46 protein-coding genes and 1 pseudogene (1 of these 47 only partly in view) are annotated in these 57,503 nt (G+C 72.6%); 30 read left to right on the forward strand and 17 right to left on the reverse strand.

All coding sequences use genetic code 11. The features are described from left to right. Positions 1–827: pseudogene (locus BSZ37_RS19525) on the forward strand (hypothetical protein); the annotation flags it as partial. Between the two features lie 41 nt (positions 828–868). On the opposite strand, the gene bshB1 reads toward BSZ37_RS19525, so the two are convergent. The 8 genes from bshB1 to BSZ37_RS19565 form a co-directional block, all read right to left on the reverse strand. Continuing rightward, positions 869–1,648 (reverse strand): bacillithiol biosynthesis deacetylase BshB1, encoded by a 780-nt coding sequence (gene bshB1, locus BSZ37_RS19530; RefSeq protein ID WP_095512152.1) that lies wholly within the window; start codon positions 1,646–1,648, stop codon positions 869–871. A 58-nt stretch (positions 1,649–1,706) separates the two neighbouring features. After that, complete coding sequence (locus tag BSZ37_RS19535) at positions 1,707–2,387, reverse strand: spondin domain-containing protein (RefSeq protein ID WP_095512153.1); 681 nt, start codon at positions 2,385–2,387, stop codon at positions 1,707–1,709. A 109-nt stretch (positions 2,388–2,496) separates the two neighbouring features. Continuing rightward, positions 2,497–4,083 carry a glutamine-hydrolyzing GMP synthase gene (guaA, locus tag BSZ37_RS19540; protein ID WP_095512154.1) on the reverse strand — a complete coding sequence of 529 codons (1,587 nt, stop codon included), beginning with the start codon at positions 4,081–4,083 and terminating at the stop codon, positions 2,497–2,499. A 74-nt stretch (positions 4,084–4,157) separates the two neighbouring features. After that, entirely contained in the window at positions 4,158–4,541 is a 384-nt protein-coding gene (gene gcvH, locus BSZ37_RS19545) for a glycine cleavage system protein GcvH (protein ID WP_095512155.1), read from the reverse strand. A gap of 20 nt (positions 4,542–4,561) precedes the next feature. Continuing rightward, positions 4,562–5,905, reverse strand: a complete 1,344-nt coding sequence (gene accC / locus BSZ37_RS19550; protein WP_095512156.1) for an acetyl-CoA carboxylase biotin carboxylase subunit — start codon at positions 5,903–5,905, stop codon at positions 4,562–4,564. A gap of 58 nt (positions 5,906–5,963) precedes the next feature. Next, positions 5,964–6,452 carry an acetyl-CoA carboxylase biotin carboxyl carrier protein gene (gene accB / locus BSZ37_RS19555; protein WP_095512469.1) on the reverse strand — a complete coding sequence of 163 codons (489 nt, stop codon included), beginning with the start codon at positions 6,450–6,452 and terminating at the stop codon, positions 5,964–5,966. A 116-nt stretch (positions 6,453–6,568) separates the two neighbouring features. After that, positions 6,569–7,138, reverse strand: coding sequence for an elongation factor P (efp, locus tag BSZ37_RS19560; RefSeq protein WP_095512157.1), 570 nt, complete (start codon positions 7,136–7,138; stop codon positions 6,569–6,571). Between the two features lie 73 nt (positions 7,139–7,211). Then, positions 7,212–7,571, reverse strand: coding sequence for a hypothetical protein (locus BSZ37_RS19565; protein WP_143537753.1), 360 nt, complete (start codon positions 7,569–7,571; stop codon positions 7,212–7,214). Positions 7,572–7,865: 294 nt separating this feature from the next. Between BSZ37_RS19565 and rpiB the strand changes: the two genes are divergently transcribed. From rpiB to BSZ37_RS19590, 5 genes are all read left to right on the forward strand, one after another. After that, positions 7,866–8,531 (forward strand): ribose 5-phosphate isomerase B, encoded by a 666-nt coding sequence (gene rpiB, locus BSZ37_RS19570; protein WP_095512159.1) that lies wholly within the window; start codon positions 7,866–7,868, stop codon positions 8,529–8,531. Beyond that, positions 8,531–9,166, forward strand: a complete 636-nt coding sequence (locus BSZ37_RS19575; RefSeq protein WP_095512160.1) for a hypothetical protein — start codon at positions 8,531–8,533, stop codon at positions 9,164–9,166. The genes rpiB and BSZ37_RS19575 overlap by 1 nt, the downstream gene beginning before the upstream one ends. A gap of 358 nt (positions 9,167–9,524) precedes the next feature. Then, a complete protein-coding gene (locus tag BSZ37_RS19580; protein WP_143537754.1) occupies positions 9,525–11,246 on the forward strand; it encodes an amidohydrolase family protein in 1,722 nt (573 codons plus the stop codon). A 2-nt stretch (positions 11,247–11,248) separates the two neighbouring features. Continuing rightward, positions 11,249–12,637: an amidohydrolase gene (locus tag BSZ37_RS19585; protein ID WP_095512162.1), complete on the forward strand. Its 1,389-nt coding sequence runs from the start codon at positions 11,249–11,251 to the stop codon at positions 12,635–12,637. A 62-nt stretch (positions 12,638–12,699) separates the two neighbouring features. After that, a complete protein-coding gene (locus BSZ37_RS19590; protein ID WP_095512163.1) occupies positions 12,700–14,028 on the forward strand; it encodes an amidohydrolase family protein in 1,329 nt (442 codons plus the stop codon). Between the two features lie 7 nt (positions 14,029–14,035). Here the strand turns inward: BSZ37_RS19590 and BSZ37_RS19595 are convergent, their stop codons facing one another. After that, the gene (locus tag BSZ37_RS19595) at positions 14,036–15,739 is read right to left on the reverse strand and encodes a potassium channel family protein (protein ID WP_095512164.1); all 1,704 of its coding nucleotides are present in this window, start codon (positions 15,737–15,739) and stop codon (positions 14,036–14,038) included. Positions 15,740–15,926: 187 nt separating this feature from the next. On the opposite strand from BSZ37_RS19595, the gene BSZ37_RS19600 reads away from it, so the two are divergent. The 8 genes from BSZ37_RS19600 (at position 15,927) to BSZ37_RS19635 (ending at position 23,257) form a co-directional block, all read left to right on the forward strand. Next, a complete protein-coding gene (locus tag BSZ37_RS19600; protein WP_095512165.1) occupies positions 15,927–16,601 on the forward strand; it encodes an esterase/lipase family protein in 675 nt (224 codons plus the stop codon). Between the two features lie 54 nt (positions 16,602–16,655). Continuing rightward, positions 16,656–17,762: a beta-ketoacyl-ACP synthase III gene (locus BSZ37_RS19605; RefSeq protein ID WP_095512166.1), complete on the forward strand. Its 1,107-nt coding sequence runs from the start codon at positions 16,656–16,658 to the stop codon at positions 17,760–17,762. Between the two features lie 136 nt (positions 17,763–17,898). Beyond that, a complete protein-coding gene (locus tag BSZ37_RS19610) occupies positions 17,899–18,276 on the forward strand; it encodes a hypothetical protein (RefSeq protein WP_095512167.1) in 378 nt (125 codons plus the stop codon). A 95-nt stretch (positions 18,277–18,371) separates the two neighbouring features. Continuing rightward, entirely contained in the window at positions 18,372–19,493 is a 1,122-nt protein-coding gene (locus BSZ37_RS19615; RefSeq protein ID WP_095512168.1) for an LVIVD repeat-containing protein, read from the forward strand. A gap of 151 nt (positions 19,494–19,644) precedes the next feature. Then, a complete protein-coding gene (locus BSZ37_RS19620) occupies positions 19,645–20,298 on the forward strand; it encodes a transposase (protein WP_095512169.1) in 654 nt (217 codons plus the stop codon). Positions 20,299–20,466: 168 nt separating this feature from the next. Next, a complete protein-coding gene (locus BSZ37_RS19625) occupies positions 20,467–20,967 on the forward strand; it encodes a hypothetical protein (RefSeq protein ID WP_095512170.1) in 501 nt (166 codons plus the stop codon). Further along, complete coding sequence (locus tag BSZ37_RS19630) at positions 20,968–22,011, forward strand: potassium channel family protein (RefSeq protein WP_095512171.1); 1,044 nt, start codon at positions 20,968–20,970, stop codon at positions 22,009–22,011. A gap of 232 nt (positions 22,012–22,243) precedes the next feature. Then, positions 22,244–23,257 carry a L,D-transpeptidase gene (locus tag BSZ37_RS19635; RefSeq protein WP_095512172.1) on the forward strand — a complete coding sequence of 338 codons (1,014 nt, stop codon included), beginning with the start codon at positions 22,244–22,246 and terminating at the stop codon, positions 23,255–23,257. A 95-nt stretch (positions 23,258–23,352) separates the two neighbouring features. Here the strand turns inward: BSZ37_RS19635 and BSZ37_RS19640 are convergent, their stop codons facing one another. The 4 genes from BSZ37_RS19640 to BSZ37_RS19655 all read right to left on the reverse strand — a co-directional run bounded on the left by BSZ37_RS19640 (position 23,353) and on the right by BSZ37_RS19655 (position 28,976). Continuing rightward, complete coding sequence (locus tag BSZ37_RS19640) at positions 23,353–24,756, reverse strand: DUF3108 domain-containing protein (RefSeq protein ID WP_095512173.1); 1,404 nt, start codon at positions 24,754–24,756, stop codon at positions 23,353–23,355. Positions 24,757–24,881: 125 nt separating this feature from the next. Then, the gene (locus BSZ37_RS19645; RefSeq protein ID WP_095512174.1) at positions 24,882–25,601 is read right to left on the reverse strand and encodes a DUF3108 domain-containing protein; all 720 of its coding nucleotides are present in this window, start codon (positions 25,599–25,601) and stop codon (positions 24,882–24,884) included. Positions 25,602–25,627: 26 nt separating this feature from the next. Further along, a complete protein-coding gene (locus BSZ37_RS19650) occupies positions 25,628–26,365 on the reverse strand; it encodes a DUF3108 domain-containing protein (protein WP_143537755.1) in 738 nt (245 codons plus the stop codon). Positions 26,366–26,459: 94 nt separating this feature from the next. After that, on the reverse strand, positions 26,460–28,976 hold the full coding sequence (locus BSZ37_RS19655; RefSeq protein ID WP_095512470.1) for a heme lyase CcmF/NrfE family subunit: 2,517 nt from the start codon (positions 28,974–28,976) through the stop codon (positions 26,460–26,462). Between the two features lie 366 nt (positions 28,977–29,342). Between BSZ37_RS19655 and BSZ37_RS19660 the strand changes: the two genes are divergently transcribed. Both BSZ37_RS19660 and BSZ37_RS19665 read left to right on the forward strand, forming a co-directional pair. After that, complete coding sequence (locus tag BSZ37_RS19660) at positions 29,343–29,765, forward strand: hypothetical protein (protein WP_095512176.1); 423 nt, start codon at positions 29,343–29,345, stop codon at positions 29,763–29,765. A gap of 72 nt (positions 29,766–29,837) precedes the next feature. After that, positions 29,838–32,669 carry a TonB-dependent receptor gene (locus tag BSZ37_RS19665; RefSeq protein ID WP_095512177.1) on the forward strand — a complete coding sequence of 944 codons (2,832 nt, stop codon included), beginning with the start codon at positions 29,838–29,840 and terminating at the stop codon, positions 32,667–32,669. 40 nt (positions 32,670–32,709) lie between these two features. Here BSZ37_RS19665 and proC read toward each other — a convergent pair whose 3' ends face one another. Continuing rightward, complete coding sequence (gene proC / locus BSZ37_RS19670) at positions 32,710–33,531, reverse strand: pyrroline-5-carboxylate reductase (protein WP_095512178.1); 822 nt, start codon at positions 33,529–33,531, stop codon at positions 32,710–32,712. A 171-nt stretch (positions 33,532–33,702) separates the two neighbouring features. On the opposite strand from proC, the gene BSZ37_RS19675 reads away from it, so the two are divergent. From BSZ37_RS19675 to BSZ37_RS19720, 10 genes are all read left to right on the forward strand, one after another. Then, on the forward strand, positions 33,703–34,134 hold the full coding sequence (locus BSZ37_RS19675) for a hypothetical protein (RefSeq protein ID WP_095512179.1): 432 nt from the start codon (positions 33,703–33,705) through the stop codon (positions 34,132–34,134). Between the two features lie 69 nt (positions 34,135–34,203). Next, positions 34,204–35,322: a mannose-1-phosphate guanylyltransferase gene (locus BSZ37_RS19680; RefSeq protein ID WP_095512180.1), complete on the forward strand. Its 1,119-nt coding sequence runs from the start codon at positions 34,204–34,206 to the stop codon at positions 35,320–35,322. 382 nt (positions 35,323–35,704) lie between these two features. Next, complete coding sequence (locus tag BSZ37_RS19685) at positions 35,705–36,421, forward strand: TetR/AcrR family transcriptional regulator (protein WP_218830581.1); 717 nt, start codon at positions 35,705–35,707, stop codon at positions 36,419–36,421. Further along, a complete protein-coding gene (locus tag BSZ37_RS19690) occupies positions 36,418–38,166 on the forward strand; it encodes a TolC family protein (RefSeq protein WP_095512181.1) in 1,749 nt (582 codons plus the stop codon). Before BSZ37_RS19685 ends, BSZ37_RS19690 begins: the two co-directional genes overlap by 4 nt. Positions 38,167–38,240: 74 nt before the next feature. Continuing rightward, positions 38,241–39,587: an efflux RND transporter periplasmic adaptor subunit gene (locus BSZ37_RS19695; protein WP_179299772.1), complete on the forward strand. Its 1,347-nt coding sequence runs from the start codon at positions 38,241–38,243 to the stop codon at positions 39,585–39,587. 60 nt (positions 39,588–39,647) lie between these two features. Next, on the forward strand, positions 39,648–43,592 hold the full coding sequence (locus BSZ37_RS19700; RefSeq protein ID WP_095512183.1) for an efflux RND transporter permease subunit: 3,945 nt from the start codon (positions 39,648–39,650) through the stop codon (positions 43,590–43,592). A gap of 150 nt (positions 43,593–43,742) precedes the next feature. Continuing rightward, on the forward strand, positions 43,743–43,994 hold the full coding sequence (locus tag BSZ37_RS19705) for a biotin/lipoyl-containing protein (protein WP_095512184.1): 252 nt from the start codon (positions 43,743–43,745) through the stop codon (positions 43,992–43,994). 2 nt (positions 43,995–43,996) lie between these two features. After that, on the forward strand, positions 43,997–44,662 hold the full coding sequence (locus tag BSZ37_RS19710) for a 2-oxo acid dehydrogenase subunit E2 (RefSeq protein ID WP_095512185.1): 666 nt from the start codon (positions 43,997–43,999) through the stop codon (positions 44,660–44,662). 101 nt (positions 44,663–44,763) lie between these two features. Next, positions 44,764–45,159, forward strand: coding sequence for a SpoIIAA family protein (locus BSZ37_RS19715; RefSeq protein ID WP_095512186.1), 396 nt, complete (start codon positions 44,764–44,766; stop codon positions 45,157–45,159). A gap of 3 nt (positions 45,160–45,162) precedes the next feature. Next, complete coding sequence (locus tag BSZ37_RS19720; RefSeq protein ID WP_095512187.1) at positions 45,163–46,278, forward strand: adenylate/guanylate cyclase domain-containing protein; 1,116 nt, start codon at positions 45,163–45,165, stop codon at positions 46,276–46,278. Between the two features lie 15 nt (positions 46,279–46,293). Here BSZ37_RS19720 and BSZ37_RS19725 read toward each other — a convergent pair whose 3' ends face one another. From BSZ37_RS19725 to BSZ37_RS19735, 3 genes are read right to left on the reverse strand one after another with little or no spacing between them, the layout of a single operon-like run. Further along, the gene (locus BSZ37_RS19725) at positions 46,294–47,016 is read right to left on the reverse strand and encodes an ATP-binding cassette domain-containing protein (RefSeq protein WP_095512188.1); all 723 of its coding nucleotides are present in this window, start codon (positions 47,014–47,016) and stop codon (positions 46,294–46,296) included. A gap of 2 nt (positions 47,017–47,018) precedes the next feature. Continuing rightward, a complete protein-coding gene (locus tag BSZ37_RS19730) occupies positions 47,019–48,461 on the reverse strand; it encodes a DUF5687 family protein (protein WP_095512189.1) in 1,443 nt (480 codons plus the stop codon). A gap of 56 nt (positions 48,462–48,517) precedes the next feature. Then, entirely contained in the window at positions 48,518–50,485 is a 1,968-nt protein-coding gene (locus tag BSZ37_RS19735; RefSeq protein ID WP_095512190.1) for an SMP-30/gluconolactonase/LRE family protein, read from the reverse strand. Between the two features lie 312 nt (positions 50,486–50,797). Between BSZ37_RS19735 and BSZ37_RS19740 the strand changes: the two genes are divergently transcribed. The 4 genes from BSZ37_RS19740 to BSZ37_RS19755 form a co-directional block, all read left to right on the forward strand. Then, positions 50,798–51,385: a sigma-70 family RNA polymerase sigma factor gene (locus BSZ37_RS19740; RefSeq protein WP_095512191.1), complete on the forward strand. Its 588-nt coding sequence runs from the start codon at positions 50,798–50,800 to the stop codon at positions 51,383–51,385. Positions 51,386–51,462: 77 nt separating this feature from the next. Then, positions 51,463–54,171 carry a serine/threonine-protein kinase gene (locus BSZ37_RS19745; RefSeq protein ID WP_143537756.1) on the forward strand — a complete coding sequence of 903 codons (2,709 nt, stop codon included), beginning with the start codon at positions 51,463–51,465 and terminating at the stop codon, positions 54,169–54,171. 12 nt (positions 54,172–54,183) lie between these two features. Next, entirely contained in the window at positions 54,184–56,514 is a 2,331-nt protein-coding gene (locus BSZ37_RS19750; RefSeq protein WP_095512193.1) for a serine/threonine-protein kinase, read from the forward strand. A 60-nt stretch (positions 56,515–56,574) separates the two neighbouring features. Further along, on the forward strand, positions 56,575–57,503 hold the 5' portion of the coding sequence (locus tag BSZ37_RS19755; RefSeq protein WP_218830582.1) for a CNNM domain-containing protein. The gene runs 346 nt beyond the window's last position; the window shows 929 of its 1,275 coding nt (coding positions 1–929); its start codon is at positions 56,575–56,577; the stop codon falls past the right edge of the window.

Consider the following 57,503-nt stretch of genomic DNA (forward strand, 5'->3'; position numbering starts at 1 on the left):
CGCCCGAACCGGCCCCAGAGCCGATCGCGCCGGAGCCTCCACCGGCCGAGGGGTTCACGACCACGTTCTCGACCGGCGCCGTCACCCCTGAGCCCATCGCCGCCCCGCTGGCCGAGGCGCCGACGCCTGCCGCCTCAGTGGCCAGCGCGCCCGTCCGCCCACTGGCACCGGAGCCGCCCGGCGCGAGCGGCCCCGGCGGCCCGCCCCTGACGGAGGTCGTCGCGCCGCCCGCGCCCGACCCGTCGCTGCTCGCCCCGCCGGAGGACCCCTTCGGCGGCAAGGACCCCGCCGACGGCCTCTTCGCCCAGGGCTACCTCGCCGACTCGAAGGGCGGCGAGGTGGTCGGCACGATCCCCTCCGTTCCACCGATGCCGGCTGGCGCGGCTCCGAGCGCCCCCGCGCTCCCGGCCTTCGCCCCGCTCGGCGGCGGCCTCGCGCCCGACCCCGGCGTCGCGTTCCGCTCGGCACTCGACGCGGCGTTCGCCAGCCGCGCCTCGGGCATCCCGTTCGTCGTCGTCGCCCTCCGGATGGACCCGGCCGCGCCCGGCGCGGCCCACTTCGGCGCCATCGAGTCCGGCGTCCGCGCCTCGCTCCGCCCGTCCGACAAGATCCTCGTCGACGCGCCGCGCAAGCGGGCCGCCGTCGTGATGCCGTCGTCCGGCCCCGAGGCCGCCCAGGCCCTCTTCGGCGGGCTCCAGGAGCACCTCCGCTCGGCCCTCGGCCCCGACGCCGACCGCGTCCTCCAGTCCGTCGCCGCGGTGACCGTCCCGGACGGCCAGCCGTTTCAGACGTCGGCTGAGCTCCTGGCCTACGCCTTCGAGGGGTAGGCCCACCTCGACGGGCTCGTCCCCGAGGCGGGCCGAGTCAGTCACCGGAACGGCCGCTCGCGGCTCAGGATCGCCACGAGGTCGGAGACGCCGACCGGGCCGTGGCGGTAGAGGAACGGCTCGCCGTAGTCGGCGCCGATACGGTAGCCGTAGACGCGCGCGCGCGCCTCGACCCAGGCCAGGAAACCGGGGTTCGAGATGTACGTCTGCGGCCCGTCGTCGTCCGCCTCGGCGCCGGGCTGGTAGAACTGGCTGCCGTAGGCGAGGAGCGCCTCCATCCGCCGCTCCCACACGCTCGATACGTCGACCACAAACGTCGGCTCGAAGTCGAGGGCCTGCATGTAGTGGAGGACGTGGTGCGGACGCCACGGCTCCTGCGGCGTCCCGTCCTCCTCGACCGTCTCGACCTTGGCCAGCCCCGAGTAGAAGAGAGCGTCGATGCTGAGGCGCGTGGCGTCGCCGTGGTCGGGGTGACGGACTTTTTCCGCTGTCGTCAGCACGATGGGCGGGCGATGGCGGCGGACGGCCCGGATCAGCTTGAGCTGGTTCTCCTTCGTGTTCTGGATGTCGCCGTCGGGGATGCCGAGGTTCTCACGGGCCGAGAGCCCCATGATCTTCGACGCGGCGGCGGCCTCCTCGGCCCGGCTCTCCGGCGTCCCGCGCGTGCCCAGTTCGCCGCGCGTAAAGTCGACGACGCCGGTCCGGTAGCCCTGGTCGGCCAGGAGACACATCGTCCCCCCGGCACAGAGTTCGACGTCGTCGGGGTGGGCGGCGAGGGCGAGAACGTCCAGCGGAGGTCGCGTAGCAACGTCGGGGGGCATCGGGAGATGGGAAACGTGTGGGAGGCCGGCTCCCTACCCGTTCCCCTTTCCCCGCTCCCTAGTTCCCAGCCGAGCCGTCCTCCTCGATGCGCTCGACGATGAACGTGCCGACGGTCGTGCCGGTCAGCGGGGCGTAGGCGACCTCGGCGATGGGCGCGCGGACGGCACGGGCGGCGTTCTCGGCCGTGTACGTCACCCCGTCGTCGGTGCCGGCGTCGTAGACCACGAGGTCGACCGTCGTGCGGTCGATCCACCCGTCGTTCGTGCGGAGGTCGAGGCCGTTCACGCCGACGAACCAGTCCGGGCTGGGCGCGAGCATCGAGACGACGGAGAGGTGCGGGCGGTCGTCGGAGACCGTCACCTCGACCGTCGCGGCGCCGGGCGAGACGCCGACGTAGCCGCCCTCGACGTAGGCCGCGTCGGTGCCGAGGCCGGCGACCTCGCCTCGGAGGAGGTCCGTCGCCCCGGTCTCCGCCATCGACCGGATCCCGTCCGTCGCGGTCCCCCCGACCTCCCACAACGAGAGCCCCCCGACGTGGGCCGCGCCGGTCAGCGTCGAGAAGTGGGCCGACGCCGGAAACATGTCGGGGTGCGACTCGGCGCTCCACGTCGCGTCGAACGTGACGAGGTAGCGGGCCTCCCCGCGCTCGACCTCCCCCAGCTCGTCGTCGTTCTCGGAGAACAGGCCGTCGCAGCCGACGAGGGAGACGAACAGGAGAAGGAGGGCGATGGGCCGCATGGCGCAGGAGGAGGGCTCGGCGACAAGACGTGCCGGCCCGGCGATCTCGTACCTCGTCCTCTGACTCGCTCCGCCTCGGCGCCGAGGCGAGCACACCACCGGCGCGCCCCTACTCCCACTCGATGGTCGCCGGCGGCTTGCTGCTCACGTCGTACGCCACCCGGTTGATGCCGCGGACCTCGTTGATGATCCGGTTCGACGCGCGCCCGAGCACCTCGTACGGCAGCTTCGCCCAGTCCGCCGTCATGCCGTCGGTGGAGGTCACGGCACGGAGGCAGACGGCCTGCTCGTAGGTCCGGTAATCGCCCATCACGCCGACCGACTGGACCGGGAGGAGCACGGCGAAGGCCTGCCACACGTCGTCGTAGGTCCCCGAGGTCTCGAGCTCGTCGAGCCAGATCGTGTCGGCCTGGCGCAGCAGGTCGGCCTTCTCGCGGTCGACGGGGCCGAGGATCCGGACGGCGAGGCCGGGGCCGGGGAACGGGTGCCGGCGGATGATGGCGTCCGGCACGCCGAGCTGGCGGCCGACCTCGCGGACTTCGTCCTTGAACAGCTCCCGGAACGGCTCGACGAGCTCGAAGCCCAGCTTTTCGGGCAGCCCGCCGACGTTGTGGTGCGTCTTGATGGTCGCGCTCGGCCCCTTGAACGAGACCGACTCGATCACGTCCGGGTAGAGCGTGCCCTGCGCGAGGAACCGCGGCTTGTGGCCGAGCTCGGCCGTGACCGCCTCGGTCTCCTGCTCGAACACCTCGATAAAGGTCCGCCCGATGATCCTCCGCTTCTCCTCCGGGTCCGCGACGCCCGCGAGGCGGCCGAGGAAGAGGTCGCTGGCGTCGACGGCGCGGAGGTCGATGTCGAACCCGTCGCGGAACGTCGTCTGGACCTGCTCGAACTCGCCGGCCCGGAGCAGCCCGTTGTCGACGAACACGCACGTGAGCTGGTCGCCGATGGCCTTGTGCAGCAGCGCCGCCGCCACCGACGAGTCGACGCCGCCGCTCAGCCCGAGGATCACGTGGTCGTCGCCGACCTGGGCCCGGATCTCCTCGGCCTTCTCGTCGATGAACGAGCCCGTCGTCCAGTCGCCGCGGAGGCCGCAGACCTCGCGGACGAAGTTGCGCAGGATCGTCGCCCCGTGCTCGGTGTGGACCACCTCGGGGTGGAACTGGACGCCGTAGACCTTCCCGTGCTCGCTGTCCGGCTCGGCGGCGACGGCCGCGATCGGCGCGTTGTCGGTGGCGGCGACGGCGCGGAAGCCGTCGGGGAGGCGCGTGAGGTGGTCGCCGTGGCTCATCCACACGACCGAGCCCTCGGGGACGCCACGGAACAGGTCGTTCTCCTCGTGGCTCACGATCGGCGAGCGACCGAACTCGCGCCGCGCGCTCGGCTCGACGCCGCCGCCGAGGGCGTGCGCGAGGGCCTGCAGCCCGTAGCAGATGCCGAGGACCGGCACCTTCTCCCCCGTCCCCGGCTGGCGGAGATCGAGCAGCGACGGGTCGAGTTGGGGCGAGTCCTCGTCGTAGACCGACATCGGGCCGCCCGACAGGATCAGCCCGCTCGGCTCCATCGCCGCCACCTCCTCGGCCGGCAGCGTGCACGGGTGGATCTCGCAGTAGACGCCGGCCTCGCGGACGCGACGGGCGATGAGCTGCGTCGTCTGGCTGCCGAAGTCGAGGATGACGACCGTTTCGTGGGTCATGGCGGGCGGGGGGAAAAGGCCGGGGGTGCCGACGACTGCCGCCGGCACCCCCTGGAATCTCGCTGCGATCGGGCCTAGGCGCCGATCATCTCTTTGTACTCGGCGGCCGAGAGGAGGGCGTCGACGTCCGACGCATCGGCCGGGCGGATCTTGACCATCCAGCCCTCGCCGTACGGGTCGGCGTTGACCGTCTCGGGCGCGCCGTCGAGCGCGTCGTTGAGCGCCTCGACCGTCCCCGAGATCGGCGCGAACAGCTCGCTCACGGTCTTGACCGCCTCGACGGTCCCGAGCGCGCCCTCGGCCTCCACCTCGGACCCTTCGGCCTCGAGCTCGACGAACACGATGTCGCCGAGCTCGCTCTGAGCGTAGTCCGTGATGCCGACGACCGCGAGGCCGTCGTCGTCGAGGCGGACCCACTCGTGGTCCTTCGTGTAGCGGAGGTCTGGGGGGAAGTCCATAGAGGTCGAAGGGGCAGGGGCTACTCCGGAGGCGTGAGCTCGAACCGCTCGAGGAACTTCGTGTCGAAGTCGCCGGCGACGAAGCGGGGGTCCTGGAGGAGCTGCTGATGGAATGGGACGGTCGTCTTGAGGCCCTCGATGATGAACTCATCGAGGGCCCGGAGCATCTTCGTGATCGCCCGGTCGCGCGTCGTCTCGCGGACGATGAGCTTGGCGATCATCGAGTCGTACGTCGGCGGGACGGTGTAGCCGGCGTAGACGTGCGTGTCGCAGCGGACCCCGCGGCCCTTGGGGCTGTGGAACGCCGTGATCTTCCCCGGCGACGGCGAGAAGTTGCGGAACGGGTCCTCGGCGTTGATCCGGCACTCGATGGAGTGCCCGACCGGCACGTGGTTGCCCGACGTGATCTTTTCGCCCTCGGCCACGCGGAGCTGCCACTCGATGAGGTCCGTGTCCGTGACCTCCTCCGTCACCGGGTGCTCCACCTGGATCCGGGTGTTCATCTCCATGAAGTAGAAGTCCCGGTTCTTGTCGACCAGGAACTCGACCGTGCCCGCGCCGCGGTAGTCGACGGCGAGCGCGCCGGCGATGGCGGCGTCGCCCATCCGCTGGCGGAGGTCGGGGTCGAGGATCGGGCTCGGCGCCTCTTCGAGGAGCTTCTGGTGGCGGCGCTGGATCGAGCACTCGCGCTCGCCGAAGTGGACGACCGTCCCCTGCCCGTCGCCGACGAGCTGGATCTCGATGTGGCGCGGCTCCTCGACGAACTTCTCGATGTAGAGCCGGCCGTCGCCGAACGCGTTCTGGGCCTCGGTGCCGGCCGCGACGAACAGCTTCTCGAACTCGGCCTCGTCGCGGGCCATCCGCATGCCCTTGCCGCCGCCGCCCGCCGACGCCTTGATCATGACCGGGAAGCCGGCCTCCCGGGCCGCCGCCAGGCCCTCCGTGACGTCCTCCACGGCGCCGTCGGAGCCGGGCACGACGGGGACGCCCGCGGCCTGCATGGTCTCCTTGGCGACCGACTTGTCGCCCATCTTCGAGATCGTCTCGGCCTTCGGGCCGATGAACGTCAAGTCGTGGTCGTCGCAGATCCGGGCGAACTCGGCGTTCTCGGAGAGGAACCCGTAGCCGGGGTGGATCGCGTCGGCGCCGGTGACCTCGGCCGCCGCGATGATGGCCGGGATCTTGAGGTAGCTCTGGGCGCTCGGCGCGGGCCCGATGCAGACGGCCTCGTCGGCGAACCGAACGGCGAGCGTGTCGCGGTCGACGGTCGAGTAGACGGCGACCGTCTGGAGCCCCATCTCCCGGCAGGTCCGGATGATGCGGAGCGCGATCTCGCCGCGGTTGGCGATGAGGACCTTCTTCATTTATGAGTTCCGATTGGTGATCTTCGATTGCGAGACTCAATCATTCAATCATCAACCGTCACTTTTCGATCACAAACAGCGGCTGGTCGTACTCGACAGGCTCGGCGTTCTGCACGAGGACCTGCTTGACGGTCCCGGCCTCCTCGGCCTGGATCTCGTTCATCAGCTTCATCGCCTCGATGATGCAGAGCGTCTGTCCGACCTCGACGCGGTCGCCGACCGACACGAACGCGTCGGCGTCGGGCGAGGGCGCCGAGTAGAACGTCCCGACGATGGGCGCGAGCACGAGCGACTCGTTGTCGCCGGAGCCGGGCTCGGCCTTCTCGAGAGCCGGGGCCGAGGCGGGCGCGGCCGCCGGAGCTGGAGCGGCGGGGGCCGCCGCGGGCGCCGCCGACGGCGGCGGGGCCATCATCATGGGGCCGCTGCTCGCCTCGACCTTCGGGGTCGAGCGAACGGTCAGCTTGAAGTCTCCTTCCTCCACCTTGACCTCGGCCATGCCGCTGTCGGCGACGATCTCGAGGAGGCGTTGGATCTTATCGAGGTCCATGTCCATGGGACGGGCGGGGCTCAGAGGGGGCCCCAAGCTACGGCGACGCCCTGGCCGGCGGTCCCGGCCGGGGCATTTCGGGGGGCGACGGCGCAGCGGCGGGCGCCGCCAGCGGCTCAAGCCGCGCTCACGCGGGTCTGGTAGCTCGCCGTCTCGGTGTCGACGCGGATCACGTCGCCCTCGTTGATGAAGAGGGGGACGTAGACGGTCGCGCCGGACTCGAGCGTGGCCGGCTTCGTGGCGCCGGTGGCCGTGTCGCCCTTGAGGCCGGGGTCGGTCTGCGTGACCTTCAGCTCGACCTGTCGCGGGAGCTCGACGGAGAGCGCCTCGTCGGTCGCGGCGTCGACGAGCACGTCGATCATGCCGCCCTCCTTGATGAGGTCCTTGCCCTCGACGAGGTCCGACCGGAGCGCGCGCTGCTCGTAGGTCTCCGTGTTCATGAAGTGGAGCCCGAGGTCGTCCTCGTAGAGGTACTGCATCTGGCGGCGCTCGACGCGGGCCGTCTCGACCTTCTCGCCGGCCCGGAACGTCGTGTCGACGATCTTCCCGTTGCGGACGTTCTTGAGCTTGCCGCGGACGAACGCGCCGCCCTTGCCGGGCTTGACGTGCTGGAACTCGACGATCTGCCAGAGGTCGTCCTTCCAGTTGAGGACGAGGCCGTTACGGAAATCCTGGGTGGAGGGCATGCGGGGGGCGGTCTGGGGATCGGGCAAGCTATCGCCAGCGCCCCAGGCGACGGGCGAAGCCGCCGTGGAACCGTCAGAACCGGACGCCGACCGAGAGGGGGACGTGGACCGTCGGGAAATTGAACGCTCCGGCCCCGTAGTCCGTCACCATGGCAACAGCGCTCACCTCGGCCGAGACGGCGGCGCCCCCTATGGGCACCTCGATCCCGACCCCGGCGTGGTTGCCCCAGAACACGTCGCCGTATGGGTTCTGGTCACGCTCGATCGAGACGGTGTACAGCCCGGTGCCAAGCAGACCGTAGGCCGCGACGCCTCTTCCCCGACTCCGGTAGAGAGCCGACACGCGGACGCCGGCCGACGAGTAGTCGCCCCGGCCACTGTTGGTGCCCACGCCGACGGGCCCGTCATCGTCGTACAGTCGAGTCCACGTCACGCCGAGGTGGGGCGAAAAGCCAGGCGCCCGCCGACTGGCGGAGAGCGTCGCCGCCACGCCCGCTGATCGGTGAGTGCCGAGAGCCCCGGTTGGCATAGCCACCCCGACGTCGACTCCAATCCGGGGTTGTGCGTCGGTCGCGACGGCCCCAAGTAGTACGAGGGCGACAATGGCTGATCGGGCGTGCATGGGCTTCATCGGAACGCGTCCCCATGCTATCCGACCCGAGGCGGGACGGCCTGATACGATCCGACTAGCCCGCAGCCGGACGCAAAGGTCACGTAGCTTCCGGCCATGCCGCGCCTCGTCTCCGAACGCACCGTCCTCGACGCCCTCGCCGCCGGCCAGTCGACGCTGGCCGTGCCCGAGGGCGCGCTCGTGACGGCCCTCGCCCGCGACACGGCCCGCGACCGGGGGCTCCACCTCGTCACCGAGGCGGGCGGACCCGCGGCGACGCCCACCGAACCGACCGCCCTCCCGTCGGCTCCCGTGAAGACGCTCGCGATCGGCTGCGACCACGCCGGGTTCGACATCAAAGAGGCCCTCGCCGAACACGCGAAGAGCCTCGGGTGGACGATCACGGACGTCGGCACAACCTCGACGGACAGCGTCGACTACCCGGACTTCGCGTACGCCGTGGCCCGGCTGGTCCACCTCGGGCGCGTCGCGGCCGGGCTGATGATCGACGGCGTGGGCGTGGGCTCGGCGATGGTGTGCAACAAGGTGCCGGGCGTCCGCGCGGCGCTGTGCCCCAACACGTTCGCGGCCTTCAACGCCCGCGCCCACAACGACGCCAACGTGATTACGCTCGGGAGCCGGACGATGGGCGTCGAGGTCTGCAAGCGCGTCCTCGCCGAGTTCCTCGCGACCGACTTCGAGGGCGGCCGCCACGCCCGGCGCGTCGACAAGATCAAGGACGTCGAGGCGCGTTTCCTGCCGGGCGCCGGAGGAGTGGCCTAGTGCGCGCCGACGCCCTCCCGGTGCGACCGCTCGGGTCGCTCGCCACGCTCCCACCCGACTCGCTGGCGGAGTTGTTCGGCGCCGGCGCGAGGCTCCGGCCGTCCGCGACCGTCGAGGTCGTCCGCCTCGGCGAGGTCGTGGGCCGCGTGCCGGTCGCGGCCGGCGACGCGCTCCGCCTCCGGGTCGACGCGGCGACCGAGGTGAGCGGACCGGTCCACCTGCGCGGCCCGGCGGGCGCCCTAGCTGTCGACGCCGAGGCCGTCCGCTCGAGGCTCGTGCTGCCCGACGGGCTCCGACGGGCGTGGGGCGTCGGCGAGACGGCCGTGCTCGGACTCGGACCGGTCGCGCTGGCCGTGCCGGTCGCGAGTGGGCCGGACGCCGTCGTCGAGATCGAGCGCACGCTGTGGCTCGGCGCCGGGCGCCCCGAGACGGCGCGCTGGCTCTCAGGGGTCGACCTCGCCCCGCCCGCTCCGGAGCCCGCCGATGGGCCCCTCGTCATCGAGCGCCGCGTGGTCACCGAGACCGACGTGCGGCAGGCCCGCCTCAAGCACCGCCGGATCCGGCTGACGCCGGGCCAGATCGTTACGCCCGCGGCGCAGACGCTCGCCCGCGAGGCCGGCGTGTTCGTGGACTGAGGGCGTCGACCCCGGTCGCCCCTCTCTACTGGCCCACTCGCCCCGGCTCTGCCCGCCTCGGCGCCGGGCGGACCGACTCCACCGATTCAGTCGTCCTGAGCAGAGCGGAGGGCGAAGCCCGGGGTGAGGCCGGAGCATCTCCGGCGCGCGCCTCGTAGGGCCGCCCTCCCATGGGTTACAGAGAGCCTTCTCTCCACGGCTTCGCGGCTCCGCTCAGGATGACATGGGGCGGGGTGCCCTACTCACGGGTGGAGCCCCCGCCCCCCCGTAACGCAGCCCCGATCACCGGCGGGGACGAACGAGAGCCCCGACACCAGCGTGGAGGCCGGGTATCTTTATGCGGCCTCCCCCCTCGCCCATGACGCTTCGCGCCTGTCTCGCCGCCTGCGCGGCCTTGCTCCTCGTCGTCCCCGCCCGCGCCCAGGGCATCGGCGCCGAGACGCCGCTCCGTCCGGTCACGACCGCGGCCGCCATTACGAACGCCCGCGTCGTCGTCGCGCCCGGGCGCGTGCTCGACCGCGCGACCGTCGTCGTCCGCGACGGGCGGATCGTCGCCGTCGGCGAGAACGTCGACGTCCCGTTCGACGCCGACGTCGTCGAGGGCGACTCGCTGACCGTCTACGCCGGCTTCGTCGACGCCTTCGGCATCGAGGGCGTGCCGGAGCCCGAGGACCCCGACGACTACACGGGCGACCGCGGCGACCCGCCGCGCGAACGCGCCGGCATCACCCCCGAGCGCGACGTCCGCGACCTGTTCGATCCGGGCGACGCCCGGATCAAGCAGCTCCGCGAGGCCGGCTTCACCGTCGCCCACGTGGCCCCCCGCGAGGGCCTCTTCGCCGGCCAGGGCGCCGTGATCCTCCTCCGGGAGCCGATGCGGCGGGAGTACCCCGAGGCCCTCGTCCTGACCGAGCCGATCAGCTTCGTCGCCGCGATGGACCCCGCCTCGGGCGTCTACCCGGCCACGCCGATGGGCGTCCTCGCCGTGATGCGCGAGACGGTCGAGAACGCGCGCCGCCGCCGCGCCGGCCGGACGGCCTACGACCGCGAGGCCGAGGGCGCCGCGCGGCCCCGCTTCGACCCCGTCCTCGACGCCGTCGGCACGGTCCTCGACGGCGACCGCCAGTTCGTCTTCCTTGTCGAGGACTGGCTCAACGCGTTCCGCGCGCTCCGGGCGTCAGAGGAGATGGGCCTCACGCCCGTGATCGCCGGCCTCCCCGACGCCGCGCCGCTCCTCGACCGGCTCCGCGAATCCGAGACCCCGGTCTTCACCCCCCTCGCCCTCCCCGACTCCGTCGAGGCCGACAGCGCCGCGCTCGCCGTGCCGCTCCCCTCGACCACGCCCGGCGAGGTCTCGTTCGTCTCGAACCGGCGGATCCTCTCGTACCGCGACCTCGGCGACGACCAGGCGGCGCTCACGGGCCAGAAGCGCGCGGCGGTCCGGAGCGCCGAGCGGAGCCCCGCCGCGCTCGACTCGGCCGGCGTCGCGTTCGCGTTCGGCACGTTCGAGGTCAAGCCCGCCGACGTCCACACGAATCTCCGGCGGATGGTGAACGCCGGCCTCTCGCCCGAGGCTGCGCTCGCGGCGCTCACCACGACGCCCGCCGAGCTGCTCGGCCTCGGGCGCGAGGTGGGCACGGTCGAGCGCGGGAAGCTGGCCAACCTCGTCGTCACGACCGGGCCGCTCTTCACCGACTCGACCGAGGTCCGCTACGTGTTCGTCGAGGGCGTCCGCCACGAGATCGACGCCGACGGCCCCGAGGGCGCCGACCCGGACGCCGAGGTCGAGGCCGCCGGGACGTGGGCCTACGAGGTCGTCACGCCGGCCGGGAGCCAGGAGGGCACGTTCACGCTCACCGGCGACGGCGACGACCTCTCGGGCGAGATCACCGGCGACGGCGAGACGACCCCGTTCGACTCGGTCACGCTCGAGGGCAACGTGCTCACAATGTCGTTCACCTCGAGTGAGATGGGCGCGATCACCATCACGGGCATCATCACCGACGACGAGTTCTCCGGGACGGCCGAGGTCGGCTCGTTCGGCTCGTTCCCGATCACGGCCACCCGCCGCCCCGAGTAAGCATGCGTTCTCTGCTCCTCCTCCCCCTCCTGCTGTCGCTCGCCGCGGCCCCGCTAGGGTCGGCGCCAGCCGCCGCACAGACCCCGGCGACGTTGCCGCCCGCGAGTGAGCGCGGCAGCGTGCTCATCCGCAACGCGACGGTCCACACGGTCACGAACGGGACGCTCGAGAACGCCGACATCCTCGTCGAGGACGGCGTCATCGAGCGGATCGGGACCGGCCTGGAGGCCCCGCGCGGCGTCCGCGTGGTCGACGCGACGGGCAAGCACGTGACGCCGGGCATCATCGACGCGCACAGCCACATCGCGCTGTCGTCGGTGAACGAGGCCACGAACCCGGTCGTCGCCGAGGTCCAGATGCGCGACGCGCTCGACCCGGCCGACATCGGGATCTACCGCGCGCTGGCCGGCGGCGTGACCACGATCCACACGATGCACGGGTCGGCCAACCCGGTCGGCGGCGAGAACGAGACGATCAAGCTCCGCTGGGGCACGCTCGACCCCGACGGGCTCCTGTTCGAGGGCGCCCCGCGGACCATCAAGTTCGCGCTCGGCGAGAACCCGACGCGCGTCCACGGCCAGGGCCGCGGCATCCGGCCGGCGACGCGGATGGGCGTCGAGCAGGTCTACCGCGAGGCGTTCACCGACGCCCGCGCCTACCGCCAAGCGCAAACCGAGGCCGAGGCGGCCGGCCGGCCCCTCCCGCCGGTCGACCGCCGCCTCGAGACGCTCGCCGACATCCTCGACGGCGAGGTCCTCGTCCACTGCCACAGCTACCGGGCCGACGAGATCCTGATGCTGCTCGACGTGTTCGAGGACTTCGGCATCGAGCGGGTCACGTTCCAGCACGCCAACGAGGCGTTCAAGGTGGCCCCCGAGCTGGCCGCCTTCGGCGCCGGCGCGAGCGTCTTCGCCGACTGGGGGAACTACAAGTTCGAGGTCTACTACTCGTCGGCCTACAACGCGACGATCCTGGCGCAAAACGGCGTCCGCACGTCGGTCAACTCCGACGACGCCGGGCTCCTGCGGTACCTGTACCACGAGGCGGCCAAGACCCAGCGCTACGGCGGGCTGACCGACGACCAGGCCCTCGCGCTCGTCACGCTCAACCCGGCGTGGCAGCTCGGCATCGACGACCGCGTCGGGAGCATCGAGGAGGGCAAGGACGCCGACCTCGCCGTGTTCTCGGCCCCCCCGCTCTCGGTCTACGCCCGCGTCGACATGACGTTCGTCGACGGCGTGGCCCGCTTCGACCGCGCCCGCGACGGCGACGACCAGCGGCTCTACGTCGACCCCGAGGAGGAGATCACGGCGCTCCCCTCGCAGTCGAGCGCCCACTCGGCCTCGTGCCTCCTCGGCACCGACCTCTACGAGCTCGCCCTCGGCGAGTAGCTCCCCCCGCGTCTCCCCCTCCGCCTCGGCCCCGAGGCGGGCCGACTCGACTCCGTCCGCTCATGCGCCCGTTCCTCCTCGCCCTCGCCGTCCTCACGGCCGCGCCCGCGTTCGCGCAGGGCCCGCAGTACCGCGCCCGCGCCGGGACGTTCGCGCTCACCGACTGCCGCATCGAGACCGTCACGCGCGGCGTCATCGAGCGCGGGACGGTCGTGATCGAAGACGGGCGGATCACGGGCGTCGGCGACGCCGCGGTGCCGGCCGGCGCGACGCAGGTCGCGTGCGGTGGCGGGACGGTCTACCCCGGCATGATCGACGCCGGCACGCGGCTCGGGCTCCAAGAGATCGGCTCGCAGGAGGAGACGCAGGACTACGACGAGGTCGGCGACGTGACGCCGCAGATGAAGGCCCTCACGGCGATCAACGTGTCGTCGGTCCACATCCCGATCACGCGCGTCTCGGGCGTCACGACGACGCTCTCGGTCCCGCAGGGGGCGCTCATGCCGGGCACGGCGGCGCTCGTCAACCTCCACGGCTACACGCCGGAGCAGATGGCGACGGGCTTCGAGGCCGTCGTCCTCAACTTCCCGATGTCGGGCCGGCGCGGGCGGTTCGACCGGCGCGAGCAGGAGGCCATCGACAAGGCCGCGAAAGAGGCGGTCGAGAAGCTCGACGAGGTCTGGGAGCAGGCCGTCCTCTACGCACGGATCGACTCGGCGCGGATTGCGGGCACGCCGGACGCCTCGATGGCGTACCAACCCGAGTTCGCCGCGCTCCTCCCGGTCGTGCGTGGGACGATGCCGCTCCTCGTCGAAGCGAACGCCGCGACCGACATCGTCAAGGCCCTCGAGTGGCTGGAGGACAAGGACGTCCGCGCGATCCTCACCGGCGTGGCCGAGGGCTGGCGCGTGGCCGACCGGATCGCCGAGGCGGGGCTCCCCGTCATTGCCGGCCCCGTGCTCGGGCTCCCGACGCGCGCCTCCGACCGCTACGACCGGACCTACCAGAACGCGGCGCTCCTCGCGCAGGCCGGCGTCACCGTCGCCCTCCGCACGGACGACGGGATGCAGAACTACCGCAACCTCCCGTTCCACGCCGGCTTCGCCGTGGCCTACGGCGAGGAGCTCAGCTTCGACCGGCAGGCGGCGCTCGAGGCCATCACGATCACGCCCGCCCGCATCTTCGGCGTCGACGACGACCTCGGGAGCGTGGAGGTGGGCAAGAGCGCGACGCTGTTCGTGGCCGACGGCGACCCGTTCGAGCCCGCGACGCAGGTCACGGCGCTGTTCATCGACGGCTATCAGATCCCGCTCGTCAGCCGCCAGTCGGAGCTCTACGAGGAGTACCTCCAGCGCGTCCCGGGCCTCCGGACAGTCGGCGAGGCGGAGTAGCCCAGAGTCACGCGGTGCCGAAGACCTCGGCGAACTCGGCCCGTTGGGCGGCATCCCCCAGCATCAGCAGATCGGAGCCCGGCGTGAGCACGGTCTCAGCCGAGAGGTCGGTCGTGACCTCCCCGTCGCGCTCGAGGCCGATGACCGTCATCCCCGTCCGCGCCCCGATCCCCGTCTCGGCCAGGGTCTTCCCGACGAGCGCCCTCGGCGACGGGACCGAGAACAGGTCGACCTCCTCCCCTAGCACCAGGAGTTCCTTCCCCTTGAGGACCGAGAGGACGGCCTGCGCCCCGAGCGTGGCGTAGCTCAGGACGAAGTCGGCCCCGGCCCGGTGGATGGCCCCCAGCGTCCGGTCGTGGGTGATCCGGCTGACGATGCGGAGGTCCGGGTTCAGCTTCCGGCAGTACGCGGCGAGGTAGACGTTCATCGCGTCGTCGTTGGTCGTGAGCACGACGGACGGGGCGTCGAGGATGCCGGCCTCGCAGAGCCGCTCGTAGTCGGCCGCGTCGCCGACGACGACCCGCCCGCACTCGGCCTCGAGGCGGCTGCAGAGGGCCGCCTGCTGCTCGATGAGGTTGACCGGCACGCCGCGCCGCCGGAGCGCCCGGACGGCCGCCGCCCCGACCCGCCCGCCGCCGACCACGACGACGGGGTTCGGGTTGGCGCTGTAGATGACGAGGAGCTCGTCGAGCGCGCTGAGTTGGGCATCGGTCCCGATCACGACGAGCACGCTCGACGGCGAGAGCGACATGTCGGGCCGGGCCGGCCGGAGGTGCCCGTGCTCCCACACGCCGACGATGCTCACGCCGGTCATCTGACGGAGCCCCGTCTCCCGCACCGTCCGCTTCGCGAGGGGCGTCCGGTAGACGGGGAGCTCGGCCAGGAGGAGGTCCTCGTAGTGGCCGATCGGGTGGGACCGTGCGTGGAGCGCGTTGACCCGGTTGGCGAGCTGCTCGCCGAGCCAGCGCTTGAGCGGGAGGACACGCGTGGCCCCGCTGAGCTCGAGCACGTCGACGGCCTCCTCCGCGTTGGCGATGGCCACGACGGGCGCGTCCGGAGACACCTCACGGACGGTCAGGATGATGCTCGTGTTGACGGTGTCCTCGCGGTTGGCGACGACGAGCCGCGCGCGGTCGAGCGCCAGCGCCCGGTACGTCGCCGGGCTGTCGACCTCGCCCGTCACGACGGAGAGGTCGTCGAGGTGGTGGGAGGCGGCCACGGCGGGGTCCTCCTCCAGTACGACGTACGGGACGCCCTCCTGCTCCAACCGCCGGACGAGCACCGGCGTGATCGAGTCGGTCCCGCACACCACGACGTGGCCCGTCATCCCTCGCGGGACCGCGCGCGGCGCCCGCATCCGGACCTGCGACTCGAGCCAGGGCGCGTAGAAGAACCGGATGAACGCGAACGGCAGGACGATGAGCAGGAGCACGATCCCCGAGACGAGGACGAGGATGCTGAACAGCCGCCCGAGGTCGCTCTCGAACGTGATGTCCCCGAACCCGAGCGTGCTCATCACGGTCAGCGTCCAGTAGAACCCCGTGACCCACGAGTGCTCCTCCCCCTCGTAGAGCATCACGAAGTGGAACACGACCGCGTAGACCACGATCACGGCGCACACGAACGCCACGTAGGCCATCAGCGACCGGACGTTGCGGCGCACCTCCGTGTCGCTGAAAAAATACGAGAGCTGGACGCCGACGAACTTCATCGTGCGGCCCCGCGGGGGGGGCGGGGAGGGGCGCCGACCGGCTCACTCTTGAAGGGTGCGGGCATACGTTCCGGGAGCGCGGGCATGGCCAAGTCCGAGGGGCGGGCGAGTGGGAAGCTAGACGTCCCCGCCCGCCTCGGCGCCGAGGCGGACGGACCCGGGACCCGGCCGCGCCCGTTCACGGCCCGTGCCCGACCCCGTCCTCCTGCTCCACGGCCTCGGCCGGACCGGCCTCTCGATGCTCCCCATGGCGCGGGCCCTCCGCACCGCGGGCTTCGACCCGCACGTCGTCGACTATCCCTCGCGGAAGCACGCCATCGCCTCGCTCGTCGACCGCGTCGTGGTGCCGCGGGTCGACGCGCTCCTCGATGAGGGCGCCGAGCGGGTCCACTTCGTGACGCACTCGCTCGGCGGCGTCCTCGTCCGCGCCTTCGCCGCCGACCGGGCCGACGCCGGAGAGCCCCTCCCGAAGGGCTCGCGGGCCGTCATGCTGGCGCCGCCCCACGCCGGCTCCGAAGTCGCCGACGCGCTCCGCGAGCGCGAGCCGTTCCGGTCGGTCCTCGGGCCGTCCCTCGGCGAGCTCGGCACCGATGAGGGCACCGGGCCCAACGCGCTCGGGCCCATCCGCGGGGTCGAGACCGGCGTGATCGCGGGGACGCGGGCCATCGTCCCCTTCGGCCGGCTGTTCGACGGGCCGCACGACGGGCTCGTCTCCGTCGACAGCGCCCACGCGCCCGACGGGCTGGCCGACCGCGCCGTCGTGCCCAAGACCCACGCGCTCCTCATGATGTCTCCGACCGTCATCCGCCTGACCGTCCGGTTCTTGTGGACCGGCCAGTTCGCCGAACCGGAGGGCGCCTGAAACCGCTTTCGGAGCCGTCCCGTCTCACCACGCTTCGACCTCCCGCTACGCGCCATGACCCGGAAGTACGCCTCGCTCATCGGCTGGGGCCACTACGCCCCCGAGAACGTCGTCACCAACGACGACCTCGCCCAGATCGTCGACACCAACGACGAGTGGATCCGGTCTCGGTCCGGCATCGAGCAGCGCCACTTCGTGAGCGAGGACCAGGCCACAAGCGACCTCTGCGTCGAGGCCGGCCGCCGGGCGCTCGAGACGGCCGGCGTGGACCCCGCGGACATCGACCTCGTCCTCGTCGCGACGTCGAGCCCGGACGAGCTCACGCCGCCCGTGTCGAGCCGCGTCCAGCACCGGCTCGGGTGCGCCAACGCCGGCGCCATGACGCTGATGGTCGGGTGCACGGGGTTCGTCTACGGCCTCGTCACGGCCGACCAGTTTATCCAGACCGGCGCGTACGAGACGATCCTCCTCGTCGGCGCCGAGGTAATCTCAAAGAACCTCGACATGGAGGACCGGACGACCTGCGTCCTGTTCGGCGATGGGGCCGGGGCCGTCGTGCTCCAGGCGACCGACCGGCCGTGCGGCGTCCGCTCGTTCGAGCTCGGCAGCGACGGCTCGCAGGCCGACGTCCTCATCGCGCCGGCCCCCGGCACGCGGATCCCCGTCAGCCAGGAGATCGTCGACAACCGGACCCATTACCTCCGGATGGATGGCCGCGCCGTGTTCAAGTTCGCGACGCGGACGATGGGCGAGTCGCTCCAGCGCGTGATGGCGAAGGCCGGTGTCGGCGTGGACGATATCGACCTGTTCGTCCCACACCAGGCCAACGCGCGGATCATCGAGTACGCCGCCAAGCAGTTCGGCCTGCCGCCCGAGAAGGTGGTCATGAACGTGGCCGACTACGGCAACACGTCGGCCGCGACGATCCCGATCGCGTTGTCTGAGGCGCTCGACGCGGGGCGGGCCTCGGCCGGCGACACGCTCGCGTTCGTGGGGTTCGGGGCCGGCCTCACCTGGGCCGCCTGCCTGTTCGACCTCGGCCCCCTCGCCGTCGAGCCCGCCGACGAGGACGCCGAGGCGGGCCGCCAGACGTTGGGCGACGGGGCCCCGGCGGACTCGGTGATCGACGACCGCGGCGTGGTCAAAGGCCTCATCGCGTGAGGCCCGAAGCGGACGCCCGCGTCCGCTTGACCTGACGGGTCGGCAGCGAAAACGCGTCACTCCAGTCCGACTCCGGGGGGTTCGACGCGCGGCATGACCTGTGCACGGGCTCTCTCCCCCACCACTCCGATCGCCCATGCGTGCTCTTCTGCTCCTCTTTCTTTCGGCTGGCCTCGCCGTCGGCTGCACGTCCTCCCGGTACGACCGCTACGGCCGCAGCTACCCCGCCTCGGCGCGCGCCGGGAGCCAGGGGGGGCAGGAACGCTACGTCGTCTGCCACAAGAATCGGAACACGCTGACGCTGCCGGCGCCCGCCGTCCGCGCCCACCTCAACCACGGCGACGACTTCGGCTCGTGCAACCGCCGAGGCCGCAACGACCGCCGAGTCGACCGCCGCGGCAACCGGCGTGACGATCGCCGGGACGACCGCGCCGAGCGCCGGGACCACGATGACGATCGGGGCCGCGGGCGAGGTCGAGGCAACGGTCGGGGCCGAGGCCACGGCAACCACTGATCCGCCTCGGACGAGAGAACGGGCGGGGCTCTGCCGAAACAGGTCGTAGGGCGGCCCGCGGAGCCTAGATTGGGGTCCGCCCATCCCACCCGTCCATGCGATTCCTCGCCGCCGCGGCCCTGGCCGCCCTCCTCGTCGCGCCCGCCAGCGCCCAGCAGCTCGACCTTATCGGAACCGTCGAGCTCCCGACCATCCCCCGTCCCGGCGCCGACGAGCCCCGCGACCCCGACTCCGTCGGCATCCCCGACGTCGTCGGCGGGTCCGATGTCTGGGCCTACACGGCCAACGACGGGTCGGAGTACGCCATCATGGGCAACGTCGAGGGCATCGCCGTCGTCGCCGTGCCGTCGCTGGAGGTCGTCGCCCAGATCCCCGGCCCGACGCAGGACGCGCCGTTCTACTGGCGCGACATCAAGACATACGGCTCGTTCGCCTACGTCTCGGCGGAGGCCTACGGGCCGAGCGAGGGCCTCCAGGTGATCGACCTCCGCGGGCTCCCGCACCACGCCGAGGAGATCGCCGTCGTCCGCGGCGAGAACGACCGGCTCGTGTCGAGCCACAACCTCTCGATCGACACCGTCACGGGCTACGCCTACATGCTGAACTCGGACGGCAACGAGATCATCGTGGTCGACCTCTCGGACCCGATCCATCCCATCGACGTGTCGTCCGTGCCGGTCCCGGACTCGCACGACGTGTTCGCCCGCGGCGACACGCTGTACGTGGCCGAGGGACGGAACCCGACGTTCTCCGTCTGGGACATGAGCGACAAGATGAACCCGGTCCAGATGGCCCAGGTCACCGTCCCCTCGCCTGGCTACGTCCACAACATCTGGCCGACCGACGACGGGATGTACGCCCTGACGACCGAGGAGACGGTCGACAAGACGGTCAAGGTCTGGGACCTCTCGGACCTTGAGAACCCGACGCTCGTCGGGAATTGGTTGGGCGCGAGCCGGCTGGCCCACAACGTCCAGATCGACGGCGACCACGCCTTCGTCTCGCACTACTCGTCGGGCGTCTACGTCCTCGACATCACGGACATCGAGAACCCGGTCGAGGTGGCCCACTTCGACACGCACCCCGAGAACGACGACGCGGCGTTCTACGGCAACTGGGGCGTCTCGATGCCGACCCCGGGCGGCTACCTCTACACGAGCGACCTCGAGGGCACGCTGACCGTCCTCAAGTGGGACCCGGGCTCGCCGAACCTCTAGCCATCCGGCCTCTCCCTCGTCCGTCCCTGCCCGCCTCGGTCCCGCGCCGAGGCGGGCGGTGTCGTCTCAGGCCGAGCGCGTACTGCGGGACCGGATGACGGCCATTCTGCCACTTCGCCGTAGTGTGGGGTGGCCCCACCCTCCCAGTTCCATGACGACCCGGCTCTCCCTCCTTCTCCTCGCGGCCCTCACGCTCCCCCTCACCGCCTGCGGAGGCGACGACGGCGGCGACTTCGACGGCGACGTCGAAGAGACCGGCGAGCCGGGCATGTTCGGGCGGATGCAGGAGATGCAGAACGCCGTCGAGCGGATCCAGGAGCAGGCCGAGAAGCCGCCGGCCGACCCGGTCAACTTCCGGACGCTCCGCGAGCTGCTCCCCGAGGAGGCCGCCGGCCTCCCGCAGGCCGAGGTCGAGGGCTCGACCGACGGCGCGATGGGCTTCTCGATCTCGCAGGTCGAGGCGACCTACGGCGAGGAGGGAGGCGAGTCCGAGATCGACCTGAGCATCCTCGACTACGGCGCGATCCCGTCGATGGCCATGATGGGCCTCGGCTGGACGATGGCCGACATCGACCGCGAGTCGGGCTCGACGTACGAGCGGACGATCTCGTTCGGCGGCGAGCGGGGCTACAGGAAGTACGACTCCCAGAACCGCTCCGGCGAGTTCAGCCTCGTCGTCGCCGACCGGTTCGTGGTCCAGGTCGAGGGCTCGGGCGTCGAGGACGACGACCTCGAGGCGGCCCTCCGCGCCGTCGACCTGAGCGGCCTCGCCGACCTCCGCGACGAGGGCCGGCCGGACGCCTAACCCGTTATCTTCGCCGGGCACCCGACGCCCGTGCCCGTTCGCGCGCCGCATCCCCAGCGCGCCGGCGGCCACGGGCGTTGGTGCGTCGGCTCGGGTTCGACGGGCCTTCGCCGAGCGGAGGAATCGACGCACACGGCGGGACGTATCCTCCGAAACGCCCTCGCCGCCATGCTCGACTCGCTCCCCGACGCTGCTCGCGTCTGGCTCTTCCCCCTCGACCGCACGCTCGACTCCGACGCGGCCGACGCGCTCCGCCGGTCGGTCGCCGACTGGCTCCCGTCGTGGACGAGCCACGGGCGCCCCGTCCAGGCCGAAGCGGAGGTGCTCGCCGGCCGCGCGTTCGCCGTCGGCGCCGTGATCTCCGAGGCCGACCTGAACGCCGGCGTCTCGGGGTGTGGGATCGACTCGATGGAGCGGGCCGTGAGCGCTGCGCTCGACGCCCACGGCCTCGCGCTCGCGTCGCCGCTTGCGGTCACCTTCCGCGACGCCGACGGCGCGTGGCAGACCGCACCGCGGCCGGCCTTCCGCCGGCTGACCAAGAGCGGCGAGGCCGGGCCCCAGACGCCCGTGCTCGACGTGACGGCGACGACCGTGGGCGGCCTCCGGGCGCACGGCGTGGAGCGCCCGGCCGGTGAGACGTGGGCCGCGCGGGCGTTCGCGCTCGCCTAGGTGCGCGTCCGGTCCGTCCGGTTCTCTAAGCGACCGCGGTCTGGAGCCGGCCACGAGATCGCGCTCGGCACGCTCGCCATCGCCGTCCTCTTCGGGGTCGGGACCGCCGGGTACATGCTCATCGAGGGGTGGGCCCCGATGGACGCCCTGTACATGACGTTCATCACCCTCGCGACGATCGGGTTCAGCGAGGTCCAGCCGCTCTCGGCCCTCGGCCGGCTGTTCACGATCGGCCTCGGGGTCGTGGGCATCGGTACGTTCGCGACGATCGCCACGCGCGTCGTCCAGCTCCTCGTGCTCAACGACGCCTTCCGCCAGCGGGCCATGCAACGCCGGATCGACCGCCTCTCCGACCATTACATCATCGCCGGCTACGGCCGCCTCGGGCAGCGGATCGCGCGGGACCTCGCGGCCGCCGGCCGCGACATCGTGGTGGTCGACCGCCGTGACGACCGGGCCGCCCAGCTCGCCGACGCCGGCTACGCCTACGTCCAGGACGAGGCCGAGGAGGAGGCCACGCTCCGGGCCGCCGGGCTCGAACGCGCGGCCGGGCTCGTCCTCGTGCTCCCCCAGGACGCCGCCAACGTGTTCGTCGCCCTCTCGGCCCGCGAGATCATGGACGGCCGCGACCTCTTCATCGTGGCCCGGACCAACGAGCAGACGTCGATCAACAAGCTCCTCCGCGCCGGGGCCGACAAGGTCATCTCGCCGCTCGAGATCGGCGCCGACCGGATCGCGCAGACGATCCTCCGCCCGCGCGTCGACCGGTTCATGGAGCAGGTCCTCGGCGTCGACGCGCTCGACTTCGACCTCGAAGAGGTGACGGTCGGGGCCGGGAGCCTCTTGGACGGCCGCTCCCTGGCGGCGGTCGACTTCCGGCGCCACTTCGACGCGGTCGTCGTCGGCGTGCTCCGGTCGGCGACGGGCGAGTGGCGGTTCAACCCGGACGCCCAACTCGCGCTCGCGGCCGGCGACGCGCTCATCGTGCTGGCGACGCCCGAGCAGATCCGGACCATCCGCGCCGAGGCCGCCGCGTCGCGGTAGAGGACCCCTCGCGGGACGGCCGGCACCCGCCGCCTCGGCGCCGAGGCCGGACCGGTGGAGAGACGGTCGGGCGGCGACGGTCGCACCAGGGGAGTGGGCACGGATCCTGCGCGCGCGCCCGTTTGTCGGACTGAAGCGGGATCGGGGCCGGTGGCACGGCCCCTGGAGAGGTCTTCGCGGACCCCCCTCCGCCCCCCGCGGTATACTCGACACACACTTGATTTCTGTCCCCATGCGTGTTCTCTCAGCGGCCTTGGTCGCCCTCCTCGCGCTGGCCCTCCCAGCGACGGCTCAAAGCCAGGCCGACCTGGCCGCCGACGCCGCCATCTCCCAGGACTTCGCCGACGACGGCAACGTCAGCTACTTCAGCCAGTCCTGGCTCGTCGACACGATGGAGCGGCGGACGGCCACGTCCATCGCCGACGTGCCGCGCGTCTACTACGACTACTACATCGTGCCGGAGGGCCAGAACCGGCTCGAGGCCCGGCTCTCGCTGTACCGCCGGTTCGGCGGCGACCGCGACGTGATCAAGCCGCTCCTGTGGCTCCTCAACCGGAACGACCTCGAGGCCCTCAGCCCCGGCGACACGCTCGTCGTGCCGACCCACTTCGGGCTCGACTTCCGGGCCTACTCGCCGTTCCCGCGCTACTACCCCGGCGCCCGCGACCTCGACCAGATCGTGATCCTCGACAAGCAGATCCAGGCGTGGGGCGCCTACGCCCACGGCGAGCTCGAGCGGTGGGGCATCATCAACACGGGCAACGAGAGCGGCCGGACGCCGAGCGGCCGGTTCAACGTCAACTGGAAGCAGGACTACCGCGTCTCGACGCTCAGCCCCGGCTACGGCTCGACGGCCCCCGACGCCGAGCTCTGGGAGATGTACTGGGTCATGAACCTCCACGAGCAGCGCGGCATCCACATGCACCAGTACGCGCTCCCGACTTCCGGCCCGGCCTCGCACGGCTGCATCCGCCTCCTCGAGCCCGACGCGAAGTGGCTCTACGAGTGGACCGACACGTGGGACGTCGAGAACCAGCGCGAGCACATCTCGTCGGCCGGCGGCCGGATCACGGACCAGGGCACGATGGTGCTCATCATCGGCGACGACATCTCGGAGCCGCCGCAGCCGTTCCTCCACCGGCCGCAGTACCCGGTCATCCGGATGGTCAACCTCCCGCCGGACCCGTACGACGTGCCGCCGGGGACCGACCAGCAGCGGGCCTTCGACCGCCTCGCCGGCCGCTAGCCCCGCCCGCCTCGGTCCCGAGGCCGACGACCTAGACGAGACGAGCCCCCCGCCAGCGTCGGCGGGGGGCTCGCTTCGTTCCGAAGGGGCGGAGGCTACTCCTCGACCGGCTCGACGTGGATGAGGACGCCGGGCTGCGGCTCCTGCTCGATCCGGACGAACTCGCGCGTCTCGGGCGCGACGTAGAACACGAACGCCGTGCCGGGCCCGCCGCCGGTCTCGACCGGCCACGCCGTCTGGCCGTCGATCTCGGTCGGCGCGCCGACCGAGATGGGCACGGCCACGACGCCCTGGCCCGGCGCGAGCATGTGGATCTCGCCCCGATAGCCCTCTTCGTACGGCAGGGCTCGGACGATCTCGAACAGGAGCGCCCCGTCGAAGACCGGCGCGTCGAACGGGACCTCCTCCGTCTCTCCGTTCACCACGACCGTCGCCGCGCCGTCGCCGTAGGTGACCTCGACGGTGTTGGTGTTCGCCGTCGTCGAGCCGGAGACCGGCGCGAGCGAGGGGTAAGCCGCGACGGTCGTCTGCTCGATGCGCTGGCCGGCGATCGAGATGTCCTGCACGAGGCGACCGGTGATGGTCCCGGCGGCCTGGTCGACCTCGGCCGACCACGTGAGGGTGCCGGCCTCCTGCTGGACGGGCTCGACGACGCGGATCACGAAGTCCTGCGAGCGCGACATGAGCACGTCCGTTTCGAGCCGGTCCAGGCCGGGCCGGAGCTCGACGGCCGGCGTGGCCGCCTCGGCCTCGAGCGCGGCGAGCGACTCCTCGGTCACGGGCTCGCTCACGATGAGCGCGTCGCCGGTGGCCTGCGTCGTCGTCTGCACGATCGTCCGCGTCGCGGGGTCGACGTAGTACGTCTGCGGGCGGGGCGGGCGCGTGCCCGAGCCGGTCTGCTCGACGGCCCACGCCATGACCGGCTGGCCGCCGGTCGGCGTGACCTCCTCCATGCCCGTCACGGAGAGCGTGTAGTCGCGGACGCGCGACTCGGACGTGAACGTGGGGACGACGGCCGTGTAGCCCTCTGCGAACGGGAGCGACCGCACGATGAGCGGCAGGACCTCCGGCTGAAACGGCTCCTGGCGGAGCGTGATGTCGAACGGGAGCGCGGCGAAGTCGTCGCCACTGGCGAAGCTCCCGGTGACGGTCGCGCCGTCGTACGTCGTCGTGCCCGAGCTGCCGCGGGAGGTCCGCTCCCGGGAGATGGGCCGGAGCGACGGCCAGGCGAACGTGGACGAGACGTCGTAGACCTGGCCGGCCTGTGGGATGTCGGCGTCGGTCGAGAGCGTGACCGTGTCGTCGTTCTTCTGGACGGTCGTGGTGAGCGTGCCGAGGTCGCGACGGCGGGCGCCTGTCGCGGCGACGGACACCGTCTCATCGCCGAGCGTAAGGTCGGCGGTCATCAGGTCCGGGTGGCCCGGGCGGAGCGTGACGGGCTCCTGAGCAAAAAGGGGCGCCGCGAAGAAGGCGAGAGCGGCGAGCGTGAGAAGGCGCATGCGTGGGGTAGGGTGAAATCGCACGGGGTGGACGAGAGATACGGGCCGCCCTCCAGCGGGGTCCCCGCGAACGGACCGAGGCAGACCGCATGGACCGCCAGCGCCCGTTCGCGGACGATGCCGGACTACTCGGCCGGGGCGATCTCGACGGTGACGCCCGGCTGCGGCGAGAACTGCGTCTTGAGCAGCTCACGCGTCTCGGCCTCGACGTAGTACGTCATCGTGACCGGACCCATCTCGGTCGACACGGGCCACACGGTGCGCTCGTCCATCGTCTCCTGGGCCCCCACCGTGTAGACCACGTCGATGGGCGCGTCGGGCGACTGCGCGGTGAAGGCCTGCATCCGGGCGACGGTCCCCTCGATCAGCGGGAGGCTCTGGGCGACCTCGCCGGCCCACGCGCTGTCGAAGACCGGGGCGTCGGTCATCAGCGTGACCGTCGTGGCGTCGCCCTCAGGCGGCGTCACCATCCCGACGACGCCCTCGGACATGAACTCCAGGGAGACCTCGATCGGGCCGCCCATCGAGTTGTGGGTGCGCGGGACGAGCGTCGCGGCGTCGGCCGCGATCGAGTCGGTCTGTGCGAGGCCCTGCATCGGGACCGAGATCTCGGTCACGCGCGTGACGACGCCGTCCTCGATGGTGAGGGTCTCGGTCGCGGTCCCGACGTTCTGCCGCATCGGAGCGACAAGGCGGACGGTGAACGACTCGGTGCCGGCCTCGAGCCAGTCGGTCGTGAGCATCCCGTCGCCCGGCGTGAGGACGAGCGTGTCGGCGGGGGCGTCCTGGGCGGTCGCGCCGCCGACGGCGAACGCGAGGAGAAGGAGCGTGAGGAGAGAGCGCATGGGGAGGTGTGTCGGGGTGGGAAAGACTACTGGCGAACGAAGTGGACGAGGTAGCCCGGCGCCGGGGCGAACGCGATCCGGAGGAGGTCCCGCGTGTCGGGGTCGACAGCGTACGAGCGAGTCCGACCTTCGGGCGTGGTTTCTTCGACGATCCAGGCCGAGACCGTCTCGCCGTCGGGCCGGGCGACGTCGTCGCGGCCGACGACCTCCAGTTCGAGCTCCTCGAGGCGGTCCTCGGCCGTGAACACCGGGACAACGGCCGTGTAGCCGACCTCGAACGGGAGCGACCGCGCGACCGTCCGGTTGGCGCCGAGCCCGAAGACCGGCGCGATCAGCTGGAGGTCGACCGGGATCGGTTCGGCGTCGGCGTCCTGGTACGTCCCGACGACACGGAGCCCGTCGAACGCAAGCGACTCGACCTCGTCGCCGCGCGCGTTGTGGTCGACCCGGACGTGCGAGATCGGCGTGAGCGACGGCCACTCAAAATGCGTCGTGTCCTGAACCTGGTCGCCCCCGCTGCCCATCACGATGTCGACCGTGGTGGCGACGGTGACCGTCCCGTCGTCGTGGTGCGTGACGGCCTGCTCGACGGTCCCGAGCGGCTGGAGCTGGGGCTGGACGAGCGAGACGTCGAACGTCCCGGACGCGAGCGTGACCGCCTCGGTGTCGAGGTCGGGGTGGCCGGGCGCGAGGCGGACGGGCGCCTGCGCGAGCGCGGGGAGCGTGACGAGAAGGGCGGCGAGCGCCGCGAACAAACGGGACATCCCGAAAGGCGGAGGTGAGCCCGGCCCTACGGCGCCTCCCCCCTCCCGAGTTACGCCGCCTCGGTGCCCCGCGGGCCGACCGAGGCGGACGGCGTCAGCGCCGCGCCTCGCCCAGCCGCCGCCGGAACGAGATGGCGAAGCCGATCCCGAGGATCCCCGTGCCGAGCCAGAGCAGCGAGATGAACGGCTTCTCGTAGGCCTGGACCACGACCCACTCCTCCTGGGCCACCGTCGCCCCGTCGAACACGAGGTTGATGGCGCCCTCGTCGACGACCATCCCGGCGAACGCCGCGCCGAGGCCCCAGTCCGTCGCCCGGTTCTGGACGTACTGCTGGCGCCGGTCGGTCGTGATGACGTAGACCGGCCGGAGCACACGCGTCTCGCCGGTCGTCTCGTTGACGACGGTCAGACGCGCGGCGACGGCGAGGTCGACCGAGTCGCGCTGGAGGCCGACGGCGTCGAGGTCGACGTCGAGCTCGTAGTCCTCGAACGTGACCGTAAAGGCGGGGTCGTGGGCCGGCGTCGCCAGCTTGACCGAGTCGCCCCGCGCGAGCGTGACCTCGGCCTGGCCCTCCGTCGGCGTCTCGCTCATGGCGCTCGGGAAGACGGCCACGTAGAGGTCGCGCGCGACGCCCTCGCGGACGTGCGGGTGCTGGATCCACTGGTCGCGGCCGTCCTTGTAGACCACGTTCCGCGTCTGGAACTGCGTCCCGCGCCGGTCGACGACGTCCATCACGTAGACCGGCCGGCCCTCGTCGTTGACCTCCTGGCCCGCGTACGTGAACCGGTAGCCGTCCGCCGCGACGGTCCGGCCGAGCGGGACGACGACGTTCTCGCGGCTGCCCTGGACGTCGGTCCCGTTGCCGTCCGAGATCGGGTCGTTGAAGACCGACGAGGCGAAGATGCCGAGCAGCATCAGCCCGAACCCGACGTGCGAGAGGCTCCCGCCGACCATCTTGAGGTTGCCCCGCCCGACCCGCCACATCACGCTGAGGTTGCCCCACAGCATGAAGAACGACGCGAACAGGAGGAGCAGGAGCAGGAGCGACGTCCCGTGCGTCTGGAAGAACGTGCCCACGGCCGCCGGCAGGAGGCCCGCCTCGGCGGGCGCGACGGCCCCGGCGGGCGCCTCGACGCCGAGCCCCGGGCCCGGCGCGACCGTCTCCTGGACGAACGGCGTCAGGAGCACGACGGCGGCGGTGCTCACGACGGTCGCCACGACGGGCCGGAACAGGACGCGGTTGGCGTCCTCGACCGTCATCTTCCGCCACCACATGAGCTGGCCCATCCCCGCGAGGAACGCGATGCCGACCGCGAGGGGCAGCGTCCACGTGTTGTAGAACGCGACCGGGACCGCGGCCGGGTTGTCGCGGAACAGCTTCCCGAAGATGGGCGCCGACGTGCCGAGCGCGATCACGCCGCCCGTGACGGCGAGGAGCAGGGCGCCCGTGAACACGAGCGATTCACGGCTGAGGATCGCCGGCGGCGACGTGGGCTCCGGGAGGTCCCGCCAGCGCCACGCCAGGAACCCGAAGCCGAGCAGGCCCACCGTCGAGATCCACAGGAGCAGCTGGTTGTAGAGCCCGAGGTCGACGAAGCTGTGGACCGAGACGTCGCCCAGGATGCCGCTCCGCGTGAGGAACGTCGAGTAGATGACGAGTTGGAAGGCGAGGACGCTCAGCCAGAGCGCCGCCTTGTGGCCGGCCGCCGTCTTTTTCTGGACCACCATCGCGTGGAGCGCCGCCACGGCGAACAGCCACGGCACGAGCGACGAGTTCTCGACGGGGTCCCACGCCCACCAGCCGCCGAAGCTCAGCGTCTCGTAGGCCCACCAGCCGCCCATCATGATGCCGATGCCGAGGATGCCGGAGCCCACGAGCGCCCACGGCAGCGCCGGCTTCACCCACTGCGTGTAGCGCCGCCGGTAGAGCCCGGCCACGGCGAACGCGAACGGGACCATCAGGAGCGTGAACCCGACGAAGAGGGTCGGCGGGTGGATCGTCATCCAGGGGTTCTGGAGGAGGTCGTTGAGGCCCTGACCGTCGGCCGGGACGAAGCCCGGGTCGGTTGCGAACATGGGCGCGTCGGGAAACTTCTCGGCGAGCGTCACGAACGGGCTGGCCCCGACCGGGAGCGGCCCGAGGCGGAGGCCGACGACCATCGACAGGAGGAACGCCTGGCACAGCGACACGACGGCTAAGACGGGCGCGGAGAACACGCGGCGGTTCTCGTTGGCGACCGGCCCGCCGTCCGTCCGGACGGACCACCGGACGAGGAGGCCGGCGACGACCGTCGTCATGAGGATCCACAGGAGGAACGAGCCCTCCTGGCCGGCCCAGAACGCCGAGAGCTGGTACCGGAACGGCATCGCCGTCGACGTCTGCTGGTAGACGTAGGCGTACTCGAACCGGTGGCCGAACAGGGCCGTCCACAGCATGGCCGAGGCGAGGCCGGTGCCGCCGGCGACGGCGGCCCAACTCCAGCGGCCAACGCGGGCCCACTCGTCGGAGCGAGCGCCGTCGGCGCGGGAGGCGAGGGCGTAGGCCACGACGGCCGCCAGCGACCCGACGAAGGCGACGACGAGGGAGAGGTGACCGACCGTTCCGATCATGTCCACAGGGGGCGTTTCAGCGCGGAGTGAAACCTACGGGCGGCGCCCGTACAGTCGTGTGCGCCGGCCGTGGATTCGGTGCGTGTGGTTGCCTCCCGTCGAGCCTCCCGCCCGGCTTCCGTCGTGACATTTCCGGGACATTCGGACTCGGCGGCGGGTCCGAGGAGGTCGGGGGTCGTGTCGTTCCCTCGATCCCGTGCGGTTCGTGCCGCGGGGCTGCGGCTCGTCCCGTCCAACCCGCATCTCGCGACGCGGAGACCGGACCGCGACACCTCCGTGATGCGACCCGCGGCTAGAAAGGGGAATCTGGACCTCGTCGGACGCCACCCGGCCCGGCGCCTCCCTCCCACCATACCCCGCACGGCCATGCCCTCCTCCTCTCGGATCCGCGACACCTACGCCCGCCGGAAGGCGACCCTCCGCCGCACGCTCGGCACGGCGGCGCTCGTCCTCACCGGCCTCCTCCTGCTGCCGAGCACAGCCTCTGCCCAGGACCGCTCGACCGAGGACCGCATCGAGCGACGCGTCGAGTCCCTCCGCGACGCGCTCGACCTGACCGACGACCAGGCCGCCGAGGTGCGCGCCCTCTTCGAGACCGAGAGCCTCGACCGTCCGCCGCGGGGCGAGCGCGGGTCCGGCGACCGCGAGGCCCGCCGCACCGCCCGTGCCGAGCGCCGTGCCGAAATCGACCGCCAGCTCGCCGAGATCCTCACGCCCGAGCAGATGGACGCGTACCAGACCTGGCGCGAAGAGAACCAGCCCCGCCGCGGCCGTCGCGGCGACGGCTGACCCGGCCCGCCGCCCCACTCTCTCCGCCTCGGTGCCGAGGCGGAGGCACCCGTCCCCCCGGCCCCTCCCGTCATGCCGACTCGCCTCTCCCTCGCCCTCCTCGGCCTCGCCGTGCTCGCGGGCCCGACCCTCGCCCAGTCGCCGGTCGCCGTGGCCGGCACCGTCGTCGACGCCGAGACAGGCGCGGCGCTGCCCGGGGCGACCGTGTTCCTCATCGCCGAAGACAGCACGCAGACCGGCGCAGCGGCCGACGTCGACGGCGCGTTCCGGCTCGCGGTCGCGCCCGGCGCCTACCGGTTGCGTGTGACGTTCGTCGGCTACGTCGCAGCGGAGCGGGCGCTCGCCGTGACCGAGGCGGTCGATCTCGGGGCGATCGAACTGACGGAGGACGCCGAGGCGCTCGGCGACGTCGAGGTCGAGGCCACGCGCCAGCGGGTCGAGGTCCGCGGCGACACGACGGCGTTCCGCGCCGACGCCTTCCCGGTCAACCCGGACGCGGACGCGGGAGACCTCGTCGAGAAGCTGCCCGGCGTGGCGGTCGAGAACGGGACGGTCACGGCCGAGGGCGAGACCGTCCGCCGCGTGCTCGTCGACGGCCGCGAGTTCTTCGGGACCGACGTCCAGGCCGCGCTCGCGACGCTCCCGGCCGAGATCATCCAGGAGGTCCAGGTGTTCGACCGCCAGAGCGACGCGGCGCGGTTCTCGGGCTTCGACGACGGCGAGGCCGAGAAGACGATCAACATCGTGACGCGGCCGGGCATGGGGAACGGCCAGTTCGGCCGGGCCTACGCCGGGGCCGGCCCGGAGGGCTCGTACCTCGCCGGCGGCAACATGACGATCCTCAGCGGCGACCGCCGCGTCACCGTCGTCGGGCTGGCGAACAACGTGGACCAGCAGAACTTCGCGACCGAGGACCTCCTCGGCGTCGCGGGTGGCGGCGGGCGCGGCGGCAGAGGCCGGGGCCGCGGGCGAGGCGGCAGCGTCGGCGACCTCCTCGTCGACGACGCCGACGGCATCAACGAGACGACGGCCCTCGGCGTGAGCTACTCCGACAAGCTGTTCGACGAGGCCCTCGAGCTCGAGGGGAGCTACTTCTTCAACACGACCGACAACCGGCTCGACGCGGCGCTCACGCGGTCGTACCTCACGAACGGCGCCGTCTCCCAGCTCTATGGCGAGACCGAGCTCTCGGAGGGGACGAACACGAACCACCGGCTCTCGCTCCGCGCCGAGGCCGACCTCTCAGAGCGGACGCAGCTCACGGTCCGCCCCCAGCTCTCGGTCCAGTCGAACGCCTCGACCGGCTCGCTCCTCGGCCTGACGACGCTGCCGGCGGGCGACCTCCTCGCCGAGACGAACTCGGTCGACACCGCCGACCTCGACGCGCTCTCGGGCGGGGTCAGCGCCTTCCTCCGCCACCGATTCGACACGAACGGACGGACGCTCACGCTCGGCGTAGACGGCTCGGCGAATGGGCAGGACGGCGTGCGGAACCAGGCCTACACGGTCACCGGCCGCGCCGAGGACGACGACGTCGACCAGCTCGTCACGACCGACGCCGGCTCCCAGCAGGTCGGCGCGCGCCTCGAGTACACCGAGCCGATCGCCGGCGGCCAGCTCCAGCTCTCGTACCGCCCGCAGCTCTCGTGGGGCTCGTCGGACCGCCTCGCCTCGCTGGCCGACGCGACGGGCACCTATACGCTCCCGGACTCGGCGTACTCGAGCGTCCTCGATCAGCGCTCGCTCGTCCAGCAGGCCGGCGTCGCGTTCCGGTTCGGCTCGGGCGGGCGCGGCGGCGAGCGGGGCAGCCCGCGCGGCGACCGAGGCGGGGAGGGCGGCCGCGAGCGCGGCGGCCGGAGCGGGCTGAGCGCCCAGATCGGCGTCGACGTGCAGCACGAACGGCTGGAGGCCGAGCAGCTCCTCCCGACGGCGTTCACCGTCGACCGCTCGTACTGGTCGGTCCTGCCCTCGGCCCGGCTCCGGTTCGGGCTCGGCGAGACGGGCCGCGTCAACCTCGACTACCGCACGCGGACGCAGACGCCGTCGGCCAGCCAGCTCCAAGACGTCATCGACAACCGGAACCCGCTGCTCCTCACGACGGGCAACCCGGACCTCCAGCCGAGCACGACGCACTCCGTCCGCGCCCGCTTCAACCGGACCGACGCCGAGGGCGGCTCCGTCCTGTTCGGCCTCCTCAGCGGGACGTACGGCCAGAACGCCGTCGTGACCTCGACGACGCTCGCCACCGGCGACGCCGAGATCGCGCCGGGCGTCGTGCTCCCGGCCGGCGCGCAGCTCACGCGGCCGGTCAACCTCGACGGGTACTGGAACGCCCGCGCGCTCGCCACCTACGGCCGGCCCGTCGGTCTCTTGAAGAGCAACGCGAACGTCTCGCTCGGCGCGAGCTACTCCAGCACGCCCGGCCTCGTCGACGGCTACGAGAACGTGACCGACCAGCTCGGCATCGACGGCCGGCTGTTCCTCGGGAGCGCGATCAGCGAGCGGCTCGACTTCTCGCTCGAGTACGGCGCGCGCTACACGGCCGTGACGAACTCGGCCGTGCCGTCGCTCGACGACGACTACGTCCGCCACCAGGCCGGCGCGGAGCTCACGTGGCTCCCGGTCCCCTACGTCGTGCTGGCGACCGACGTCCGCGCGCTCCACTACGCCGGCCTCGACGCCTCCGTCGACCCGACGCAGGTGCTGTGGGGAGGCCGGATCGGCTACAAGTTCCTGACCGACGACCTCGCCGAGGTCAGCCTGTCCTTTGCCGACCTCCTCGACCAGCAGGCCGACGTGGAGCGGACCGTAACGGAGCTCTACGTCGAGGACGCCCAGTCGCAGGCCCTCGGCCGGACGGTCATGCTGAACCTGTCGTACAAGCTCCGGACGTTCGGGCAGTAACAGCCTCGCTCTCCCCGCCTCGGCGCCGAGGCGGGCGGGGTCAGCCCTCGCCGAGTTGGCGGCTCCGCTCGGTCGCCGCGGCGACGGTGTCGATGAACATCGACCGGAGCCCGTGCTTCTCGAGCTCGGCGACGGCCGAGATCGTCGTCCCGCCCGGCGTCGTGACCTGGTCGCGGAGGACGGCCGGGTGCTCGCCGGTCTCGATAGCGAGGCGCGCGGCCCCGAGGACGGTCTGCATCGAGAGCCGCCGGGCGACGGCCCGCGGGAGGCCCTGCTTGACGCCCGCGTCGGTCATCGCCTCGATCACCATGAACACGTAGGCCGGCCCGCTCCCCGAGAGGCCCGTCACGGCGTCCATGAGGTGCTCTGCCACGACCTCGACGACGTGGCCGACGGCCGAGAAGATCTCCTGGGCGAGCGCCACGTGGGCCTCGGTCGCGTGCGCCCCGGGCGCGATGGCGGTCGCCCCCTCGTCCACGAGCGCCGGCGTGTTGGGCATCGCGCGCACGACCGGAAGGTCCGGCCCGAGCGCGTTCGCCAGCGACTGCGTCGTGACGCCGGCCAGCGTCGAGACCACGAGCGTCCCGGGCGCGAGGTGCGGGCGGACCTCGGCGAACAGCTCGACCGCGTTCTGCGGCTTCACGGTCACGAGCACGACGGACGCGTCGCGCACGGCCCCGGCGTTGTCGTCGGTGGCCGTGACGCCGGGGAACCGCTGGCGGAGCTCGTCGAGCCCGGCCTCGGACCGTCGCGTGGCCGTGATCCGGTCGGCGGTGAGGTCGCCGCCCCGGAGGAGGCCGCCGATGAGGGCCCGGCCGATGTTGCCGGCGCCGAGGACGGTGAGGGTCTGGTCGCTGAGCATGGCACAGGGGGCGAGACGGCGAGACTAACGGAGCCGGGGGGCCCGTGCGGCGCCGCGCCCGCTCTTCACCGAGCCCTCGCCGCCCCGAAGCCAGGAGGCTCCGCACGGCGGAGGACGTGAGGTCCCGGCGGTATCGATCCCGTAAAGCAAGACAGGACCCTCTCCTCCCCGATGCGATCCTTCCTCGCCCTCGCCCTCTTCCTCACTGCCGCCGGCTGCGCCTCCGACCCCGCCGACGTGCCCCCCGAGGCGGCCCCGCCCACCTCGGAGACGCCCCCGACCGACCCGGCGCCCGCCCCCGAGGCCCCGAGCGAGAGCCTCTCCGGGACCTGGGCTCATGTCGCGACGGCCGACACGCCCGACGGCCCGCGCGACCCGCTCTCGACCGCCACCATCTCCTGGACCTTCCGCCCCGACGGCACCGGGACGTACAGCCAGCAGGTCCTTTCCGGCCGGACGCGAACCAACGACTTCGAGTGGACGCTCGACGGCGAGACCCTCGACCTCGGCGCCGCCACGTACGCCATCGTCTCGCGCGACGGCGACGAGATGGTGTGGCGGAACGACCGGCTCGGGGACTATTACATCGTCCAGCGGCAGTAGGAACGGGGAGCCCGGCAGGTCCCCGCGGCGTGTCGCATCTTGCAGCCCCCTCTGATCCCCTTCCGTTCGATGTCCCTCTACGCCGTCATCATGGCCGGCGGGGTCGGCAGCCGGTTCTGGCCGCGCAGCCGCCGCTCGCACCCCAAGCAGTTCCTCGACGTGTTCGGCCCGGCGTCGCTCATCCAGAGCACGTTCGCCCGGCTCCAGCCGCTCGTCGAGCCCGAGCGCGTGGTCGTCGTGACCAACGCCGACTACGTCGAGAAGACGCGCGAGCACCTCCCGGCCGTGCCGGAGGGCAACATCCTGGGCGAGCCCGTCGCCCGCAACACGGCGCCGTGCATCGCCCTCGCGGCGGCGAAGCTGATCGCCGAGGACCCGGACGCGACCATGCTCGTGCTCCCGGCCGACCACCTCATCGCCAACGTCGAGCGGTTCCACCGCGTGCTCGAGGCGGCCGTCGAGGCGGCCCACACCGAGACCGCCAGCGGGGGCCACCCGCTCGTCACGATCGGCATCCGGCCGACGCACCCGGAGACGGGCTACGGCTACATCCAGTTCGACGCCGACGGCGACCTCGACGGCGTCGAGGACCGCGGGCCCGCCGACAAGCCGCGCGCGCACCACGTCCTCACGTTCGCCGAAAAGCCCGATGTCCAGACGGCCGAGCGCTTCCTCGACGCGGGCGACTTCCTCTGGAACTCGGGCATGTTCATCTGGCGCGCCGACGCCATCCTGGCCGCGTTCGAGCGGTACCTCCCGAAGGTCCACCGCCTGTTCGCCCCGCTCGTCGACGCCTTCGGCACCGACACCGAGGCCGAGGCCGTCGCCGCGGCCTACGAGCAGAGCCCGAAGATCTCGATCGACTACGGCATCATGGAGCAGGCCAACGACGTCCTCGTCGTTCCCGGCTCGTTCGGGTGGAGCGACGTCGGCGACTGGCGGGCCGTCCACGAGCTCTCGGAGAAGGACGACGCGGGCAACCGGGCCGAGGGCAACGTCATCCTCAAGGACACGGCCCGCTCGTTCGCCCGCTCCGCCGACGACCGGCTCCTCGTGCTCGTCGGGATGGAAGACGCCGTCGTGGTCGACACCGGCGACGCCGTGCTCGTATGTCACCGCGAGCAGGCCCAGAAGGTCAAGGACATCGTCGACTTCCTGGGCGTCCACGGGATGGAGGAGTACGTGTAGACGACCCTCCAGATCGACCCTCGGGCCGCCGGCTTCCCGACGTCGCTCGCCTCGGCAGCGCAACGGGCACACCCGGCGGGAGGAGCGACTCCGCGAGCCGCCCCTGCTTCTCGGATTTCGAATCCCCTCCCGCCCCGGCACAGCCGCCGAGGCGGACGTTGCGCGTGCGAACGGGGCCGACGGGAGCGACCGCAGCGAGGCCAGCGCCGCCGGAAGCGCTTGCAGGCACCAGACTTATGCCCTGCACACGTGACCCGAGGACGTCACCCCCGAGCCTTTGCTTTCTCTTAACCGATCGGGGCGCAACTGGCCATCGGTGGGCTCGTTATGACGCCCAAGTTCCCAAGGTGACCGACCAGTCACCTATTGACCAATCGTCCACTTGCAAGTCACCTCCCCCGACGACGCCCTCCTCAGCCGCCGCGACCGCGAGCGCCTCGCGCGTCGCCTCGCCATGCTCGACGCGGCGCTCGCCGTGTTTGGCGAGAAGGGGTTCGAGGGCGCCACGCTCGACGAGATCGCCGAGCGCGCCGAGTTCGGCAAGGGGACGCTCTACAACTACTTCCCCGGCGGAAAGGACGAGCTGTACCGGTCGCTCTTCGAGGAGCGCGTCGTCCGTGGCCTCTACGAGGTCGTCGAGCGGACGCTCCCTGAGGCCCGGTCGCTAGCGACGCGCGCCGAGGCCCGGGAGGCGTTCCGCGACTTCGTCGTCGGCCTCTTGGAGCACTTCGACGCGCACCGCTCGGCCCTCCGCCTGTTCATGGCCGAGGGCCCGCGGGCCTTCCACGACCCCGAGCGGATGCGGCACGTCATCGAGCTGTTCGCGGGGTTCACCGAGGCCGTGACGCGGGCCGTCGAGCGGGCCATCGAGGCGGGCGCGCTCCGTCCGCTCCCCGCCCTCCCCGTCGCGCACCTCCTCATCGGCAACGTCCGCGGCGTGCTCATGGCCCACGCGGCCACCGACTGCGCGCCCGACCACGTCTCCTCGCTCCCGGAGCTCGTCCCGGCCGAGACCGCCGACCTCATCACGACCGTCCTTTTCGACGGGCTCCTCGCGCCGGCGTCATCGGACGCGGGCGCCCCGTCCCCCGACGCATGACGACCCGCACCCTCGCCCTCTCCGCCCTCGCGCTCGGCGCGATCGGCACGGCGCCCCCCGCCGGCGCCCAGCCCGACACGGGCCGCGACTCGGCCGTCGTGATCGGCCTGTACGACCCGGCGACGGGCGGCCCGGCCCGGCCCGCCTCGGGCACGATCCGGCTGACCCTCGACGACGCGATCCAGATCGCGCTCGAGCGCGCCTACGCCGTCCGCCTCGCCCAGCTCGACGTCGAGAACTCGCAGTCGCAGGTCCGCGAGGCCTACGGCCAGCTCCTCCCGCGCGTCGACGCCTCGTCGAGCTACACGCGGAACGTGGTCCAGGCCAACCCCTTCGCCGGCTCGTCCGCCGGCAGCCTGTTCAGCGGGCTCGGCGCCATCGGCTGGCTCCAGTTCAACGAGCAGGCGCGGACCGACGACGACCCGACCACGCAGCCGATCTCGCTCGCCGAGTACCAGCGGCGCGTCGGCGAGGGCCAGGCGGCGGTCGGTTACAACCCGGCCGACTCGTCGAACCCGTTCGGGACGGACAACCAGTTCACAAATACCCTCTCGCTCAGCCAGCCGATCTACTCGGGCACGGCGTTCGCCGCCGTCAAGGGCGCGCGGGCGCTCGTCGAGATCAACGAGTCGGCCGTGGCGCAGCGGGAGGACGAGACGATCGACCAGACGCGGCAGGCGTTCTACGGCGCGCTCCTGGCGCAGGAGCAGGCGGCGGTCCAACGCGCGTCCCTCGACCGCTCGCGCGAGACGTTCGACGACGCTTCCCTCCTCGTGGCGCAGGGCGTCCGGCCCGTGCTCGAGCGGCTCAACGCCGAGGTCGACCTGGCCAACGCCGAGACCGGCGTGGTGACGGCCGAGGCCCAGGCCGAGTCGGCCCGCGACCAGCTGCTCCTCACGCTCGGGCTGCCGGTCGACGCGCCGGTCGAATTGGTGGGTGAGTTGGCGCCGCCGGAGGAGGCCCTGTTCCAGACGGTCGGCCTCGCGGCCGCCTCCGCGCGGGCCCTCGACCTCCGGCCGGACATCCAGCAGGCCGCGCTCGCCGTGCGTCTCAACGAGGTCCAGCGCGACATCACGAAGGCCGGCCTCTACCCCAGCCTCAGCGCGTTCGTCAACGCGAGCTACAGCGGCAACATTCCCGACGACCGGAGCTTCCTGACGAATCCGGACCCGTCGGACCCGTTCACGTTCGAGGCCGGCTCGACCGACTTTTTCTCGGAGGCCTACTGGCAGCCGGCGCTCTCGGTCGGCCTCCGGATGAACTGGCTCCTGTTCGACGGCTTCCAGACGCGGCGCCGCATCCAGCAAAACCAGATCGCGGTGGATCAGGCCGAGATCCAGCTCGAGCAGGCCCGGAACGCCGCGGCGCTCGAGGTGGCCCAGGCCGTCCGCCAGCTCCAGAGCGCGGAGCGCCGCCTCGGCACCCAGGCGCAGACGGTCGCGACGGCCGAGACGGCCTTCGCCTTCGCGAGCGCCCGCCTCCAGGAGGGCGTCGCCACGCAGCTCGACGTCCGCACGTCGAGCCAGAACCTCGACGTGGCGCGGCTCAACTACCTCCAGGCCGTCTACGACGCCCTCGTCGCGCGGAGCGCCTACGAGCGGGCCACGGGCACGATCGAGCCCGAGCCGCTCGACCTCGCGCCGCGCCCGGAGCCCTCGCCCCGGATTCCGGCCTCGCTCCAGACCGACGCCGTCCCCGAGGCGGCGCCCCTCACACCCACCGGCGGCACCGACTCGCCCCGATGACGACGCCCGACACGGCCCGCCTCGGCGGCGCCCCCGCCCGCTTCACCCCCCCGGACCGCCCGTCCCCCGCAGCCATGCGCCCCCTCCGTCGCTTCACCACCGCCCTGCTGGCGGCGCTCGCCCTCGCGGCGTGCCAGCCCGGCCCCGAGACCGCCGACGAGGTCGAGGCCCCGGCCGACCGGGCCGTCCCCGTCGAGGTCGTCGTCGCCGACCCCGGTTACTTCGAGGACACCATCGAGCTTACCGGCACCGTCGACGCCAACAACGACGCGTCGCTCTCGCCCGACGTGCCCGGCATGCTGACGTACGTGGCGCCCGTGGGCACGTTCGTGCGGGCCGGGCAGACGGTCGCGCAGGTCCGCGCGACCACGCAGCAGGCCGGCGTCGCGAGCGCCCGCGCGCAGGCCGCGCAGGGTCGGGCTGGCGTGAGCCAGGCGCAGGCCCAGGTGGCCGGCGCCGAGGCCGGCGTTCAGGCCGCCCGCGCCCAGCGCGAGGCCGCCCAGGCCCAGCTCGACCTCGCCCAGGACCAGTACCGCCGCCAGTACCCGCTCTACCGCGACTCGATCTTGAGCGCGCTCGAGTTCCGCAACGTCGAGAGCCAGCTCGCGCAGGCCCGCGCCCAGGTGGCCCAGGCCGACGCCGGGATCGCGCAGGCGCAGGGCCAGCTCCGCGCCGCCCGCGAGGGCGTCAACGCGGCCCGCGCGCAGTCCCAGGCCGGCGACGCTGGCGTCGCGAGCGCCCAGAGCCAGCTCGCCAGCACGCGCGTCGTCGCCCCGTTCTCGGGCGTCGTCGAGGCGCGGCTCCAGGAGGCCGGCGAGCTCGCGTCGCCCGGGCAGCCGGTCGTCCGACTGGTGGGCTCCGGCAGCGTGAAGGTCACGGCTGGCGTGCCGGAGCGGTACGCGGGTGAGATCGAGCAGGGCACGCAGGTCCAGGTCATGCCCAACGCCTACGAGGCCGAGGCGAGGGGCGGGCGCGTCTCGTTCGTCGGCCTCGCCATCGACGAGGCCTCGCGGACGTTCCCGATCGAGGTCGCCGTCGAGAACGCCGACCGGTCCCTCAAGCCGTCGATGGTCGTCCGGATGGACGTCACGCGCCAGATCCTCGAGAACGCGATCGTGGTCCCGACCGAGGCCGTCGTGCGCGACGAGCGCGGAACGAGCGTGTTCGTCGTGGCCCAGGACACGGCCGGGGCCGTCGCGTCCCGCCGCGTCGTCGAGCTCGGCCCGAGCGCCGGCGACACCGTCGTCCTCCGCTCCGGCGTCGAGGCCGGCGACCAGGTCATCGTCTCGGGCGCCGGCGACCTCGCCGAGGGCGACCGCGTCCGCGTGACCGAGACGCGCGAAGTGGCCGTCGCCACCCGCACGCCCGCCCGTGCCGCCAGCCGCGTCCGCCCCACGGGCGACGCCGTCCGAGAAGACTAACGAGGCCCGATGCGTGGCGGCCCTCCCGCCGCGCGTCCCCCGTCCCCACCCCCTCGTCCGATGAATATTACCGACCTCGCGATCTCGAACCGGACGGCCGTCGTCGTCCTCATGCTCGCGCTGACGATCGGCGGGCTCGTGGCGTACGTCGCGCTCCCGAAGGAGAGCCAGCCGCAGATCGAGTTCGCCACCATCGTCGTCACGACGATCTACCCGGGCGCGAGCCCGGACGACGTCGAGTCGATCATCACGCAGGAGATCGAGCGCGAGGTGGCCACGATCACCGGGCTCGACGTGCTCCGGAGCACGTCGACGGAGGGCGTCTCGACGGTCATCGCCGAGTTCCTGCCCGACAAGGACATCGACGAGGCCAGCCGCGAGGTCCGCGAGGCGGTCGACGTGGCCAAGGTCGAGTTCCCGACGGACGTCGAGGAGCCGATCGTCTCCGACATCGACTTCGCCGACTTCCCGATCGTCACGGTCAACCTCCTCACGGAGGGCTCGCTGACCCAGCTCCGCTCGACGGCCGAGGACCTCCAGGACGAGATCGAGGGCGTCCCCGGCGTGTCCGGCGTCGACCTCCTCGGCGGCCTCGAGCGCGAGGTCCAGGTCGACGTCGACCTCGCGGCGCTCCAGGGCGCCGGCCTCTCGGTCGACGACGTCGTGGCGGCCGTCCAGACGGAGAACGCCAACATCCCCGGCGGCTCCGTCGACGTCGGCCCGGAGAACTACCTCGTCCGCGTCAACGGTGAGTTCGACAGCCCGGACGAGATCCTCGACCTCGTCGTGGCCTCGCCGGGCGGGACGCCGGTCTACGTCCGCGACCTCGCCGACGTGACGTTCGGGTACAAGGAGCGGGCCAGCTACGCCCGCCTCGAGGTCGTCCAGCGGGAGAACGAGGACGGCGAGTTCGTCCCGGTCTCCGACGCCGAGAACCTCCAGGTCATCCGGCTCAACGTCAAGAAGTCCTCGGGCGAGAACATCATCGAAGTCGTTGACGGCGTCGAGGAGGCCATCGCGGGCTTCGCGTTCCCGTCGGGCACCGAGTACGTCCTCACGGGCGACCAGTCGGAGAGCGTCGAGATCCTCGTCAAGGACCTCGAGAACAACATCATCGCGGGCATCATCTTCGTGATCGCGGTGCTCCTGTTCTTCCTCGGCGTCCGGAACGCGTCGCTGGTGGGCCTCGCGATCCCGCTGTCGATGTTCGTGAGCTTCCTGGTCTTCTCGGTGATGGGCCAGACGCTCAACTTCATCATCCTCTTCTCGCTGATCATCGCGCTGGGGATGCTGGTCGACAACGCGGTCGTCATCATCGAGAACATCTACCGGTTCCGGGAGGAGGGCTACGGCCGGTGGGAGGCCGCGCGGAAGGGGACGGCCGAGGTCGCCCTGGCCGTGGCCGCCTCGACGGCGACGACCGTCGCGGCGTTCGCCCCGATGCTCCTGTGGCCGGGCATCATCGGCAAGTTCATGAGCTACATGCCGATGACGCTCATCGTGACGCTGACGTCGTCGCTGTTCGTGGCGCTCGTGATCAACCCGGTCGTGGCCGGCTTCTTCGTCAAGACCGACGCCGAGCTCCGCGAGGAGGAGGCCGCGCGGAAGACCCGCCAGCCGAGCCGCCGCGGCCGGATGATCGGGCTCGGGCTCGTCGCCTTCACGGCGCTCGTCGTCGGCATCGCCAACTGGAAGACGTTGATCTTCCTGGCCGTCGCGGTCCCGGCCCTCGTCCTGCTCTACCGGAACGCGCTCGAGCCGGCCCACCGCCGGTTCGCCGGGCGGACCGTCCCGCGCATGACGGACGCCTATCGCCGCTTCCTCAAGTGGATGCTCCAGCGGGACTACTCGGTCCGCCGTGGGCTCCTCCGCAATACGTTCGCGCTGGGCAGCTTCACGGGCGGGTTCCTGCTCCTCGTCGCGGGCGCCGCGCTCAACGCCGCCGCGGCACCGGCCGGCTTCCTCCTGATCATTCCCGGTGGCCTCGCGCTCCTCGTCGGCATCCTCGCCATCGTGTTCCACAGCCTGGAGACGGCCTACCTCGGCGGGCGCGCGAGCGTCAAGGCGGGACTCATCTTCGGCGCCATCGTCGCCGTGCTGGCCGTCCTCCTGACGCTGGCCGGGCGGATCGACCTGTCGAGCGTGGAGGGCGTCGAGGTCCTCATCGGGATGTTCCTCCTGCCGGCCCTCGTCGCCGGGTTCGGCGGCCTCGGCGTGCTGTTCGGACCGGGCGGGCGTCGCGAGCGGGCGCGAAAGCAGACGGTGTTCGGCTCGCCCTATGTGGTCCTCACGGACAACCGCGCGCGGTTGCTGACGGCCACGCTCGGCGTGCTCGTCGGCGTGATCGCCCTGTTCTTCGTGGCCCCGACCGGCGTCGAATTCTTCCCAACCACGGACCCCAACCAGGTCCAGATCACGGCCGAGGCGCCCATCGGGACCAACATCGAGCGCTCGAACGAGGTCGCCGAGGACGTCTTCGCCCGCGTCCAGAACCTCATCGAGACCGACGAGGGCACGGCCGGCAACACGCGCGACGTGGCGACGTCGGTCGGCGTCGGCGGCGACGCGATGTTCGGCGGCGGCTCGGCGAGCGCCGAGAGGTCGTCGGTCACGCTCAACATGGTCGACTACGAGCAGCGGTCCGAGTCGTCCTCGGAGACGCTCCGGCGCATCCGCGCGGCGCTGACGGGCCTGCCGGGCGTCGACCTCCAGGTGGAGCAGGACGAGAACGGCCCGCCGACCGGCGCCGCGGTCAACATCGAGGTCTCGGGCCCCGAGTTCGAGGGGATCCAGGACCTCGCCAACGACCTCAAATCCCAGCTCGAGGCCGGCGTCGAGGCGGGCCGGATCGAGGGGCTCGTCGACATCCGCGACAACCTCAACTCGGGCCGGCCGGAGTACCGCGTCGAGATCGACCGCGAGCGCGCGGCGGCCTTCGGGCTCTCCACGCAGCAGGTGGCGCTGGCGGTCCGCGGCGCCGTCAACGGCGTCGAGGCCAGCCAGTGGCGCGACGGCAAGGACGAGTACGACATCACGGTCCGCCTCCGCGAGGCCGATCGCCAGAGCCTCCGCCAGATCGAGTCGCTGACGGTCCTCAACGAGGGCCAGCAGATCCCGCTCGTGGCCGTGGCCCGGATCGAGCCGGCCTCCGGGCTCGGGAGCGTCACGCGGCTCGACCAGGAGCGCGTCGTGACGGTCCTCGGCGACGCGGCGCCGGGCGCCAACGCGAACGCCGTGCTCGCCCAGGTCCAGGCCGAGCTGGCGCCGACGCTTGACGACATCCCGCCGGGCTACACCGTCGCCTACACGGGCGCGAACGAGGAGCAGAACGAGAGCTTCGGCTTCCTCACGACGGCGCTCCTGATGGGCCTCGCGCTCATCACGATCATCCTCATCGCCCAGTTCAACTCGATCAAGAACCCGCTCATCATCATGGTCGCGGTCGGGCTCTCGCTCATCGGCGTGATGCTCGGCCTGATCCTGACGCGGACGCCGTTCGGGCTCATGACGTTCGTCGGGCTGATCTCCCTGGCCGGCATCGTCGTGAACAACGCGATCGTGCTCGTCGACTACATCGAGCAGCTCCGCGACCGCGGCGAGGACAAGCAGGAGGCCATCATCGACGGCGGCGCGACGCGCCTCCGGCCGGTCCTCCTGACGGCGTTTACGACGGTCATCGGGCTCATCCCGCTCACGTTCGGGATCAACATCGACTTCGTCGGGCTGATGGTCGACCTCGACCCGTCGTTCTCGATCGGCTCCGAGAACACGCAGTTCTGGGGCCCGATGGGCACGGCGATCATCTCGGGCCTGACGTTCGCGACGTTCCTCACGCTCGTCATCGTGCCAGTGATGTACTCGGCGTTCGACAGCATCGCGCTCCGCTTCGCCGCGGCCCGCCAGCCCGACGACGCGCCCGAGCCGGACCTGCACTCGAGCACGCCGCTGGCGGGCGACGGGTCCTCGAGCGGCGAGCTCGTCCCGGCCCCGGTCCCGGCCACGTAGCCCCGCCCGCCTCGGGGAGCCGACCGGCGCACCAGACCGCAGCGCAACCGTGGGGGCGACTCGCCGAGTCGCCCCCACGGCGTCTCGGAGCCTCCGCTGCCGCGTCGAGGCGGGCGGTGTCGTACTCTGTCGACCCCGCCGTTCCGCGCCATGGCCGACTCGACCCCCGTGACCATCCCCACGTCGCTGTGGGAGTCCGACGGCACCGAGGAGGCCGTCCTCGCCGAATGGCTGGCCGCCGACGGCGCCCGCGTCGAGGCCGGCGCCCCGCTCGCCGAGGTCATGGTCGACAAGGTGTCGCTGGTGCTGGAGGCGCCGGCGAGCGGCGTGCTCGAGATCCAGCGCGAGGAGGGCGCCCCGGTCGGTCTCGGGGCGACGGTCGCCGTCATCCACGCCCCGTAGCGATGCACACGACCGTCCCGCTCTCCCGACTCCAGGTCCTCAACGGCCGGACCATGCACGAGGCGCTCCAGCAGAGCGCGCAGGCCACGCTCCACACCGACGCCGATGCCGGCCCGCTCGTCGCCTTCCGAGCGGCTCAGCCCGAGAGTGACGCGGTCTCGGTCGAGGCCGTCGTCGGGCGCGCGCTCGTGGGGGCGCTCCAGGCCCACCCCCACGTCAATGCGCGGATCGGGGTCGAGGGGCTGAACGTCCACCGCTCCGTCAACCTGGGGCTGATGGTGGTCTTGGAGAAGGGCGTGATCGTGCCCGTCATCGCGGGGGCCGAGGGGCTCCCGCTCCGCGAACTCGACGGCGCCTTCCGACGGATGGCCGCCCGCGCCGAGGCCGGCGACCTCAGCCTCAACGACACCCGCAACACGACGTTCACGCTGGCCTCCTTCGCCTCGTTCGGCGTCGACCACTTCACGCCGATCCTCGTCGGCAACATGGTCGCGACGCTAGGCGTCGGCCGTGTCCGCGCCGTCTGCGAACCCGGCGACGACGGCTGCCGGCCAGGCCACCGGATCGCGCTCTCCCTGACGTTCGACCACCGGGCGATCCACGGCGTCGAGGCCGCCCGCTTCCTCCAGGCCGTGACCGACCGGCTGGCGGCGCCCGACCGGCTCTGAGCCCGGACCCGAGCCCGCCCGCCTCGGTCCCTCCGTAGGCGGGCCGAGGCGGGACCTTCCAAGCGCCGCCGGCGTCGGCGCTCGACACCGTCCCCTCCGCCATGCTCGAACTCCTCCCCTCCCCCGGCCCCGACGTCGTCGCCTTCCGCGTGAGCGGGAAGGTCACCAAGGAGGACGTCGAGCTCGCGTGGGCGTCGCTCGACGCCGCGCTCGACGAGGCCGAGACGATCGGGCTCTACGCCGAGGTGGTCGACCTCGGCGGCGTCACGCTGGCGGGCCTCGTGGAAGACCTCGCCCACGCGATCAAAGCCCTCGGCGAGTGGCACCGGTTCGCGCGGTACGCCGTCGTCAGCGACAAGGCCTGGCTTCGGACGCTCGCCGACGTCGAAGGCAAGCTCCTCCCGGGCATCGAGATCCGGACGTACACGCCGGAGGGGTCGGAGGCGGCGATCGCGTGGCTCACGGCGCACACGGCGCCGCAGTCGCCGGCCGCCTAGCGCGTGGGCCGGCCGCGCCTCGGAACCAGCCACGGGCGGCAGGCCGCGCGGCTCGCCCCGTCACTCATCGTGGCGTGGACGGTCACCGCCTTCGTGGCCGCCCGCGTGGTGGGGATCGAGCCGCCACAGGGCGAGACCGTCGCCACGGCGATTACGCGGTCGGCCATCCTCGGGGTCGTGCTCGGAGGCGTCGGGGCGTGGCTCGAGACCGGACCGCTGGCCCGCGCCGGGCGGCGGTTCCCGCTCGGCGCGGCACTCGCGGCTCGGACCGTCGCCTACGCCCTCGCCGTGATCCTGGGCATGCTCGCGATCATCACTGTCGTGTTGTGGGTCGAGCGCAGGGAGTCGCCGGCCGAGGTCCTGCGGTCGCCGCAGTTCTGGTCGTTCGTGCGCGAGAGCAACATCGGCCTGATGTTCGTGCTCCTCGTCGGAGCCTCCTTCCTCATCAACCTGAACCTTCAACTCCGACGGGTCCTCGGGCCGGAGACGCTGCTGGCCCTCCTGGTCGGGCGCTACCGGCGGCCGGTCCGCGAGGAGCGCGCGTTCGTGTTCCTCGACCTCACCGACTCGACGGCGTGGGCCGAGCGCCTCGGTCCGCTCGCCTTCACCGACTTCAAGAACGACTTCTTCGCCGACGTCGCCGAGCCGGTCCTCGCCACGGGCGGCCGGATCGTCCAGTACGTGGGCGATGAGGTGATGGTGTCGTGGCCGATGAAGCGGGCCGAGCGCGACGCGGCGCCGCTCCGGTTCTTCTTCCTCGTCGACGCCCGGATCGAGGCCCGCGCCGAGCGCTACCGCCAGCGCTACGGCGAGGTCCCGCGGTTCAAGGCGGGCTGCCACGGCGGCTGGGTCGTCACGGCCGAGGTCGGCGACCTCAAGCGCGACATCGTCCACTCGGGCGACGTGGTCAACACGGCGGCGCGGATCGAGGGCGAGTGCCGGCCGCGCGGACGGCGGCTGATCGTCTCGGAGGCGCTCCACGCGCGGATGCCGGCGCTCGAGGAGACCACCACCGAACCGCTGGGCGACGCCCCGCTCCGCGGGAAGGCCGAGCCCGTGGCGCTCGTCGCCATCGAGGCCGCCCGCCTCGGCACGTCGGCGGGCCCGCCCGCGGGCTGACCGAGGCGGAACCGGTCAGGCGGCCATCGCGCCTCCGCCGGCCTCGAAAAAGGCCCGGAGCTCGGCGTGCGTGTCGGGCGTCGCGGGCGTGTCGCGCACGAGCTGGCCGTCGGCCAGCACCAGCACCCGCGTGCACACGCCGACGACGTGGTCGAGGTCGTGGCTCGACACGAGGACCGTCGCGCCGCCGGTGTCCTCGCGGAGCAGCCGTTCGAGCGCGATCCGCGCGCCGGGGTCGAGGTTGGCGAACGGCTCGTCGAGGACGACGAGCCCGGTCCCGGGCAGGAGGGCTCCGACGATCCCCACTTTCCCGGCATTCCCCAGCGAGAGGTCGCGGATGAGCCGGCCGCCCTCGAGCGCGGCCCCGAGGAACGGCCGGAACCGCTCGACGCGCGCGTCGGTGGTCGCGGCGCTCATCCCGTACGCCCCGCCAACGAGCCGGAAGTACTCCTGAGGCCGAAGAAAGTCGACGAGGAAGCCGGCGTCGAGGTACGCGCCGACGCGGTGCTTCCACCCCAGATCCGGCCCGCCGACGCGGATCCCGTCGAGCACCACGGCGCCGGTCGTCGGTTCGATGAGATCGAGCGCGAGGCGGAGGAAGGTCGTCTTCCCCGCCCCGTTGTTGCCGACGAGCCCGACGCGCTCGCCGGCCTCGATCGTGAGGTCGTCGAGGCGGAGCGCGTCGGCCGTGCCGTAGCGCTTCGACAGGTCGGTGGCGGTGAGCGGGACGCCGGGCATGGCTAGAGGGCGGAGCGAAAGCGGGCCGCGACGACGTGCCGACGGCGGTGGATACGCCGGACGAGGGCCCGGAGCCAGAGCGGCGTGAGCAGGATCCCGACGAGGCCGAGGGCCGCGGCCACGAGCGCGCCCCGGTCGGGGCCGGCGAGAGAGAGCACGCCGCCGGCCAGCGCCGCCGTCGAGCCCACCAGGAGTTGCGCCCCGAACGATTGGGTGTTGACGAACAGGAGCCGCTCCGACACGTCGAGCGGCTTCGGACCGAGCGTCGCGCCCCACAGTGCGGCCGGCGCCAGGACTCCAAGGCTGAACACGACCGACACGCCGACGAGGTCGACCAAGTCGGAGGCGAGAGCGAACACGAGGCCGGCCTGCACCACACCGAGCGTGACGGTCGCCACGACCACGCCGGCCCACTTCGCGCGGACGAACGCCTCGACGCCGCCGGGCAGCGTGAGGAGCCGGTCGGTGTAGCCGCTGGCGAACGAGACGGCGTACTGGCCGAACGAGCCGGCCACCGGACCGGTCGAGAAGAGGAGGACGAGCTCCGTCGGCACGAACGCACCGGCGGGATGCCGCCGGGCCAGGAGCGCGCCGACGGTCAGGACGACGCTGACGACGGCGGCGTTCGCGAGGACGCTCCGGGGGAACGTCGCCCGCGTCACGAGGCGGCGGTCGAGGTCGAGAAACGCCCGGGTGCCGCCGCGGTCCAGCCCGGTGATCGCTCGCGCGGCGGACGCGCGGCGCGACCCGCCCGCGTCGAGGTAGAGCGCGGCGACAAGCGCGTGATAGGCCAGGACCAGGGTGGCCGCGGCCAGCGCGCCCAGCACGGCGAGTCCGAGCCCGCCTGCCCGGACGTGTGCCATCAGCCCGCCCGTGGCCCCCTCCAGCGCCGCCACGAGGCCGACCGTCCCGGCGACGACGCCGATCGTCCGCACTGGCCGCGCACCGAGGCGCGTCTTCCACACGACGAGCAGCGCGTGCGACACGACGACGAGCGCCAGGACCGCCAGCCCGAACGCCCATGCGGCGGGGGCGCCGGCCTCCGCCCGGACCGCCCGCGCCGCGAACGGGACGGCGAACGCGAGCGGGACCACCCCGAACGGCGTCGTCGCCGACCGCAGCAGGACGGCCGCGGCCACGCGCTGCCGCGAGACGGGCAGCGTCAGGAACGCCGTCGCGCCCCGCGTCGGGACGTCCTGGAACACCTGCCGTCCGACGAGGAGGACCGCCAGCGCGGGGAGCACCGCCGCGTCGACACTCGCCAGCGCCGGGAGCCCGGGCGCGACGGCGCCGAGCAAATCCGGCAGCACGAACCCGAGGATGGCCGCCGCGCCGACGGCGTACGCCACGCCGGCCCCCTTCGCGAGCGCGAGGGCGATCCGCCCGCCGAGGTACGGCGCGCGCCAGAACGCGAGCAGTTGGAGACGGAGGAGGGAGGCGACCACGGGGCGGGGGGACGCCCGGAGTATCGCCCCTCCGGCCGTCCCGCTTTACGCGCCGGCTACCGCACGACCGTCACCGGCACGTGCCCCACGACGCCATCGGCCACGGCCCGCACGACGTACGCCCCGCCCCTCAGCCCGCCGACGTTGGCCGCCAGCCGGCGCGGGCCCGACGCTAGCGGGCCGTCGTGGACGACCGCGACCCGCCGGCCGAGCACGTCGACGACCTCGACGCGGACCCACGCGGGCACGGCGAGATCGACCGTCACCGTCAGCGCGCGGGCGGCCGGGTTCGGGAAGGCGGCGAGGGCGAGCGTCGGCGCGGGGGCGTCCGCCTCGGCGGCCGTGTCGCCGAGGCCGGCGGCGACAGCCAGCGCAAACACCACCCGCCCCGTCGCGATCGTCTCGTCATTCGTCCCGTCGAGGCCGGCCCGGTGGATCGTCTCGTCGGCGAGCGACCAGTAGAGGGCCCCGCGGACGCCGTCGACCGCGAGGCCGTAGATCTCGGGAAGGCCGGAGGCGAGCACCTCACCGTCGCCGCTCCCGATGGCGGCGCTCGACACGGTACCGGGCGTGGAACCATTCGTCGGGTCGTTCGAGGCCCAGTAGATCCGTTGCCCGATCGGGTCGAGCGCGAGCGCCTCCACGTCCTCGGCCCCGGCCACGACGACCTCCCGACCAGCCCCGTCGAGGCCGGCCCGCTCGATGGCGTCGGTGCCGGCCCAGTACAGCCTCCGCGACTCGGCGTCGACGGCGACCGCGGTCGCGCTGACCGCGCCGGCCAGCACCTGCCCCGGGTCCGCACCGTCGTAGCCGACGCGCCAGATCCGACGCGAGCCGTCGACCCAGTACACGTCCTGCGCGACCGGATCGACCGCCAGCCCGCCGCGTGCGATCGCCTCGACGAGCACGCGGACGTCGCCGCCGTCGAACGCCGCGCTGGAGACCGATGACTCGTTGAAGTCGGACCAGAACACGCGCCCGGCGCCGGGGTCGACGGCGAGGCCGTTCGGAAAGCTCACCCCGCCGAAGAGCGTCGCGGGGTCCGACCCGTCGAGCGCCGACCGCCGGACGGTGCTCGCGCCCAGCGCCAGCAGCACGTCGGCCTCGGGAGAAAGGGCGAAGCCGGACGGCTGGAACCCGCTCGCGAGCGCCTGGCGGCCGGACCCGTCGAGCGCGGACCGCTCGACGGCGTCGCGCGTGCTCCAGTACAGACGCCCGCCCGCCGGCTCGAGCGTGAGGCCGTTGACGAACGACGCCACGGAGACGAGGTCCTCGGCATTCGCCCCGTCGAGGTCGCCCCGTCGGAGGATCCGACCGGCGCCCGCGGTCTCCTGCCAGTAGAGCTGCCCGGCCGCGCCGTCGACCACGACGCAGCCCGAGGACGTGAGGTCGACCGTCTCGAAACCGGTCCCGTCGTAGCCCACCCGCCGCGGCTCGCGGGTCGCGAAGTCGAGCCAGTAGAGCTGGCGGTTGACGGGGTCGAGGGTCGGACAGGTCGGGCTCTCGCCCGAGGCGGGCGTGTGGAGCGTCCGGACGTCGGACCCGTCGAGGCCGGAAAGGACGTAGGCGCCGGAGGCCACGTCGCGCCAGACGAGGACGCCGTTGTCGAGGTCGATCCGGAACGGCGAGGCGCCGGTCGCGATCGTCTCCGCGTTCGACCCGTCGAGGTCCGAGCGGCGGATCCGGTCGTCGCGGTCGAGCCAGTAGATCGTGCCGGCTCCGGGGTCGAGGAGGAGCATCCGGACGTCCGTCGGCCCGAGGGGCTCGAGGCCGGAGCCGTCGAGGCGGGCACGACGGAGCACGCCGTCGCCGTCGCGCCCGTAGATCCGGCCGCCCAGAGGGTCGATGGCGACCGACGTGAACGGCACGGGGCCGACGACGACCGAGGCCTGGGTGCCGTCGGCGTCGGCGCGATAGACCCCGGCGGGGGCGTCACCGAACGGGGACTCAGCCCAGAACAGCGGCTGCCCGCTGGCGGGCACGGCGAGGAGGATTGCGAGGGCGGCGAGTCGAGGGAGCGTCATGGCGCGCGAGGATGGGACCCCTAAAGCGTCATCGCGCGCCCGAACGGCTCACGCGTCCTCAATCCGTGCGCCCCGCCAAGGGACGGCGAGGCCCCGCTCTTCCCACCACAGACGAGCGGGGCCCCGACGGCTCTCCGAATCGAGAGAGCGGAGGGTCAGCGACCGGAGCCGCGATCCTCGGTTACGTACCGTCCCACTCGTCAATACGAGATCTCGACGCGCAACGGGTCACGCGCGACGAAGAAACCTCATCCCCCGCTCGAGGCCGGCCCGTACGGCGGGCGTCGATCCTTCCCTATCATGCGGCTGTCCATGCCCTCCCCCGTGGCTCACGACGTCACACAGCTCCTGGCCCTCGCTCGCGACGGCGACCAGCGCGCGCTCGACCGTGTGCTGCCGCTCGTCTACGAGGAGGTCCGCCGGCTGGCTCGGAGCCAGCGCTACCGGAACGGGGCCTCGGAGACGCTCAACACGACGGCGCTCGTCCACGAGGCGTACGAGAAGCTGGCCCTCCACGACGGCGATTACGTCGACCGTCAGCACTTCTTCCGCGTCGCCGCGCGGGCCATCCGGCAGGTCCTCATCGACGCCGCCCGGGCGCGGAAAGCGGAGAAGCGTGGCGGCGGGACGCCCGACGTCTCGCTCGACGGCGTCGCCGTGGCCAGCCCGGCCCGGGACGACGAGGCGCTCGCGCTCGACGAGGCGCTCGACCGGCTCGCCGCGCTCGACGACCGCCAGGCCCAGATCGTTGAGCTCCGCTACTTCGTCGGGCTCACGGTGCCCGAGACGGCCGACGTCCTCGACCTCTCGCCGGCGACCGTCAAGCGCGACTGGGCCGCCGCGCGGGCGTGGCTCTACCGCGAGATGCAGCGAACTCGCGACGAGGGCGAGATGGCCTGAGCCCGGGCGGGCGGGTCCGACGGATGAGCCGGATCGCGCGCCGATTCCGCTTTTCCGTCCGACGTCTCCGCTCCGCCGTGCCGACCGACTCCCGCCTCCACCGCCGCGCCGCCGACCTCTTCGCCGACGCGCTCGACCGAGACCCGGCTGAGCGCGAGGCGCTCCTGGCCGACGCCTCCCTCGACCCCGACGTCATCGCCGAGGTCCGCTCGCTCTTGGCCGCGCACGACGACGCGGGCGACGACGCGCTCGCCCCGCTCGCGTTCGGGCCGCCCGGGCCGGAGGCGCTCGTCGGGCAGACGGTCGGGCCATGGCGGCTCGAGGGCGTGCTCGGGACGGGCGGCATGGGCGTGGTCTACGAGGCCCGCCGGGTGGCTGGCGGGTTCGAGCAGCGGGCCGCGCTCAAGCGCGTCCGCCCCGGCGTCGGGGCCGACTTCCACGCGCGGTTCCTCCGCGAGCGGGAGCTCTTGGCCGGGCTCGACCACGCCGGCGTAGCGCGGCTCCTCGACGGTGGCATCGACGGCAGCGGCGCCCCCTACCTCGCCATGGAGTTCGCCGAGGGCGAGCCGATCACGACGTACGCCGACCGGCATGGCCTCAGGCTCCGCGACCGGATCGCCCTGTTCCTTCAGGCCTGCGAGGCCGTCGCCCACGCCCACCGCCACCTCGTCGTCCACCGCGACCTGAAGCCGGCCCACGTCCTCGTGGCCGACGGCGAACGTGGCCGGGCCCGCGTGAAGCTCCTCGACTTCGGGATCGCCAAGCTCCTCAAGGACGACGACGACCCCGGCCTCACGCGGACGGGCGCCGGGCCGCTCACCCCTCAATATGCCGCGCCTGAGCAGGTCCTCGGCCGGCCGGTCACGACGGCGACCGACGTGTACGCCCTCGGCGTCGTCCTCTACGAGCTCCTCACGGGGTCCCGCCCCTACGACGTCGGCGGACTCCCGCTCAGCGAGGCCGCTCGTGTTGTGGCCGAGACCCAGCCGGTACGTCCGAGCCAGGCCGCCTCGAGGACCACTGACCCGAGGCGGCTCCGAGGCGACCTCGACACGGTCGTGCTGAAGGCGCTCGCGAAAGAGCCCGAGCGGCGCTACGCCTCGGCCGAGACGTTCGCCGACGACCTCCGCCGCTACCTCGGCGGGCTGCCGGTCGAGGCGCAGCCCGACTCGGTGCGGTACCGCGCGGGCAAGTTCGTCCGCCGCCACCGGACGGCCGTGGCGTCGGCGACGCTCGTGGTGCTGGCGCTCGTCGGGGGCCTCGGGGCCGCGCTGTGGCAGGCGGCCGAGGCCCGCGCCGAACGGCGGACGGCCCACCGCGTCAACGCGTTCGTCACCGAGATGCTGGCCTCCGCCGATCCGTACGGCGGCGTCGGGCGCGGCGTGACCGTGGTGGAGGTGGCCGACATCGCGGCGGAGCGAGCCGCGCACGACCTCGCGGGCGAGCCCGCGACCGAGGCCGGCGTCCGGCTGGCCCTCGGCGAGACGTACCGGGGCACGGGGGAGTACGAGAAGGCCGAGGCGCAGGTCCGCCGCGCGCTCGCGCTCCGGCAGGCGGCGTACGGGCCACGGCACCCCGAGACGGGAGAAGCCCTCAACGCGCTCGGCGCCCTCCTCATCGAGCGCTCACGGTTCGAGGCGGCCGATCGCGTGCTCGCCCTCGCCCTCGACGTCCACCGCCGTCATCCCGGCGAGCACGGAGCGGCCTACGCCAGGACGCTCGTCCACCTCGGACAGGTCGCCCTCGAGACCGGCGACCTCGACGCGGCCGAGCGCCACCTCCGAGAGGCCATCGCGATGATCCACCGGCACCCGCGACCGGTCCCCCCGGCCCTCCTACGCGCGGGGCTGAACGCGCGGTACACTCTCGGAGTCACGCTTCACGAGGCCGGGGAGTACGCCGTCTCCGACTCCGTCCTCGTCCCGCTCCTGACCGAGATGCGCCGGGCCGACCGCCCTCCCCCCTACCTCGGCACGACACTGACGACGCTCGCCTGGAACCGCGAGTACCTCGGAGAGACCGACCGGATCGAGCCGTACCTCCGCGAGTCGCTCGACTTCCGCGAGGACCGCTTCGGGCCGAGGCACACCGAGACGGGGTACGCCCTCAACGACCTCGCCTATTACTACCACTTCTACGGGACCGAGTACGGAGCGGCCGAGGACGCCTACCGGCAGGCGCTCGAGATCTTCCGCGACGCGCATGGGGAGAACTACACGGCGGTTCCGGCCGTCCTCAACAACCTCGCGTCGCTGTACCGGGGCACGGGCCGCGAGCGGGAGGCCATCCCGCTGCTCGAGGAGGCCGTCGCCATTCAACGGCAACTGCTGGGACCGGACCACGTCGACGTCAGCTTCCCACTCATCAACCTCGGCCGGACGTACGTCACGCTCGGGGAGCCCGAGCGGGCCGAGGCGCCGCTCCGGGAGGCCCTCGCCCTCCGGCGGCGGGCGCACGGCGACGACCACACCCGGGTCGGGACAGCGCTCGACGCGCTCGCGGCCGCTGCCCGGGGACGTGGCCGAATCGACGAGGCCATCACGCTCTACCGACAGGCCGCCGACACACACGCGCGGGCGCTCGGCCCCGACAACGCGAACGTGGCCGAGATGGAGCTCTTCCTCGCCGAGGCCCTTCTCGAGCGGGAGGCAGCGGGCGACCGCGACGAGGCCCGCCGGCTCGTCGGCCACGCCCGACCCATCATCTCCGCGACGTACCCCGACGGGAACGACCGGACCGCGAAGGCCGAGGTGCTGGCCGCGCGCCTGGGCCTCCGCCCCAGGTAAGTGCCTCGACGTATGGGTCCCGATCCTTCGTTCCACCGCCGCGCCGCCGCGCTCTTCGCCGACGCCCTCGACCAGGCCGACCCCGAGGCGTTCCTCGACGGAGCCTGCGACGACGACGCGCTTCGGGCCGAGGTCCGCGAGCTCCTCGACGCGCACGCGACGGCCGGCGACGCCCTCACGCCGCCCGAGGCGGGCGGGCTCGCCGACGCGCTCGTCGGTCGCGGGGTGGGGCCATGGCAGGTCGACGCGGTGCTCGGGGAGGGCGGAATGGGGGCCGTATACAGGGCCCATCGCGTCGACGGCGCGTACCGGCGCGAGGTGGCCCTCAAGATGCTCCAGCCGGGCGTGCCCGGCGCCGCCGTGCTCCGACGGTTCCTCGCCGAACGCGACGTGCTGGCCCGCCTCGAGCACCCCGGCATCGCGCGTCTCTATGACGCCGGCGTCGACGCCGAGGGGCGGCCCTTCTTGGCGATGGAGCTCGTCCCCGGCGCACAGATCACGGCGTGGGCCGAGACTGCGAGCGTGGAGGACCGGCTGGACGTGTTCGTCCAGGTCTGCGACGCCGTGGCGTTCGCGCACCAGAACCTCGTCGTCCACCGCGACCTCAAGCCGTCGAACCTCTTGGTGACGGAGGGGGGCGGGCGGCCGCGCGCCGTCGTCCTCGACTTCGGGATCGCCAAGCTCCTCGACGCGCCGGACGCCGAGACCACGCGGACGGGCGCCGGCCCGCTCACGCCGGCCTACGCCGCGCCCGAGCAGGTCCGCGGCGAGTCGGTCACGACGGCGACCGACGTGTACGCGCTGGGCGTCGTGCTGTATGAGCTCCTGTCCGGCCGCCGACCGTACGACGTGACCGGCGCCAGCCCGACCGAGCTCGAACGGACGCTCATGACGCAGCCCGCCCGGCCGAGCGCCGTCGTGGCCGAGCGCGCCCACGCCCGGCGGCTCCGCGGGGACCTCGACACCGTCGTCCTGAAGGCGATGGCGGCCGAGCCCGAGCGCCGCTACCCGACCGCCAGCGCCCTCGCCGACGACCTCCGGCGCCATCTCGCGGGCGAGCCCGTCGCCGCCCGCTTGCCGACGACGCGGTACCGCGTGACCCGGTTCGTGCGGCGGCACCGCGTCGGGGTGGGCGTCGCCGCTGCGGCCGTGGCCTTGTTGGCCGTCGTCGTGGCGGCGTACACGCTCCGGCTGCGGGCCGAGCGGGACCGCGCGGAGGCCCGGTTCGCGATCGCCCGAGAGGCGGCGCGGGCCATGATCTACGACGTCCACGACGCCGTGGCCGGGCTGCCGGGCGCCACGCCGGCCCGCGCCGTCCTCGTCGACCGCGCCCAGGCGTACCTCGACGAGCTCTCGGCCCAGGCCGCCGACGACCCCGCGCTGCGGATCGACCTCGCCGGGGCCTACCGCCGCGTCGGCGACGTCGAGGGGAGCCCCATCAGCAACAACCTCGGGCGGACGGCCGACGCGCGGGCGAGCTACCTCCGGGGCCTCGGCCTCATCCGAGGACTCCCGCCGGACCTCCCCGACTCGCTCGCCGCCGCCGCCGCCTCGACCGAGGGCCAGCTCTGGAAGGGCCTCGGCGTCGTCGTCGCCCACACCGCGACGCCGGACTCGGCGCTCGCCCACCTCCGACGGGCGATCGACGCCTACGCCCGCGCCGTCCGCCTCGCCCCCGACGACCTCGACCACCGCGTCGACCTCGCCGCCGGCCACGTCAACCTCGGTGACTACCTCGGCCACCCGTACTTCCCCAACGCCGAGCGGCCCGACGCGGCGCTCGTCCAGTATGCCCGGGCGCGGGCCCTCATCGAGTCGGTCCCCGAGCCCGAGCGCTCGCTCTACGCGCTCCGCATCGACGGGATTACCTACGAGCGTGAGGGGAACCTCCACCGCTCGCGCGGCGACCTCGACGCGGCCGTCGCCCCGCTCCGGCGCTCCAACGAGCTCCGCCAACTCATCGCGGCCCGGCCCGACGCCGACGCCGACGCGATCCGCGACGCCGGGATCGGGACCGAGGCGCTCGGACTCCTCGCCATCGAGCGCGGCCGGTTCGGCGAGGCTGAGCGGTCGCTCCTTGCGGCCCAGACCGTCTACCAGCGCCTCGCCGATGCCGACCCCAAGAGCGCCAACGCTCGCCAGACGTTGGCCTTCGGCCACCTCAACCTCGCGCGGCTCTACGGGGACCCCGACGGGCCCGACCTCGGCCGCCCCGCCGAGGCCCGCCGCCACGCCGCCGAGGGCGCCCGGATCTTCCGCGCGCTCGCCGAGGCGGACCCGGACAACGACCGCCTCCAGTCGCTCGCCGACGACGCCGAGACGACCCGCGACCGGATCCGCTAGCCTGCCAGACGGACCCGCTGCGGGCCGGGCGGAGTACGGCGGAGGCGTCCTCCCTCTGCCATGCCCCTCCCCCTCCTCCTCTCCGCCCTCGTGCCCGGCGGCAGCGCCGCCGCCGGCAGCGGCTCCCTGACGCTGCTCGTCGTCTTCGTCGTGCTCGCCATCGGCGTCTCGTTCCTGTGCTCGGTGATGGAGGCCGTGCTCCTCAGCGTGACGCCGGCCTACGTCGGGGCGAAGGAGGAGACCGCGCCCGCCACGGCCGCTCGCCTCAAAGCGCTCAAGGCCGACATCGACAAGCCGCTCGCGGCCATCCTCACGCTCAACACCATCGCGCACACGGTGGGGGCGACGGGAGCGGGCGCGCAGGCCGCGGCCATCTGGGCCGACCAGAACGTGTGGATCGTCTCGGCGGTCACGCTCTTCTCGATCCTCCTCACGCTGGGCATCCTCGTCCTCAGCGAGATCATCCCGAAGACGATCGGGGCCGTCTACTGGCGCGGGCTGGCGCCGCTCGTGGCCCGGCTGCTCGGGCCGATCATCGCCGCTCTCCAAATCACGGGCCTCATCTGGCTGTCGAAGGCGATCGCGCGGCTCCTCTCGCGTGGCAAGAAGGAGAGCGCCGTGAGCCGCGCCGAACTCGCCGCCCTCGCCCAGATCGGGACCGAGGAGGGCGTGTTCGACGAGACCGAGGGCCGGATCCTCCGGAGCCTCTTCCGCTTCAACGAACTCAAAACGAAGGACGTCATGACGCCCCGGACGGTCCTCGTGGCCTACCCCGAGCACACGCCGCTCCGCGAGATCGCCAACGACGGGCAGCCGTTCTCGAGGCTCCCGCTCTACGAGGGCTCGCGCGACCACGTCACCGGCTTCGTCCTCCGCGACGACGTGCTGGCGGCCGTCGCCGACGGCCGCGGCGACGAGCCGGCCCGCGTCTGCGCCCGCGAGCTCCTCACGGTCCCCGACACGCTCCCGCTCCCCGACCTATTCGACCG

The sequence above is a fragment of the Rubrivirga marina genome (assembly GCF_002283365.1).
GTDB classification, from domain to species: Bacteria; Bacteroidota; Rhodothermia; order Rhodothermales; family Rubricoccaceae; genus Rubrivirga; species Rubrivirga marina.

Excerpts from the sequence above, each read along its gene's own strand:
- bshB1 (WP_095512152.1), bottom strand. The coding sequence starts at position 1,648 with ATGCCCCCCGACGTTGCTACGCGACCTCCGCTGGACGTTCTCGCCCTC.
- BSZ37_RS19535 (WP_095512153.1), bottom strand. The coding sequence starts at position 2,387 with ATGCGGCCCATCGCCCTCCTTCTCCTGTTCGTCTCCCTCGTCGGCTGC.
- guaA (WP_095512154.1), bottom strand. The coding sequence starts at position 4,083 with ATGACCCACGAAACGGTCGTCATCCTCGACTTCGGCAGCCAGACGACG.
- gcvH (WP_095512155.1), bottom strand. The coding sequence starts at position 4,541 with ATGGACTTCCCCCCAGACCTCCGCTACACGAAGGACCACGAGTGGGTC.
- accC (WP_095512156.1), bottom strand. The coding sequence starts at position 5,905 with ATGAAGAAGGTCCTCATCGCCAACCGCGGCGAGATCGCGCTCCGCATC.
- accB (WP_095512469.1), bottom strand. The coding sequence starts at position 6,452 with ATGGACCTCGATAAGATCCAACGCCTCCTCGAGATCGTCGCCGACAGC.
- efp (WP_095512157.1), bottom strand. The coding sequence starts at position 7,138 with ATGCCCTCCACCCAGGATTTCCGTAACGGCCTCGTCCTCAACTGGAAG.
- rpiB (WP_095512159.1), top strand. The coding sequence starts at position 7,866 with ATGCCGCGCCTCGTCTCCGAACGCACCGTCCTCGACGCCCTCGCCGCC.
- BSZ37_RS19580 (WP_143537754.1), top strand. The coding sequence starts at position 9,525 with ATGACGCTTCGCGCCTGTCTCGCCGCCTGCGCGGCCTTGCTCCTCGTC.
- BSZ37_RS19585 (WP_095512162.1), top strand. The coding sequence starts at position 11,249 with ATGCGTTCTCTGCTCCTCCTCCCCCTCCTGCTGTCGCTCGCCGCGGCC.
- BSZ37_RS19590 (WP_095512163.1), top strand. The coding sequence starts at position 12,700 with ATGCGCCCGTTCCTCCTCGCCCTCGCCGTCCTCACGGCCGCGCCCGCG.
- BSZ37_RS19595 (WP_095512164.1), bottom strand. The coding sequence starts at position 15,739 with ATGAAGTTCGTCGGCGTCCAGCTCTCGTATTTTTTCAGCGACACGGAG.
- BSZ37_RS19605 (WP_095512166.1), top strand. The coding sequence starts at position 16,656 with ATGACCCGGAAGTACGCCTCGCTCATCGGCTGGGGCCACTACGCCCCC.
- BSZ37_RS19610 (WP_095512167.1), top strand. The coding sequence starts at position 17,899 with ATGCGTGCTCTTCTGCTCCTCTTTCTTTCGGCTGGCCTCGCCGTCGGC.
- BSZ37_RS19615 (WP_095512168.1), top strand. The coding sequence starts at position 18,372 with ATGCGATTCCTCGCCGCCGCGGCCCTGGCCGCCCTCCTCGTCGCGCCC.
- BSZ37_RS19620 (WP_095512169.1), top strand. The coding sequence starts at position 19,645 with ATGACGACCCGGCTCTCCCTCCTTCTCCTCGCGGCCCTCACGCTCCCC.
- BSZ37_RS19625 (WP_095512170.1), top strand. The coding sequence starts at position 20,467 with ATGCTCGACTCGCTCCCCGACGCTGCTCGCGTCTGGCTCTTCCCCCTC.
- BSZ37_RS19635 (WP_095512172.1), top strand. The coding sequence starts at position 22,244 with ATGCGTGTTCTCTCAGCGGCCTTGGTCGCCCTCCTCGCGCTGGCCCTC.
- BSZ37_RS19640 (WP_095512173.1), bottom strand. The coding sequence starts at position 24,756 with ATGCGCCTTCTCACGCTCGCCGCTCTCGCCTTCTTCGCGGCGCCCCTT.
- BSZ37_RS19645 (WP_095512174.1), bottom strand. The coding sequence starts at position 25,601 with ATGCGCTCTCTCCTCACGCTCCTTCTCCTCGCGTTCGCCGTCGGCGGC.
- BSZ37_RS19650 (WP_143537755.1), bottom strand. The coding sequence starts at position 26,365 with ATGTCCCGTTTGTTCGCGGCGCTCGCCGCCCTTCTCGTCACGCTCCCC.
- BSZ37_RS19655 (WP_095512470.1), bottom strand. The coding sequence starts at position 28,976 with ATGATCGGAACGGTCGGTCACCTCTCCCTCGTCGTCGCCTTCGTCGGG.
- BSZ37_RS19660 (WP_095512176.1), top strand. The coding sequence starts at position 29,343 with ATGCCCTCCTCCTCTCGGATCCGCGACACCTACGCCCGCCGGAAGGCG.
- BSZ37_RS19665 (WP_095512177.1), top strand. The coding sequence starts at position 29,838 with ATGCCGACTCGCCTCTCCCTCGCCCTCCTCGGCCTCGCCGTGCTCGCG.
- proC (WP_095512178.1), bottom strand. The coding sequence starts at position 33,531 with ATGCTCAGCGACCAGACCCTCACCGTCCTCGGCGCCGGCAACATCGGC.
- BSZ37_RS19675 (WP_095512179.1), top strand. The coding sequence starts at position 33,703 with ATGCGATCCTTCCTCGCCCTCGCCCTCTTCCTCACTGCCGCCGGCTGC.
- BSZ37_RS19680 (WP_095512180.1), top strand. The coding sequence starts at position 34,204 with ATGTCCCTCTACGCCGTCATCATGGCCGGCGGGGTCGGCAGCCGGTTC.
- BSZ37_RS19690 (WP_095512181.1), top strand. The coding sequence starts at position 36,418 with ATGACGACCCGCACCCTCGCCCTCTCCGCCCTCGCGCTCGGCGCGATC.
- BSZ37_RS19695 (WP_179299772.1), top strand. The coding sequence starts at position 38,241 with ATGCGCCCCCTCCGTCGCTTCACCACCGCCCTGCTGGCGGCGCTCGCC.
- BSZ37_RS19700 (WP_095512183.1), top strand. The coding sequence starts at position 39,648 with ATGAATATTACCGACCTCGCGATCTCGAACCGGACGGCCGTCGTCGTC.
- BSZ37_RS19705 (WP_095512184.1), top strand. The coding sequence starts at position 43,743 with ATGGCCGACTCGACCCCCGTGACCATCCCCACGTCGCTGTGGGAGTCC.
- BSZ37_RS19710 (WP_095512185.1), top strand. The coding sequence starts at position 43,997 with ATGCACACGACCGTCCCGCTCTCCCGACTCCAGGTCCTCAACGGCCGG.
- BSZ37_RS19715 (WP_095512186.1), top strand. The coding sequence starts at position 44,764 with ATGCTCGAACTCCTCCCCTCCCCCGGCCCCGACGTCGTCGCCTTCCGC.
- BSZ37_RS19725 (WP_095512188.1), bottom strand. The coding sequence starts at position 47,016 with ATGCCCGGCGTCCCGCTCACCGCCACCGACCTGTCGAAGCGCTACGGC.
- BSZ37_RS19735 (WP_095512190.1), bottom strand. The coding sequence starts at position 50,485 with ATGACGCTCCCTCGACTCGCCGCCCTCGCAATCCTCCTCGCCGTGCCC.
- BSZ37_RS19740 (WP_095512191.1), top strand. The coding sequence starts at position 50,798 with ATGCCCTCCCCCGTGGCTCACGACGTCACACAGCTCCTGGCCCTCGCT.
- BSZ37_RS19750 (WP_095512193.1), top strand. The coding sequence starts at position 54,184 with ATGGGTCCCGATCCTTCGTTCCACCGCCGCGCCGCCGCGCTCTTCGCC.